Genomic DNA, 56,706 nt, shown 5'->3' with positions numbered 1-56,706 from the left:
GGTGCGGCTGACCTTCCTGGATCACGACTCGCCGCGCCTCGTCGATGTGCTCGCCACCCTGGACCGCCCGGCCGTCGTCACGCCGCTACTGCTGGCCAACACCTACCACGCCCGCGTCGACATCCCGGCACAGATAGCCAGTTGCGTTGTGGGGCAACAGGTCTGGCAAGCACCGGTGCTCGGCGAGGACGACCGGCTGGTGTCGGTGCTGCGCGAGCGAGTGACGCAGCTGGGGGTCTCGCGGCTTGACGACGGTCTCGGGGTGCTCGTCGTGGCGATCGGCACGTCCGACCTGGCGGTGAACGCGCGCACGGGACGGGTCGCGCCGAAACTGTTGGTCGGCACCTCCTGGGCGGGGGCGACCACCGCGTTCGCCAGTCAACAGGAGCGCTCGCTAGCCGAAGGACTGGGCAGGCTGCGCTGGCAGGGCGCCCGGCGGGTGGTCATCGCGCCGTGGTTCCTCGCGCCCGGACGGCTGCCCGATCAGGTGCGGCGCTTCGCCGACAGGACCGGGATCGACATGGCGGCCCCGCTCGGCGCCCACAGTTTGGTGGCCGAGACAGTGCTGGACCGCTTTGCTGCGGCGATCGCCGAGCGAATCGCCGCCTAACGGGACGCGGGTCACCTCGCGCACTAGCATGGCGCAATGGGCGATCACGGCCCGCACGGGCTTGCCGAGCATCTCGCCGGCCTGCCGCTATTTCCACGTCGTCGCCCAGAGCCGGAACAACGAGGTCATCTACAGCGACGGCCTCACCTGGCCCGGCGCAGAGGGTTTCGCCGCAGACCTAATCTCACCGGCGCCCAGCGCCCCGGTGCCCGAGGTGGAACTCGAAGCGGTATGGATCGTCAAAGCCGTCCGTGCTGGTGCCCGCTGGCGCACGGCGACGACAGCGCGGCACCGGACAACGAGGTCGCCGCCGACTACCTAGAGCGCCTCACCCAGCAGGCGCCGCACTGGTCGGCGTTGCCATGACCGGTTAGGCCGAGGTCAGCGTGGTCTGATCGTGGTCGGCGGGGGTGCCGGGAACCGCCTCCGCGACGATGGGCGGCACGCGGGTGGCCCGCACATAGACGGTGTCCCCCTCCTTGAGGGCCAACGCCTCAGCGTCGCCCCGGGTGATCTGTGCGGTGAAGGCCCCGCCAGTGGCGGCGCTGGTCAATTCGACGCGCACCTCAAAGCCCAACGCCACCACCCGCTCGACGGTCGCCCGTACCACCCCGATGGCATCGGCGGTCCCGTCACCGCCGGCGACCGCCATCTCGGGATTGCGGCCGACCCGAATATCGTGCGGGCGAACCAGATTGCCGTTCAGTGTGGAAACCGCACCCAGAAACGACATCACGAACGCGTTCGCGGGAGCGTCGTAGACGTCCGTCGGGGACCCGACCTGCTCGATGCGGCCCTTGTTGAGCACCGCGATCCGGTCGGCCACATCCAGCGCCTCGGCCTGGTCATGGGTGACCAGCACGGTGGTGACGTGAACCTCGTCGTGCAGGCGCCGCAGCCAGGCCCGCAGATCCTCGCGGACCTTGGCGTCCAGTGCGCCGAACGGCTCGTCGAGCAGCAGCACCTGCGGATCGACGGCCAGCGCCCGCGCCAGCGCCATGCGCTGGCGCTGACCGCCGGACAGCTGGTTGGGGTAGCGGCCCTGAAAACCGCTGAGCCCCACGACCTCCAGCAGGTTGTCGACCTTTTCCTTGATCTCGGCCTTCGGACGCTTGCGGATCTTCAAGCCGTACGCCACATTGTCGCGCACCGTCATGTGTTTGAACGCCGCGTAGTGCTGGAACACGAAGCCGATGCCACGCCGCTGCGGCGGCACCCCGGTCACGTCACGGCCGTTGATCGTGATGGTGCCGGTGTAGGGCTGGTCGAGCCCGGCGATGGCGCGCAGCAGGGTCGACTTGCCCGATCCGCTGGGGCCGAGCAGCGCCGTCAACGACCCAGCGGGCACGACGAAATCCACATGGTTCAGTGCGACGAAGTCGCCGTAGCGTTTGTTGGCATCGCGCACAATGATCGCGTCGTCGGTCTTACTGACGGTCATATCCGAGTCTCCTTGTCAAGCAACCTTGTTAGCGCGCGCTCGGCGAATGTCGAGAATCACCTGGACGATCAACACCAGCACGGCCACGCCCATCAGCAGCGTGGACAGGGCGTAGGCGCCATACTCGGCGCCGCGGTTATAGCGGTCGGAGACCAACAAGGTCAGGGTCTGCGATTCACCGGGAAGGTTGGACGACACGATGGTCACCGCACCGAATTCGCCGAGCGTGCGGGCGATGGTCAACACAATCCCGTACGTCAGCCCCCACCGGATGGACGGCAGGGTGATCCGCCAAAACGTCTGCCACCAGCCCGAACCGAGTGTCGCGGCGGCCTGCTCCTGATCGGTTCCCAGCTCGTGCAACACCGGTTCGACCTCGCGGACCACGAAGGGCAGCGTGACGAAGATACTGGCCAGGACTATGCCGGGCAGGCCGAAGATGATTTTCAGCCCGAATTTCTGCTCGACGAAGCCGAACGCGCCCGCCGATCCCCACATCAGAATCAGTGCGACACCCACGATCACCGGCGAAACGGCCAACGGCAGGTCGATGATGGCCTGAAGGATGCCTTTGCCCCGGAATCTGTTGCGGGCCAACACCAATGCCGTGAGGATACCGAACAGAATGTTCAGCGGCACCACGATGGCCACCACCAACAGCGACAGGTCCAGCGCCGATTGCGCCGCCGGCGTACTCACCCAGTCAAAGAACTGGCCGAACCCGGGCTCGAACGTGCGCCACAGGATCAGCGCGACCGGAACGATCAGCAGCACGAAGATGTATACCAGGCCGACGTAGCGGATGACATAACGCGCCCAGGGCGATGACGTCACGAGGCTCTCTCCTCCCGCCGCGCCGCGCGCGCGGCCACGATGCGCAAGATGAACAGGAGGACGAATGAAATCGCCAGCAGCACAATGGAGATTACCGCGGCGCCGGTGCGGTCGTCGTTCTCGATCAAGGTCCGTATCCATTGCGAGGACACTCCGGTCTTGCCGGGGACCGCCCCGCCGATCAGAACCACCGAGCCGAATTCGCCGATCGCACGCGAAAAGGCTAGGCCCGCACCGGACAACAAGGCCGGCAGTAACGACGGCAGGATGACAGAGGTGAAGATCTTCGGGCCACTGGCCCCCAGCGACGCGGCCGCCTCTTCGGTTTCGCGTTCGATTTCCAGTAACACCGGTTGCACCGCGCGCACCACGAACGGCAAGGTCACGAAAGCCAGTGCCACCGCCACACCCCAGGCGGTGTGCTGCAGGTGCAACCCCACCGGGCTGTTGTTGCCGTACAGCACCAGCATCACCAGGCTGGCGACGATAGTGGGCAGCGCGAACGGCAAGTCGATCACCGTGTCGACCAATCGTCGGCCGATGAAGTCGTCACGCACCAATATCCACGCGATCAGCAGCCCGAACACCGTGTTGACCACGGTGACCCCGACGCTGATGGTCAGCGTCACCCGGAACGAATCCACCGCCGCGTGCGAGGTGACCGCGTGCCAAAAGGCGTGCCAGCCGCCGCCCGCGGCTTGCCAGGCGATCGCCGCCACCGGCAGCAGCACGATGACCGACAGCCACACCGTAGCCACGCCGACACGCAGGGACGTGCCGCCGCCGCGCCAAAACGGCCGTAGACCCGACTGACCCGGCTGTCCCCCCGGACCTGGCGAGTCGGGGTCAAGCACGCCGCTGGCGCCCGACGAGCCTACAAAGAAGGACGTCATCCGGTGGCCTTCGTATAGATCTTGGTGATGCTGCCGATGTTCTTGTCGAACAATTGGGGATCCACCGTGGCCCATCCGCCCAGTTCGGCGATGGTCCACAGCTTGGCCGGCACCGGGAACTGAGCCCGGAACTGGGCGGCGATCGCGGGATCGACCGGCCGGTAGCCGGCTTGCGCCCACACCGTCTGCGCCGGCGCGGTGTACTGGAAGTTCTTGAACGCGGTCGCGGCGTCCAGGTGCTGGCTGGTAGTCACCACCGCGACCGGGTTTTCGATCTTGAAGGTTTGCTTCGGGACGACATGTTCGACCGGTTTACCCGCCCGCTCCGCCGCAATGGCCTCGTTCTCGTAGCTGATCAGCACGTCACCGCTGCCCTGGACGAAAACGTCGGTGGCTCCGCGTCCGGATCCGGGCCGCAGTTTGATGTGCTCACGCACCAGCTTGGCAACGAAATCGATGCCGGCTTGGCTGTTGCTACCGCCGTCGCTTTTCACGGCATACGGCGCGAGCAGATTCCACTTGGCCGAACCCGAGCTCAACGGGCTGGGTGTGATGACCTCCACGTCGGGCCGCAACAGGTCGTCCCAGTCCTTGATGTTCTTCGGGTTGCCCTTGCGCACCACCAGCGCCACCACCGACCCGAACGGAATGCCCTTGGTGGCATCGGTATTCCAATCCTTGGAAACCTTGCCCGCCTTGAGTAAGCGCGTGATGTCCGGCTCGACCGAGAAGTTGACCACGTCCGCCGGCTTGCCGTCGGCCACCCCGCGGGACTGGTCGCCGGACGCTCCGTACGAAGTGATCACCTGTATGCCGTTACCCACATCAGAGGCGTTGAACGCGGGAATCACCTTGCTCCACCCAGGTTCTGGGACCGAGTACGCCACCAGGGTGATGGTCGTCCGCGCGTTGGATAGTCCCCCGCCGCCCACCACGTCGCTGGGGCCCGGGCTGCACGCCGCGACGGCGGCGATCGATGCGAGCGCGACCAGTCGCCGCCAGCGCGGTGCGCTGTCGTTGTCGTTAAGCATCAACGGCCTTCCGGTGCGTGCTGGTGGGTATCGGTCCCGTTGCTGCGGAAAGGCGTTGTAAGCGTTAGGGGAATTCGCGAATTCCCTACCAAACCGCGCGCGGGTAGTAGTCAGCGACAACAGTGCACGACGACATCACAGTCCGGGACCGCAGCTGTCGGGTGCATGGCGCGAAGCCTAACAGGAATTCGCTAGCCCGCCAGCTGACCGGCTGCGCGCAGCGCCTCAGTGGGCCACCACCCACGCGACGATCACCAACACGACGAGGGTGACGAGAATCAGCGTCACGTGCGACCGGGGCATGCCGATTACCTGGGCGTCCCGTCGATCCGGCGGCCCCGACGGGTCAGCTCGATGCTCTTGCCGAGCACGGCGTCCAGCAACACCGCCGTGAAGTACGCGACGGCCAGCACGACGGGCATCACCACAATGGCCTGCAGCACGAAGGGCAGCCCGGAAATCCACAGCTCGTTGCCGTCCCACCAGTTGAGGAACCCGTTCATCGAGCCCACCATATTCGCCCCACCACCGGGAACACCAAATGTCAGGATCAGCGGGTGCCCAGTGCCAACGACGACACCACATGCGTCATCGCGGGCGGCGGTCCGGCCGGCATCCGTGCTCGGCCTGCTCCTGGCCCGCGGTGGCGTAAGAGTCACGGTGATGGAAAAGCACGCCGACTTCCTGCGTGATTTCCGGGGCGACACCGTGCACGCCAGCACGCTGCGGTTGCTGGACGAACTGGGTTTGGGACCCCGGTTCGCCGAGATTCCGCATCGCCTCGTCGACTCCCTGGAGCTGGCGATTCGTGGCCAACCGCTGAACCTGGATCTCTCCCACCTGCCCGGCGAGCACCAGCACATCGCCCTGGTGCCGCAGTGGGACTTTCTGGAAATGGTGGCCGCCGCGGCCGAGGCCGAACCCAGTTTCCGGCTGTTGCGCGGCACCGAGGTCACCGGCGTGCTTCGCGAGGGTGACCGGGGTGGTCGGCGTCACCTACCGCGACCCCAGGGGGCGCAACCAGGGAGTTGCGTGCCGCGCTGGCGGTGGCCTGCGACGGTCGCGGCTCGACGGTGCGCGCGGCGATCGAGGCGACGCCGCGCCGGTTCGGCGCCCCGATGGACGTGTGGTGGTTCCGGTTACCGCGGCGATCCGACGACCCGAGGGGACTTGCCGGGACGTTTCAGGCCGGGCATGGGGTCATCCCTGAGCGACCGCGGCGACTACTACCAGATCGCCTACATCATTCCCAAGGGAGCCGACGCCGGGCTGCGAGCCCGGGACATCGGCGCGCTGCACGCGGTGCTGGTGAACATGGTGCCACGGTTGGCCGACCGGATCGGCACGTTGAGTTCGTTCGACGACGTGAAACTCCTTGACGTGCAACTCAACCGGCTACGCCGCTGGTATGCTGACGGGGTGCTGTGCATCGGCGACGCGACCCACGCGATGTCGCCGGTCGGCGGGTCGGCATCAACCTCGCGGTGGCCGACGCGGTGGCCGCGGCGCGCATCCTGGCGGGCCCGCTGCGCGCCGGACGAATGACCACCCGGGAGCTAGCGCGGGTGCAGGCGCGGCGCTGGATGCCGACCGCGATGATCCAGGCCGTGCAACGCACCATCCACGCCCAAGTGGTTGCCGACGTGCTGTCCGGCCGCACCGCCGCGCCGCCCCGCGGTGTGCTGCTGGTCGACGGTCGCCGGCGCTACGCGGGCTGATCGCCTACCTGGTGGCGATCAGCCCGCTTTCGGAGCATGCGCCGACGTTCGCTCGCCGGCCCGGCTGACGGGCCGATCCGCGCCGCGACGTGCGCCGAAAGAATGGACGGCGGGCGGGTCGACAGATGGTGTCGAGATGGTTTTGCACGCCCACCCCGCCGACCAGCCCACCAACGGGGAAACCGAAAAGGCTTTGACCCGGCACAACAGTCGCCGTTGGTGTCGCCGCTCGATTTCAGCGCGCCGGCGCCGTTTGCTTCGAGCGGGGCGTTGCGTAATCCGTTTCCGCCGGTCACCGTCTACGAGTTTCTGTCCGACTGGGAGACGACCTGCCTGATCTCCCCCGCCGGTTCGGTCGAATGGCTGTGCGTACCGCGCCCGCACTCGCCCAGCGTGTTCGGCGCGATCCTGGACCGCAGCGCCGGCCATTTCCGGATCGGCTCGTACGGCGTGTCGGTGCCGTCGGCTCGCCGCTACCTGCCGGGCAGCCTGATCATGGAAACCACCTGGCAGACCCACACCGGGTGGCTGATCGTGCGGGACGCGCTGGTGATGGGCCTGTGGCATGACATCGAGCGGCGTTTGAGAACACACCGCCGCACGCCGATGGACTGGGGCGCCGAGCACATCCTGTTACGCACCGTGCACTGCGTCACCGGGACCGTCGAGCTGATGATGAGCCGCGAACCGGCGTTCGACGATCGCTCGGCCCAGCAAGAACCCCGACGACCACCCCCAACTGCGGCTGACCACTAACCTCAACATCGGGCTGGAGGGCCGCGAGGCGCGGGCCCGCACCCGGATGAAGGAGGGCGACGACGTGTTCGTCGTCCTCAGCTGGACCAACCACCCGCCGCCGCAAACCTATGAAGAGGCCGCCCGCTGCCGTAAACACCGCGCGGCGAACGCAACTGGGACTACCGCTACACCTGGATCCGCGACTCGACGTTCACGTTGTGGGGGCTCTACACGCTGGGCCTGGACCGTGCAGCCGACGACTTTTTCGCGTTCATCGCCGACGTGTCGGGCGCCAACAGCAACGAGCGCCACCCGCTGCAGGTGATGTACGGCGTGGGCGGCGAGCGCAACCTGGTGGAAGAAGAACTCAAGGCTATGACCATGCACGCCCGGTCCGGATCGGCTACGGCGCCTATGACCAGATCCAGCACGACATTTGGGGTTCGATCCTGGATTCCTTCTATCTGCACGCGAAGTCACACGAGCAGGTGCCCCGGAGACATTGTGGCCGGTGCTCAGAAAACAGGTTGAAGAGGCGATCGCGCACTGGCGGGAGCCCGACCGCGGTATCTGGGAGGTGCGCGAGGAACCGCAGCATTTCACCTAGTCGAAGGTGATGTGCTGGGTGACGCTGGACCACGGGTCCAAACTGGCCGAGCGGCAGGGCAAGAAGAGCTATGCCCAGCAATGGCGGGTGATAGCCGAGGAGATCAAGGCCGACATCCTCGAATACGAAGTGGACTCGCGCGGGGTGTTCACCCAGCGGTACGGCAGCAACGCCCTAAACGCGTCGCTGTTGCTGGTGGTGCTGACCCGATTCCTGCCGCCCGACGACCCGCGCGTGCGCAACACGGTGCTGACGATCGCCAACGAACTCACCGAGGAGGGCTTGGTGCTGCGCTACCGAGTCGAGCAGACCGACTACGGATTGTCCGGCAAGGAGGGCACTTTCACCATCTATTCGTTCTGGCTGGTGTCGGCGCTGGTTGAGATCGGTGAGGTGGCGTGGGCCAAGCGGCTGTGTGAGCGGCTGCTGTCCTACGCCAGCCCGTTGCATCTCTACGACGAGGAGATCGAGCCGCGCACACGGCCGGCGTCTGGGCAACTTCCCCCAGGCGTTCACTCATCTGGCGTTGATCAACGTGGTGTTCCACGTGATACGCGCCGAGGAGGAATCCGACGGGTCCGGGATGTTCCAACCCGCCAACGCGCCCATGTGAGCGAGTGGCACCGCAAGGCGTTCTCCGGCAACGGTATTCATGCGACACGGAAGCGGGGCGATGAGATCAGCGGGCCGGTGGCACAGACTTCCGGGACGGCATGCAGGATCGGCGGGTCGGTTGTCGCGAAATGCGTGCCACGACAACGGAATCGTTGACACGGACGTCGGTGATGGCGTTCCGGGCGAAACTACTGGCCGGCACGCTCAGCGTTTTCCCGTCGCACCGCTTCCATTGCTAGGAAAACCTGGCAAACAAGGCGTCGGCGTCGCCCGCCGAGGGTACGGCGATGACCTCTTCGGCGATGTCGATCGCCGTCGGTGCGTAGCCGTCCTCCTGCCACAACGCCGTCGCGACGTTTTTGACCGGCGCGGACTGATAGACGCTTTTCTGCGTCATGTAGACCACACCCGTGCACTCGGCGGGCGACGTTGACAGATAGGCGTCGTCGAGGATCTTGTTGCCGCCGGACACCGGAGGGAACTCCGTGAGCGGCACAAACCGTCGGTCGAGCAGCTTTCACAAGGCAACGCCATCCAGCAGCACCTGTTTGATCTGTTGGTCGATCACCGGGTGTGGCTTGAGATTTGGGGCCGCAACCGCGTGGCCGCCGACGGTAAAGGTGCACCCGGCGACCAGCACGGCGGCGAGCAGCGACGCCGTGCTGGTCCACCGGATCCTCATTTCTTGGCTTTGTCCCCCGCGGCATCGGCGGACAGTGCCGCGACAAACGCCTCCTGCGGAACATTCACGCGTCCAATGGTTTTCATCCGCTTCTTGCCTTCCTTCTGCTTTTCCAGAAGTTTGCGTTTACGGGTGATGTCACCGCCGTAGCATTTCGAGAGCACATCCTTGCGGATAGCCCGAATATTTTCTCGAGCAATGATTTTCGAGCCGATAGCAGCCTGCACCGGCACCTCGAACTGCTGGCGCGGAATCAGCTCCTTGAGCTTGGTGGTCATCTTGTTTCCGTAGGAGAACGCCGAATCCTTGTGCACGATGGCGCTGAACGCGTCGACGGCCTCGCCCTGCAACAAGATGTCGACCTTGACCAGACCGGCATCCTGCTCGCCGGCCTCCTCGTATTCCAGGCTGGCGTAGCCGTGGGTACGCGACTTCAGCGAATCGAAGAAGTCGAAGATGATCTCGCCCAGCGGCATGGTGTAGCGCAGCTCCACCCGTTCGGGCGACAGGTAGTCCATGCCGCCCAGCTCGCCGCGCCGCGACTGGCACAGCTCCATGATGGTGCCGATGAATTCGCTGGGCGCGATGATGGTGGTCTTGACGATCGGCTCGTAGACCTGCCGGACCTTGCCCTCCGGCCAGTCCGACGGGTTGGTCACCACGATCTCGTTGTTGTCCTCTTTCATTACCCGGTACACGACGTTGGGCGAAGTCGAGATCAGGTCCAGATCGAATTCGCGTTCCAGGCGCTCGCGGGTGATCTCCATGTGCAGCAGGCCCAAGAAGCCGCAGCGGAACCCGAGGCCCAGCGCCACCGACGTTTCCGGCTCGTAGGTCAGCGCCGCGTCGTTGAGTTGCAGCTTCTCCAGGGCGTCGCGCAGGTCCGGGTAATCCGAGCCATCCAACGGATACAGCCCGGAGTACACCATCGGCTTGGGTTCGCGGTAACCGGTCAGCGGTTCGGTGGCGCCGTTGCGTGCGGTGGTCACGGTGTCGCCGACCTTGGACTGGCGGACGTCCTTGACCCCGGTGATGAGGTAGCCGACCTCCCCCACCCCCAGGCCCGCGCTGGCCTTCGGCTCGGGCGAGACGATGCCGACCTCGAGCAGTTCGTGGGTGGCGCCGGTGGACATCATCAGGATGCGTTCGCGTGGAACGATCTTGCCGTCCATCACCCGCACGTAGGTCACCACGCCGCGGTAGACGTCGTAGACCGAGTCGAAGATCATCGCCCGGGTGGGCGCGTCGGCGTCGCCCCGCGGCTGCGGCACCTGACGGACCACCTCGTCTAGCAGCGCGGCCACGCCCTCCCCGGTCTTGCCCGACACCCGCAGCACGTCGTCGGATTCGCAGCCAATGATGTGCGCAATCTCGCCGGCGTAGCGGTCCGGATCCGCGGCCGGCAGGTCGATCTTGTTTAGCACCGGGATGATGGTCAGATCGCGGTCCAGGGCGAGGTAGAGATTCGCCAGCGTCTGGGCCTCGATGCCCTGTGCCGCGTCGACCAGCAGCACGGCACCCTCGCAGGCCTCCAGCGCGCGGGACACCTCGTAGGTGAAGTCGACGTGGCCGGGGGTGTCGATCAGATGCAGGACGTAGTCGACCCCGTCCACCGTCCACGGCAGCCGGACGTTCTGGGCTTTGATGGTGATGCCGCGCTCCCGCTCGATGTCCATCCGGTCCAGGTACTGGGCGCGCATGGACCGCTCGTCGACGACACCGGTGAGCTGAAGCATCCGGTCGGCCAGCGTCGACTTGCCGTGATCGATATGGGCGATGATGCAGAAGTTCCTGATCTGCGCCGGCGCGGTGAAGGTCTTGTCGGCGAAACTGCTTATGGGGATCTCCTGGCGGTGCTGTTGATGCTGCGTGACCGGCGGGTTCGCGGGTACGTCCAGCGTATCCATGCGGGCTGGTCGGGACCTACTCGGACACAGTCGTGCCACCACCCCGCCGTCTATGCTGCGACTATGGCGTCTCGCCGCAAATCTCAGTGGAGGACGTTCTAGAGATTTGCCCAAAACGGGGTCGTTTACGGTGTTCCGCGGTTGATCCAGCACGTGCAGACCGCCCACGCCGTGATGCGCGAAATCCGCGAAATCGAGGAAGTCGTCAAGATCACCGCCAGCGCGATGGGGTCGGGCTCCGAGTCGGCGCGGGCGATCACGGCGGGTCGTCCAGTGACGAGCACCAGCTTCCCGGCCCGTACAGCGCGCCCGCAAGGTGGTCTACGCGCCCGATCTGGACGGGCCGGGCCGACCCCCGGCGAGATCGTCTGGACCTGGGCGGCCTACGAGGACGATCCCACCCGCGACAAGGACCACCCCGGTCCTGGTCGTGGGGCGCGACCGCAGCATCTTGTTCGGGCTGATGTTGTCCAGCCAGGAGCGGCGCACCGCCGACGCGGATTGGGTTCAGAATCGGTGCCGGCGCCTGGGATTACGAGGGCCGGGACAGCTGGGTGCGGCTGGACCGGGTACTCGACGTGCCGAGGAGGGTATTCGCCGAGAGGGCGCCGTCCTGGACCGCGAGGTCTTTGACTTCTTGGCCACCCGGCTCCCGCCGACTATGCCTGGAGCTGATCAGCCCTGCGCGATGTAGGACTGCAGCTGTTACTGTTCGGCCTCGAGTTCTTCCATCCGCGTCTTCACCACGTCGCCGATGCTGACGATCCCGACCAGCTTCTTGCCGTCGAGCACCGGCACGTGCCGCACCTGGTTCTTGGTCATCAGCATGCTGATGGCGTCGACGGTGTCCGACTTCGTGCAAGTGGCGACGGTCGCGGTCATGACCGTGGAGATCGGGCGGAACAGCGCGCTGGCGCCGTGCGTGTGCAGTTCGCGCACCACGTCGCGCTCGGACACGATGCCGACCACTCCCTCGTCGCCGACGACGACCATGGCGCCGATGTTTTGCTCGTCGAGGCCGGCGAGCAGTTCCCGGACCGTCGCCTCGGGATAGATCGTCACCACCGCTGCGCCCTTGTTTCGCAAAACGTCCGCGATCCGCATCGAGCCTCCCGCTGCTTGTGACCTGCTTCACACCAGGCTACGGCCAACTCGGGCGGCGGCAAAACCAACACGGAAAGCGGCAGCCGATCAGCACCCGCTACCCGCGCCGTCTCCGGACGCTGGCGGCGTCGCGCTTCGACGGCCGGATCGAGCTCGGCGACAACCTGCACCGGGTCGAGGTCGGGCCGCGACCCTAGCTAGACCAACCGGGTGACCTCGACGACCACGTCGAGATCGGTGGCGCCCCGCCCGGAATAGATGCCCCTCAGCGGGGACACGTCGGTGTAGTCACGCTCGACGCCCACACTGACGTACTGCTGGTGACCTCAGTGTCGTTGGTGGGGTCGTAGTTCCACCAACCTCCGGTCCAGGCCTGAATCCAGCGTGGCTTTGTCCGTCCACCGTTCACCGACCACGGCATCCCGGCTCGGATGCAGATAACCCGACACGTACCGAGACTGAATACCCATGTCGCGCAACAACATCAACGTCAGGTGCACGAAGTTCTGACACACCCCTTTGCGCGCCTTCAGGGCGTCGAGTCCCGACGACTGCGCGCCCGTGGTTCCCGGCAGGTAGTCCAGCTCGCCGTGCCCCACTTGGCCGCGGCGATCACGGCTTCCTGCGACTCCTCGCTCTTGATGATCTTCTTGCCGATGGAACGCAACCGTTTGGCCGTCGGGGTGTACTTGGTGGGCTGCAGCAATTCGTCGAAGCGATCGACCACCGCCGCGGATTGCAGGTCGCCCCACGTGACGTCCTTGGCGGTCGGCTCCGGCTACTCGGTCTCGACCACCGACGAGGACGTGACGGTCAGGTCGGTGTGCGGTGCGTGCAGGTCGAACGCCGCCACCGCGGTGCCCCAGTAATCGATGTAACGGTAGGTCCGGGTCGCCGGGATGGTTTCCACCCGGTCGAGGATGACGTTCTGCCGCGTGTCGGAACTCGGGTCAGCCGCGCCTCATTGTACGAAGCCGTCACCGGCGCCTCGTAGGCGAATCCGGTCGTGTGCACACGCGCAGCCGACGACGCATCTCCGACATCTCTGCCGTCGTCACAGGTCGACGTAGCGCGGCGCCAGGGTGTTGCCGATCTGCGTCGGCACGGTCGACAGTTCCATCATCGGCTGGGGCAATCCAGCTGCGCGGATCTTCGCGAATCTTCTTGCTGACGCCCGCGAGTTCTTTCTCGGAGGCTTCTGGGTCGAACACAATGCCGTAGCCGCCCGACCCTTCAACCGGTTCGATGACCAGTTCGCGGAGCCGGTCGAGCACCTCCTCGCGTTCGTACATCGAGCCAGCAGCGGTACGTGTCCACGTTGGCCAGCAGCGGCTTCTCGCCCAGGTAGTACTCAAATCATGGTCGGGACGTAGGTGTATGACGAGCTTGCCGTCACCGACCCCGTTGCCGATCGCGCTGGAGATCACGACGTTGCCGGCGCGGGCGGCGCTCACCAACCCGGCCACCCCCAGTACCGAGTCGGCGCGGAACTGCAGCGGGTCCAGTGAAGACGTCGTCGATGCGCCGATAGATGACGTCGACCTGACGATCCCCCTTCGGGGGTGCCCATGTACACTTGGTTGTCGCGGCAGAACAGGTCGCGGCCCTCGACCAGTTCGACGCCCATCTGCCGCGAGCAGCGAATACTCGAAGTACGCCGAGTTGTAGACGCCCGGGGTGTCAGCACCACCACGGTCGGGTCGGCCTCGTTGGTGGCCGCGGAGTTGCGCAGCGCCCGCAGCAGATGCGAGGAGTAGTCGTCGACTGCGCGCACCCGGTGGGTGGCGAACAGGTTCGGAAAACCCGAGCCATGGTGCGTCGGTTCTTCATGACGTAGGACACACCCGAGGGTGAGCGCAGGTTGTCCTCGAGAACCCGCCACGTGCCTGCAGGTCCGCTCCATCGGACGGCGCGAGCTCGGCATAGCTGCCCTTGTAGGGCCCCGGACGTTGCCCTGACCGTCGAACATCTCATCGAATGCCAGCGCATAGACGTCGGGAGGGTACACCCGCCGAAGATGCGCTCGGACCGCGCCAACTTGCGGGCAGCGCCACACGTCCCGCGGCCGGCTTACTCAACCTGGTATCGGAAACTCACTTTTAGGATGCTGTCCTAATTGACGTTTTGGCAGGGCCGGAGTTCCCGTTTTGGGAGAAAACGCAACCGACTGCTAGCCTGAGCAGTCGCAATCGGGTGTGGGGCGCCCCCAGAAACGAACACCGCAAATACCGAACCGACGAAGGAAATTTCCGCGTGGCCAACATCAAGTCGCAGCAAAAGCGCATCAAGACCAACGAGCGCGCCCGGCTGCGCAACAAGTCGGTGAAGTCGTCGCTGCGCACGGCCGTGCGCGCGTTCCGCGAGGCTGCCGCCGCCGGCAACAAGGAAAAGGCTTCCGAGCTGCTGTTGGCGACCAGCCGCAAGCTGGACAAGGCGGCCAGCAAAGGTGTCATCCACAAAAACCAGGCGGCCAACAAGAAGTCGGCGCTGGCCCGCTCGCTCAACAAGATCTGAGCCCGGTCTCTGCTCGGCGCTATCGGCCACGGTCGGCCGCTAGTTCGGCCACCTTCCGCACCGCGGATTCCAGCGCGTAGTCGGCGTCGGCCGCGGCACCTTTCACGTTGGCGTTGAGTTCCGCCACCACTTTCATCGCGGTCGCCACGCTGTCGCGCGACCAGCGCCGAGCCTGCTTCTGGGCTTTCTGCACCCGCCACGGCGGCATCCCCAGCTGCCCGGCCAGGCGATAGGGGTCGCCCGACATGGACCCGACCCGCCCAAGCGTGTGAATGGCCTCGGCCAGCGCGTCGGCCAGCACCACCAGCGGCTCGCCGCGCATCATCGCCCGCCGCAACGCCTCCGCCGCGCCGGCGACATCCCCGGCCACCGCCTTGTCCGCGATGTCGAAGCCCTTCACCTCGGCTTTCCCGCTGTGGTAGCGGCGCACCGCGGCCTCGTCGACCACCCCGCCAGTGTCGGCGACCAGCTGTGAGCAGGCCGCCGCGAGTTCACGCACGTCGGAGCCGACGGCGTCCAGCAGCGCGGTCACAGTGTCCTCGTCCACCTTGACCCGCAGCGTGCGGAACTCCTTGCGGACGAAGTCGACGCGCTCGCTCGCCTTGGTGAACCGCGCGCACGTATGCACCTCGGCGCCCAGCGACTTCAACTGGTCGGCCAGCGCCTTGGCGCGCCCGCCGCCCGAGTGCACCACCACGAGCACCGTGGCCGGTGGCAGATCGGCGGCAGCGGCCGCGATCGTGGCGACCGCGTCCTTGCCGGCCTCGGCGGCGGCCTCCAGCACAACGATGCGTTCGTCGGCGAACAGCGACGGGCTGAGCAGTTCGGCGAGCTCGTAAGTGCCGACGTCGCCGGCCCGGACCCGGTTCACCGGAATGCCGGGGTTCTCGGAGGTGCCGGCGCGGGCGCGCGCGGCGCGGAGCACCGCTGCCACCGCCCGTTCGACCAGCAGATCCTCGTCTCCCAAGATCAGATGCAGCGACGAATCCCGGCTCACCCCACAATGGTGTCACGAAGGGCCGACCAATCCCCCCGCGGATCCAGCAGCGCCGACTGCGACCAGGCCAGCGTGCACACCGCCACCGTCACACCGGCCGCGCGGGCCGCCGCGCGGAACCAGGCCCGCGACCACAGCCCGATGCCGAGCAGCAGCAGCGCGGTGCCGCCGCCGACCAACAGCACGCCGGCCGCCTCGTCGGGCACGGGTACGGTCGCCGCGGGCACCCCGGCCGTGGCGTGCGCCACTTTGGCCACCCACCACAGCTCCAGGCTGGTGAACCGGATTAGCAGTTGCGCGCCGGGCGGCCAGAACATGCACAGCGCGGCGGCGGCAATACCCAGCATGGTGACCAGCACGATTACCGGCACCGCGGCCCAGAATGGCCGCCACGGACACCAGGCGAACATCCGTCCGACCGGCCATACGATGCCCGGCGGCGGTGACGATCCAACCCGTCAGCGCGGCGGGCACCAGGCGCACATCAAGGGGCCCGGGCGGGCTGGGGGGGTCAGACGCGTACCAGGGCACGCAACTTGTCCAGCCGCACGGAGCCCGAGACCGGCGCCGGGGCTGCCCGAGGGTGCGGGGCCGGCCGTGGCCGCCTTCTGCACCGGGGGAGCTTGGCCGACATCACCGGACCGGGCTGGTCGCGGATCAGCGTGAAGATCATGATCAACACGGCTAGCGCGGCCACCACCGCTAACGCGATCGCGCCGGCCCGGATCGGCGCGCAGTCAAGCCACCCACCCCTGGTCCCGCACGGCATTGGGCAACCAGCGTGGCAGCAACGAGTTCTGATCCTCGTCCGCACCCGAGTCCGGGTCCTGGGCGGGGGAATCGGTATACGGGTCGGCGCCGAGGCGGCGCTGGCGCCGCTCGGCGGGCAGTACTGTGCGCATGAGCCGACGGTAAGTGCGCCGACCGCCAGCACCGCCCCGTCGAGCAGTCCCGCAACGGGCGGCTGTGGACTAATCGGAGGCTGTGCACAAGCCCAGCAACGCATGGGTCAAGATGGACCTCGGAGCGTACGCACCGACGGGACCGCAATCATCGTCGACGGTCACCGGCGCTTACCGTCAGGCAGAGGAGGCCGCATGCAACTCGCGCTCACACCGGAGGAAGCCGCGTTCCGCGACGAGCTCCGCACGATCTACACCACCAAGATTCCGCAGGAGATGCGTGATAGGGTGCGTCAGAGCTCGGTCGAGGTAAACCACGACGACATCGTCACCAGCCACAAGATCCTGCATGAGCATGGCCTGGCAGTCCCGAACTGGCCGGTGGAGTGGGGCGGCAAGGATTGGACGCCCACCCCAGCCGACACGTTGGTGGTCAGCGCGGCGTTGCCGGACGAAGGCACCGGGCTGTTCCTGGTCGACGCGAACGGGGGTGGACACGGCATCCCTACCGGACCTTCGACGGGCAACGCGGCGCGCAGATCGATCTGGACGGTGCGGCCGCCGAACCGTTGGGCCAGGCCGCCAGCGCCTCCGATGTTTCCGACGCTTCGCAGGCCATCGGCGATGCGATCATCCGCATCCAGTCGGCGAAATCCGTTGTGCACAAGTCGTAGAAGTACTTCACGCCCAGCTTACGCAGCGTCGCGCGTTTGAACGTGCTGGCCGTGGCATAAACCGTGGCAGTGCACTGCTGCGCCATCTGGATCGCCGCCAGTCCCACCCCACCGCTGGCGGCATGGATCAGCACCCGCTCGCCCGGCTTGAGCTGCGCCCAGTCGAACGCGAGCCGCACCGTCAGGGCGGCCCGGCCGGGATGGTCGCCGCCTGCACCGCGCTGATCCCGTCGGGGATCGGGGCGAGCAATTGGGGGGCACGTTGAACCGGCTGGAGAACGCGCCCTGCATGAAGCCGTAGACGCGCTGGTCCACCTCGAGTCCGTTGACACCGCTTACCAATTGGGTGACGGTGCCGGCGAAGTCGCCGCCGATCGGCCGAGGTCACCCGAGTACAGGCCCAGGATGTTGAGCACATCCCGGAAATTCAGGCCGGCCGCCTCCACCCGGACCTGCACGTAGCCCTCGTCCGGTGCCGGCACGTCGGTCTCGGTGAGCCGCAGGTTGTCAATCTCCCCACGCTCAGTGGGTGCCAGCACGTAGTCCGCGAAACGCGGCACCCGCAGATGACCGCTGCGCGCCCACGGCAGCAGTCGGGAAGCCAGCAGCTTCCCTTGCCGCACAGCAAGTTCGGGTTCGTCGAGCGGGGTGGTCAGCAGGGTGGCCAGCACGCGCACGGCCTCCGGCGATCCGCCCAGGCCACGCAACAGGGTCTCGCGGGGTGCGCGCTTGATCGTGGACTCGCGGATACCGCTTAGGTGGCGGCCGTCGCGATCGACGAAATCGAGGTCGAAGACCTGGGTTTCGCTATTCAGCTCACTACTGTGCCACCGGCCTCGGCAGTAGAACCGCCAGGGCATCTTCTCGCGCAGCGTCACCTGCCCGTACCGCAGCGGCAGGAACAGGTCGTTGACGCCCTGCTCGGCGGCGAGCAGCGCCGAGAAGGCGACCCCGGTTCACAGGTCCATCAGGACCGGGTGCATCGGCTCGGTGCCCAGTTGCTCGGCGAGCTCCGCGCCGACCATAATGTTGCCGATCGCCTCGCCCTCCCCCATCCACGGCAACCTCAGGGAACCGGACCTCGTTGGCCTCCAAGACAGTTCGAGGTCAGCGAAGATTTCGAACAGCTCCTGCGGACGCATACGCTCCAGCCGCTCGATCGCCTCATCGACCGGATCGCCATCGGAAGCGGGCTCGCCGCGCCCGTCTGCACGGTGCCCTCGGCGTTCAACGACCATTCGCCACCGCGTTCACCATACGGGCGACTGTGCACCTGGAACTTCGACTCGCCGTCATTAGGCAGCGGATGCAAAGTCAGCTGCACCTCACGAGAACTTTTCTCGGCCAAAAGATCGGCCCGTAGAAGAACACGTCTTTGACCCGCGCCGTTGCGCCAACGGCCGCCAGCGCCATCGCCGCGTACGTCGCACCTGGCACCACGACCGTGCCGTAGATGACATGGTCGGACAGCCACGGCTGCGACTTGACCGACAATCGGCTGGTGTAGACCGAGTTGCCGGACGCGAGGTCCTTGGCGCTGCCCAGGATTCCGGAGGCCGCGGGGCCGACCCCGTCTTCCATGGCGATCCCCGTCGTCTTGGGCCAGAACCGACGGCGCTAGAACGGGTAGGTGGGCAGTTCGACCTTGCCACGCGAATCACGATGCAGCGCAGCGAAATCGGGACAAAGACCGCCGACGTACGCGGCGGCCAGTGCGTCGGCGATCTGGCACCAGTCGGACACACCCCTCCGTGCTGTCCCACAGCACCGGATAACACGGCACTCATGTCTCAGTCATCGATTCTGTCCATGCTGCACGGGCGCGCCAGCCTGCGGCCGCACGACGTTGCCTACACGTTCACCAGTTACGAAGACGACTGGGCAGGGGCGCGAGAAAGCCTCACCTGGTCGCAAGTCGCCCCGCTGAACACTCAACGTGGCACGCGATCTCGATCCGCACGGGTCAGTCGGCGACCGCGCGGGCAGGGTCTCGACTACATCGCGGCGTTCCTGGGATCCATGCAGGCCGGGCTGAGAGCCGTGCCGCTGCCGCATCGCGACTCGAGCGACGAGCGGATGGAGGCGGTCCTGGCCGAGACACGTCACCGTCAGTCATTCTCACGACGTCGGCGGTCGCCGAATACGTCGGCCGCGCGCACCTGGAGGATGTGTCCAAGATCGTCGAGATCGATTCGATGAATCTCGACGCCGACGGTGACACCACCATGCTGACCGACGACCTGCCCAGCCTGGCGTATCTGCAATACAGCTCGGGTTCGACCCGAACGCCGGCCGGCGTGATGGTCTTGCACCGAAACCTCGAGACGAATTTCCAGCAGCTGATGCGCAGTTTCTTCGCGGACTCCCGGACCACCCTCCCGTCGGAAGCAGCGATCGTGTCGTGGCTGCCCTTCTACCACGACATGGGATTGGTGCTGGGCATCATTAGCGGCGCCGAACGGGTCAAGCCGGCCACCCTGCACCGCTTCGTCGACCGGTTCGCGCACTTCAATTTCCGGGACCACATGATGCTCCCGTCCTACGGTTTGGCGGAGGCGACCGTTTTCGTGGCCACCGGAACGTGGAGCGAAACCACGCCGGCGGCATGCTTCGATGCCGCGGCGCTCGCGACGGACCGCGTCCAGCCGTGCCCGTCCGGGAAGGGCACGGCGCTTGGTCGTCAGCGTCGGATTCAACTTGACCATGGGCAACCACGTGGTGCCGCCTAAGCCCCTCGAGCACGGCCACGTGATCCAGGTGTTCGGGATGCCCAACATGCGGACCTTCCTGCACTGCCTGCCGCCCAAGGATTGGACCGAGCCCAGGTTCATTGGTTTGGGATGATTTACACCGCCATGCCGGTTACCAATGCCGTCCCGGCGGTGGTCGCCGCCGACCCGGGCATCGTGAAGCTGGCTGATTTGCCGCCCGTCACTGGGCGGCTGGCCCGTTAGCGGAATGGGCCTGACCACTTCCGAAGCACCCGGAGGAACGGTTCCGTGCTCTAAGGTTTACAGTACTTAGCCGAGCAAAGGTTCCGTCGACAACTAAAGTTGTCGGCGGTGGTGGCGGGCTTTCCTGGCAGGATGAGGCCCCGGCAGCGGTCATCGGAAGGCGGTCAAGGTGCGGGCTTCCACTAACACGGATGCCATAACCCGGGCGCTCAGGCGGGCATGGATTCCCATCCTGATGATCGGGGTCCTGGCCATCTCGACACTGGTCGTGTCGCGGCTGCACAAGATCTTCGGGTCGCAGGACCTCAACGCGAATGCCGGCAAGGGCATCGAGATCGTGCAGTTCAATCCGAAGGTCGTGGTCTACGAGATCTCCGGCCCGCCGGGCGCCGTCGCGAACATCAACTACTGGGACGAGAACGCCAACACCCACCAGATCGCCAATGCGGCGCTGCCCTGGTCGGCCACCATCTCGACCACGCTGCCCTCGGTGAGTGCCAATATCATCGCGCAATGTGACAGCGATCAAATCAGCTGCAAGATCACCGTGGACGGCGTCGTCCGCGAACAGCACACGTCCGATGGCCACAACGCCCAGACCTTCTGCTTGGTGAAGTCCGCATGAGCGATGTCAACAGCAAGAGCCGACTCGGTGTCGACGACGCCGCCGACACCGGGCCGATCCAGACCCGGAGCGCGGGAAAGCCGGAGCGAGGTCACCGGCCGTACTTTTCCCACGCTATTCGCATCTTCGCGGTGCCGATCATCCTGGTGTGGGTCTTCGTCACGATCGTGGTCAACGTTATCGTCCCCACCCTGGAGGTCGTCGGTGAGGCGCACTCCGCCCCGATAACTCCGCTGGACGCGCCGTCGATGCAGGCGATGATGCGGATGGGCCACAACTTTCACGAGTTCGATTCCAACAGCACCGTGATGATCGTGCTGGAAGGTCAGCAGCCGCTCGGCGCCGACGCGCACCAGTACTACGACAAGCTCATGCGTCAACTGCGTCAGGACCCCGCGCACATCCAGCACATCCAGGACTTCTGGGGCGACCGGCTGACGGCGGCGGGTGCCCAAAGTGCCGACGCCAAGGGCGCTTACGTGCAGATAAACCTGGCCGGTAACCAGGGCACCACGCTGGCCAATGAATCCGTGGACGCCGTTCGCAAGGTGATCGACGAGAACAACGCGCCGCCGGGGGTCAAGGCCTACGTCACCGGTCCCGCGGCGCTCTTCGATGACATGCACCTGATCGGCAATACCAGCCTGGCCAAGATCACGCTGTTCACACTGGGCGCCATCGCGATCATGCTGCTGCTGGTGTACCGGTCCGTCGTCACCACACTGGTGCAGCTGTTCATGACGTTTGTGGCGTTGGCCTGCGCCCGCGGCGTCGTCGCGGTTCTGGCGTATCACAACGCATTCGGGCTCACCACCTTCGCCGCCAACATCCTCACCATGTTGGCGATCGCGGCCGGAACGGATTACGGGATCTTCCTCGTCGGGCGCTATCAGGAAGCGCTACGGGCCGGTGAAGACCGAGAATCCGCGTACTACACCACCTTCAAGAGTGTGGCTCCAGTGGTGCTGGGCTCGGGTCTGACGATCGCCGGCGCCACCTACTGCCTGAGTTTTACCCGGCTGCCCTGGTTCAACACCATGGGTGCACCGGTCGCGATCGGCATGCTGGTGGTCGTGCTGGCCGGGCTCACCCTGGGCCCGGCGGTGGTGTTCGTCGGCAGTCGCTTCCACCTGTTCGAGACCAAGCGGGTGGCCAAACGCGGGCGGTTGTGGCGCCGGGTGGGCACCGCGGTAGTGCGTTGGCCCGCACCGGTTCTGGCGGTCAGCGGCGCCGTGGTGTTGGTCGGCATGGTAACCCTGCCGAGCTATACGACCACCTACAACGACCGCTTCTACCTACCGCTGTCGGCACCGTCCAACCAGGGGCAGGAGGCCGCCAACCGGCACTTCTCCGAAGCGCGGATGAACCCCGATCTGCTGATGGTCGAATCCGACCACGACATGCGCAACACAGCTGACATGTTGGTGCTGGACCGGGTGGCCAAAAACGAGATGCGAACGCTCGGCATCGCCATGGTCCAGGACATCACCCGGCCGCTGGGCATCCCGATCCAGCACAGCTCGATCCCGTTCCAGAACAGCGTCCAAAGCCAGACCACCATGCAGAACGTGGGCTTCCTCAAGGAGCGGATGAACGACATCCTCAGGATGGCCGACGACCTGCAGACCCAGATCGAGATCACGGAACGCCAATACCAAGTTTCGCTTGATCTTTCGCGGGCCGCCGACGACAGTGCACGGACCACGGCGGTCACCTCGGAGATCACCGACGGCCTGCGCAATCACATCGCCGATTTCGACGACACGTTCCGGCCGGTACGCACCTACTTCTACTGGGAGAAGCACTGCTTCGACATCCCTCTGTGCTTCGGGCTGCGGTCGTTGTTCGATTCGCTGGATGGTTTCGACCAACTCGCCGAACAGTTCCACTACCTGACGGCCGACATTCAGCACACCGCCAATGCCACACACGATCTGACGGCGCTGTTTCCAACGCTGATCACCACGTTGAAGACCACCCGGGGCATCACGCTGACGCTGTACCAGACATTCCGGGCAATGATCAACCAGATGGAGGCGATGAGCAATACCGCGATCGTGATGGGGCAGAGCTTCGATCAGTCCAAGAACGACGACTTCTTCTATCTGCCGCCCGAGGCGTTCGACAACCCCGACTTCGAGACCGGTCTGCGCATGTTCCTGTCACCCGACGGGAAGTCGGCACGGTTCTTCATCACCCACCAGGGCGATCCGATGACGCCGGAAGGTATTTCACGGGTCGACGCCGAACGCACGGCCGCGCAGGAGGCGTTGAAGCAGTCCTCGCTGTCCGACGCCAGGGTGTACCTCGGCGGCACAGCCGCGACCTTCCGAGACATGGCCGATGGCGAGAAGTACGACCTGATGATCGCGGTCGTGTCCGCGCTGACGCTGATCTTCATGATCATGCTGCTACTCACCCGCAGCGTGGTGGCCGCGCTGGTCATCGTCGGCACCGCAGCCAGTTCGATCGCCGCGTCGTTCGGGCTGGCCGTGCTCATCTGGCAGGATCTATTTGGCATCAAGATCCACTGGATCGTCGTCGCGCTCTCGGTGATCATCCTGCTGGCCGTCGGTTCTGACTACAACCTGCTGTTGGTCTCCCGGTTCCGGGAGGAGATCCATCACGGACTCAAGACCGGTATCATCCGTTCGATGGCGGGCACCGGTGGGGTGGTGACGGCCGCGGGTCTGGTGTTCGCGTTCACGATGGCGGCGATGCTGGGCAGCGACCTGCGGGTGCTGGGCCAGTTCGGATCCACCGTCTGCATCGGTCTGCTACTGGACACGCTGATCGTGCGCACGCTGCTGATGCCGTCGATCGCCACGCTGCTCGGGCGTTGGTTCTGGTGGCCGCAGGTGGTGCATCCGCGCGGCGACCACGCCCGAAAGCCAATGCCGGCCTAGCCTTCTGGCGGTTTCCAGGCAGACCGCAGCGGCCCCGGGTCCGACGTGCACGCCAAGCACCGGCCCCAACGAGGTGATGATCGGCGGCTCGCACGCGGGTAGCCGTTGGGCCAGCGCGGCGGCGACCTCGTCGGCCCCGTACCGGGTTGGTGACATGGTTAACCTCCAGCGCCACCGAACCGTCGCCGACAATCTCGCACACCTCGTTTAGCAGCGCCGCCTTGCTTATGGTTCGTAACCGTTGGGCCAGAACAAGTTTGCAGGCCAACGTTTGCTTCGCGTACCGAAGTTCCCCTGGTGGCTCGCGTCGCGGCTGCAGTTAGATAACGACATGACCACGATTGAGATTGACACCCCGAACGGACCGATCGATGCGTTGCTGAACATCCCGCCCCGGGCAGGGTCCCTGGCCGGGGGTGGTGGTGGCCCACGACGCGTTCGGCTACGGGCGGGACAAGCAGTCGACCAACGACCGCATCACCCAGGCCGGCTACGTCGCGATCACGCCGAACATGTACACCCGCGGCGGCCGGATCCGATGCATCAACCGGGTGATGTGCGAGCTGATTACGTAGCGCGGGCGCGCCCTCAAAGACATCCTTTCCGCCCGCGATCATCTGCAGTCGTTGCCGGACTGCAGGTCACAGGTCGGGATAGCTGTTTTCTGCATGGGCAGACAGTTCGCACTGTTGTTGTTGCCCAATAGTTTTGGCGATTCTTCCCACTTCTACGGGACGTCGTTGCCGCGCCACCTCAACGATGTGTTGGAGGGTGCGTGCCCGATCGTGGCGAGCTTCGGCTAGCAGTGACTCGCTGGGCAAGGGTGCGCCCGATAAGTTGCGGTAAGTCGTTGCGGCCAAAGGGATCACCAACGACATCAAGGCCTACCCGGGTGTCGGGCACAGCTTCGCGAACACCCTGCCCCCCAGCCGCTGCTTCGGGTGACGGGGTTCGGACACGACCACGCCGCGACCGAGGACGCGTGGATCCGGGTGTTCGCGTTTTTGGCGAGCACCTGAAGTGAGCGCTCAGGTTGCGAGCTTGAAGCAGAGGGCACCGGCAAAGGTGTGCGTATCGCCGGGCCAGCGCGCCGAGAGGTAATTGCCGTCATCGACAACGAATGCCAGCCGTGAATCGGTCGCGGTGTCGCGCGCGAGCCCAGAGGACTTGAGTCGGACATGGCCGTCGGGCTGGCCGGGCTCTTCGGTGTAGGTGCGGTAGTAGTCGGTATCCCAGAATTGGGTGATGCGGGTGAGCCGCCAGGCCAGCCGCTCCATGGCCCAGGTCAGCGGTAGTCTTGCGCCCGTACAGGACCGAGCGACCCGTCTGGGGATCGATGCTGCGGGCGGTCAGCAGGACGCCGTGACAGATCGCGGCGACGGTCATGCCGCGGGCGAACGCCTCCACGACCAGCGTTGCAGTATGTCGATGTAGCTGCGCATGCCGCAGGCACGATGGCCGCCGGGCAGTAGCAGTGCATCGGTGTCGTCCAGGGTGGCCTCACGCAGCTGATCGGGTAACGGAACTGGTCGGAACGCACCAACGCAGCATAGGCGTCGCGAGCAGTCCTGTTGGCGCGTAACGCAAGCACGACCAGCTGGAAAAGGTCAGCACCGGCAACGCGGACCACACATCCAGCCCACGGCCGGTCACCATGATGTCGTCGGCGCCGCCCGCGGTTCCACTCTCGGTCGCGAAGATCACGTCGTGGCCGCCGTTGGTCAAGACCCGCCAACTGACCGCTACCTCGGTGGGGTCGAAGTCGCGATCCGGGAGCGGGACCATTACGCTCGCCATGAGCGACCCTAGCCGCCGGCCAGTCTGAGTTCGAGACCGACGTTGTTCTCCATGCCACCACGCCGCTTGCTGAAGAAGTTAAAAATCGCGCCGATGATGCCGTAGCGCTTGCCGATCGCGTCGTACACCCTGCCCGTTTCCGACTTGTCCAGCACGGCCGCGACGCCTTCGACGGCGTCACTGGTCGGGCGGCCGCGCATCGTGCAGGTCGCCATAGTCACTCGCGGTGTGTGGCGAATCCGCTTGACCTTCCACGAGTTTGCCCCCGTGATGACCAGGAGCCGGTCTCCCCCGTTTGCGTCCGGCGCGGTCCAGATCGGGGTTGGCTTGGGCCGCCCGTCCTTGGTGAAGGTGGTCAGCAGGATGTACTGCGACTTGGCAAGGTCGGTAAAGGTCGGCGTCACGGTGTCAACATACTCGGAAACGTTGACTTTCTCACCAGTGCGCTGCGTAAGTCGGCCCTTACGCGAAAACACTATTTTCAGAGGGTGAACGGCCGGGAGAGGTGGTGCGTAAATAATCAGACCATGTCCATGACCGGCATCCGCAGAACGCGACGGCGCAACAGGCTGGGCCCCGACCCGGTGGTGTGCCGCGCAATTTTGGCCGCGACGTCAACGACGTTGCGCGAGAGCGGTGTCGCGGCTTGAGCATCGCCACGGTGCTGGACCGCACCAAGGTGAGCACCCGCGCTTTCTACCGCCATTTCAACTCCAAGGAAGAACTGGTTGACGCGGCGTTCCTGGCGAGCGCCTGCGCGGAGAGACGACGGCTGCAGCGCCGAATGTCGCTGTCGAACACAGAGGTCGAAGCAGTCGCGGCATGGATCGATGGATGACTCGAGCTGGCATTCGATGACACCGTCAAATCCGACTTGCGACGGTTGTCGGTGGAAGCTCAGTCGCAGGTGTTCGGCTCGCCCGCTCTGGTTCAGCCCGCGTATGCCGAAATGCTCGAGCCGTTGCGCCGAGCGCTGCAGCAGGGGCTACAGCGCGGGGCGTTCCACCACATCGATCCTGCGACCCAACCCACGCCGATTTCATCCAGGGTGTGGTGTGGGCGAGCACCAACAGGCAGTGGCGGGATGGCGATTACGCCCAAACACGCGGCGATACGGTCGGATTCTGCCTGCGCGTATTGGGCGTGTCGCCCGAGACAATCGCTGAGATCTGTTCGAACGATTCTCCGAGGGAGTGAGCATGGACCTGGGGTTCACCGGCTCGACCGCCATGGTCGCCGTGGTCAAACCCTTGCGGCCGAAGGGGCCAGCGTGGCGGTGATGGCTCGCGGGTGTCCAGTCCGACCGCGTTGCCGATGCGGGCATGTTTGGTTGGGTAGGCCGAAAACACCAGCGCCACACGCTTGTCCGCGGGCTCGACCCGCCGCAGGCGCGTATGGCGCACCACCAGGCCGGGCCACCCGGGCGCAGCGTTCCGGGTCGGCGACGTAAGCGATCAAGCCGTCGTCGTCGATCTCCTTGAACGAGAACGGAACGGTGATGATGCGGCTGTCGAACTCGGGCACCGCCACCTGGCTGGCCACGTCCAGTGGGGACAGACCGTTGTCGCTGTCACGCCAGTGGCTGCGGGGGCTGGTCAAGCACAGACCTTACAAAATCGGAATATCAAGGGCCGTAAGGTGTTCAACGTTCCAGCTATCGTCGTCGCAGCCGGCGGAGGCGATCGCGGGTTTGCGTCCCCCGGCAGCCAGCACCGTGACCACCATCGCGTCGGTATCGCCGAGTCGTTGCAGCAGTTCGGGTTCGGCGGTGCGCAGCGACGCGCAGTAGACGGGCAGCGCGTTTCCGCCGGCATCCTCGATCGCCGCACACAGCGCTTCGATGTAGGCGGTGTTGACGGCCAGATGCTGCGCCCGGTAATACAACACCGCGATGGTCGGGCCGTCGTTGCGCGACGGCGCCCGCTCCAGGTCGGGGTCGGGACCGGTTCGGTGAAGCCGGCACCGGTCATCAGCACGGTGTCGGACAGGAACGCGTGCAGCTGACGCAGGTTCTGCCGAACGAAACCAACCGCCACCGTTCTAGACGCTGCCTTACCGTGGACGGGTGGCCAGAACCCGCGATACCGACGCCTACCCGGGTGCACTTCAGGTGCATCAGGCCGCCGACGGCGCGCAGGTCCGGGTGCGGCTGCCGGGTGGAATGATCACCGCGGCGCAGTTGGCGGAGCTGGCCGGCATGTCCACCGCGTTCGGCTCGGGCATGTTGGAGCTGACCGTGCGCGGCAACTTGCAACTGCGGGCTGTCACCGACGTGCCTGCTGTGGCCGAGGCCATCGCCGGCGCCGGCCTGCTGCCCTGCCCGAAACACGAGCGCGTCCGCAATATCGTCGCCTCGCCGCTGACCGGCCGCACCGGCGGACGCACCGATGTGCGGCCCTGGGTGAGCGCCCTGGACGCCGCGATGTTACACCGCGAGGGTGGAACTGGGGGCCGGTTCTGGTTCAGCATCGACGATGGCCGCGGTGACTTATCCGGATTAGGCGCCAACGTCGGGGTGCAGGACGGCGAAGACGGCTGTGCGGTACTGCCGGCGGCGCGCGACACCGGCTTGCGGGTGACGGTCGACGATGTCGTCCCGACGCTGCTCGACTTCGCCCGCCGGTTTCACGAGATCCGCGGAAAAGTTTGGCGCATCAACGAATTGGATGCCATCGACGGTCTGCTGCCCGGCGCCGATGTCAGCGCCTACCCGGCAGTTCCCCGGACCCAGCCGCCGGTGGGCTGGATCGAGCCGGACCGCCCCGGCCAGGAAGATCGGGTCGCGCTGGGCGCGGCGGTGTCGCTGGGTGTGCTGTCGGCGCGGGTCGCGGAGCGATCGGCAATGCACCCACTGCCCTGTTCCGGCTGCTCGAACTCATCGACGAGGGTGCGCCGGCGCCGGTGGCGGTGCTGGGCGGCCCGGTGGGCTTCGTCGGCTCGGCGCAGTCCAAACAGGAACTCATCGACTGACCACGCGGCATGTCGTATCTGGTGGTGCGGGGCCGCCGCGGCGGCAGCGCGATGGCGGCCGCCGCCGTCAATGCGATCGCGAGCGACACCGAATAGCGAGCCGGGGCACACTGTGGGGAGTAAGCCTCGGGCCCGGTGACCCGGAGCTGGTGACCGTCAAGGCCGCCCGGGTAATCGGCGAGGCGGACGTGGTCGCCTATCACAGCGCCCGGCACGGCCGCAGCATCGCGCGCGGCATCGCCGAACCGTATCTGCGGCCCGGCCAGATCGAGGAACACCTGGTCTACCCGGTCACCACCGAAGTGACCGATCATCCCGGCGGCTACGCCGGTGCGATCGAAACTTCATATATCGAAGCCAGCGCACGCATCGCCGCGCACCTCGACGCTGGGGGCAACGTGGCGCTGCTGGCAGAAGGCGATCCGCTGTTCTACAGCTCCTACATGCATTTGCACACCCGGCTGACGGAGCGGTTCCGACGCTGTGATCGCCCCGGGCGTAACGTCGGTGAGCGTCGCCTCCGCGGCCGTCGTAATACCGTTAGTGGCCGGCGACGAAGTGCTGTCGATACTGCCGGGAACGCTGCCGGTGGCCGAGCTGACCCGTCGACTCGCCGACGCACGCGGGGTCTTTGCGCGCGGCGCAAGCATGCGCAACGATGCAGGGATGCGGTGTGACGTTGCGCGTGAGGCACTTTCCGCCCGGTTGGACGGCGAGCGCCCTCAGGTGCTAGCCCAGCAGGTCGATGCCCACCTGGAGTCGTGCCGGGGCTGCCGCACCTGGCTGATCGGCGCCGCCGCGCAGACCCGCCGGTTCGCGTCGATGACGCCCAGCGACGGACCAGATCTGGTGGGCCGCATCATGGCCAGCATCGACGACGCTTCCACCCGGTCGCAGCGCTGGATGCGTGCAGTACGGTCGCGGTACCGCCGATGGGGACTGATCGCGGTGGGCGCGTTTCAGGTCGCGATCGCGACCGCTCAAATCGGTGGCATGAACTTCGGCATGGTCTCGCACCACGTGCACGGTGCGATGTCCGGCGAGCACCTGCTGCACGAGTCCACCGCGTGGTTGTTGGCGCTCGGGGTCGCGATGGTGGCCGCCGGCATCTGGCCGGTGACCGCTATCGGCGTCGCGGCGATCACCGGGGCGTATTCGGTGGCGCTGATGAGCTACGTCGCCGCGGACGCCCTCGACGGGCAGGTCACCGCGACGCGCGTGGCCAGCCACGTGCCGGTGCTGCTGGGCCTGGTCTTCGTTGTGTTGGTGGTTCGGGAACGGACCGGCGGAAGTCGGCCCCGCCATTCCGACTTCGACGCCTTCGACGCGGAGCTGCCCAACCGGCAGTTCACCGCGCGGCGACGCGGCCACCTGAGGCCGATCAACCGGTCGCACCCCGGCGCGAAATCTACGACGACCGGTCGTAGACTGACCGCGTCCGCGCAAGTAAGGTGGTTGGTCATGACCGCGTCCAGCGATGACGAGGCCGTAACCGAATTGGCCTTGGCCGCCGCCCGCGGCAATCAACGCGCACTCGAGGCCTTCATCAAAGCCACTCAGCAAGACGTGTGGCGGTTCGTCACTTACCTGGCCGACGCGGGTAGCGCCGATGACCTGACGCAGGAGACCTACCTGCGGGCAATCGGTGCGATCAAACGGTTCGCGGGGCGGTCGACGGCCCGCACGTGGCTGTTGGCCATTGCCCGGCGCGTGGTCGCCGACCATATTCGCCACATCCAGTCGCGGCCGCGCCCCGCCGCCGGCGCCGATCCCGATCGGGTGCGCAACCCTGACCACCACTCACGCGGGTTCGAAGATCTGGTCGAGGTGACGGCGATGATCGCCAACCTCACCCCTGAACAGCGTGAAGCGTTGCTGCTGACCCAGCTGCTGGGGTTGCCCTATGCCGACGCCGCCGCCGTGTGCGGCTGCCCCGTCGGAACGATTCGATCCCGCGTCGCCCGGGCACGCGACGCGCTGCTCGCCGACGCCGAACGCGACGACCTGACCGGCTGACTCAACGCAAATTAGCCAGCCGCGCAACCCAATCCGCAGCTTCCGCGACGGTGCCGACCGTTGACACACCGTCCGGCAGCGGCGGCCTGGCCACCATCACCACCGGGATGCCCAACGTGGCGGCGGCTTCCAGTTTGCCCCGGGTTATGTCCCCGCCGCTGTTCTTGGTAACCAGCGCGTCGACGCGGTGGTCACGCATCAGGGCGAGTTCATCATCGTAGTCATACGGCCCGCGCGACAACAGCACCTGATGATGCCGCGGCAAGGAAGCGGGATCGGTGACGGCGCGGATCAGGAACCACGCGTCGCTGGCGGCTAAGGCCTTGACGCCCGAGCGGCCGGTGGTCAGGAAAACCCGTCGGTACTTCTGCGTGGCAACCGCTTGTGCCGCTTCGACATCCGAGCGCACGACTTCGGCCGCGCCCGGGTCCCAGGCAGGTCGGACCAGCACCAGGTGCGATAACCGGAGCTGGCGGCACGCCTCGGCGACGTGGGCGGTCATGGTGGCCGCGAACGGGTGCGTCGCGTCGACGACCGCATCGATGTGTTCGGCGTGCAACCAGCCGCGCAGGCCGGGTACGCTGCCAAAGCCGCCGACGCGAACCGCGCCGACCGGCAGGGCGGTATCGCGTACCCGGCCTGCGAGCGCGCTGATCACCTCGACGTTGGGGTGCAACGCTTTCGCGAGCGCCCGGCCCTCGGCGGTACCGCCGAGCAGCAGGACGCGCATCAGTGTTGACCCCTGGCGCGGCGGGCGGTCGAATAGAGGTAGCTGTCGGTGAATCCGCCGGCGGCCAGCACATCGCCGACGATGACGACGGCGGTCTTGGTGATTCCCGCTTCGCGCATCTGGTGGGCGATGTCGACCAGCGTGCCACGCAGCACCTGTTCCTGCGGCCAGGTAGCGAAAGCTACTGTAGCGACCGGGGTTTCGGGTCGATAGCCGTTGTCGAGCAGCTGCGGGACTATGGCGTCGATCTGGGCGGACGCCAGGTGCCGCACCAGGGTGCCGCCGGAACGGGCGAGCGTAGGGAGATCTTCGCCGGGCGGCATGGCCGTCGACAACGTCGACACCCTGGTTAGCGTCACCGTCTGCGCGACTCCCGGCCACGGTGAGCTCACGGTTCAGCGCGGCGGCAGCGGCGGCGAAAGCCAGTACACCGGGCAGGATTTCGTAGCCGATGCCCAGCGCATCGATCCGGTGGCACTGCTCGGCCACCGCACTGTACAGCGATGGATCTCCGGAGTGCAGCCGCGCCACGTCGTGACCCCTGGCGTGCGCGTCGACAAGTTCGACGATGATCTGGTCGAGCGTCAACGGGCCGGTGTCAACAATTTTCGCGTCGGGAGGGCAGAAGTCCAACAGATCCTTGGGCATGATGGAGCCGGCGTACAGACAGGTTTCGCATCGTTGCAGTAGTCGTTGGCCGCGGACGGTGATCAGGTCGGCCGCACCGGGGCCTGCGCCGATGAAATACACCGTCATTTCGTCACCGCCCATTGGGTGACCGGATGCTGCGGACGCCAGCCGGTGAAGGCGCCCAACGGCTCGCCGTGAAAGTGCTGGAACCGTCGCAGCTCTCCCCCGAGCCGTGCATACGCTTGCAGCACACGCGATTCGGATTCGGTGGTGACGGTGTTGGCGACGAGTCGCCCACCCTTGGGCAGCTGATCGAGGCAGGCGTCGAGGAGGTTCGGGTGGGTCAGGCCGCCGCCGATGAAGATGGCGTCGGGCGTCGAGGCACCGTCGAACTGGTCGGGCCCCTGCCCGCGGATTTCGACGGTGACGCCGAAGGCAGTGGCGTTAAATTCGAGGTTGCGGCGGCGCTTTTCGTCCTGTTCGAAGGCGACGGCGGCGCAGCCGGGTCCGCTGCGACACCATTCCACCAGCGATGCTGCCCGAGCCCGCGCCGACGTCCCACAACCGTTCGCCGGGGCGCGGTTGCAGGGTGGCGAGTGTGACCGCCCGAATGCCGAGTTTGGTGATCTGCCCGTCATGGGTTAACACGTCGTCAGGCAACGGTGCGACGCGTTCGTCGGGGAGGTAGCGGACGGCGATCACGTTAAGATCGTCAACGTCATCGAATGGTTGGTGGGCCCACTCGTAGGCGGTGCCGTCGCGGCGGCGTTCGGCCGGGCCGCCGCAGCGCACCGCGGTGTGGGTGGGCGCGGTGACGAGGCTGATCAACTCGATCTCGTGGACCGGCCACCCCATCCGGGCGCAGGTCAGCTGACGGCCGAGACATGCGGTATGACGCGAACGTTTTCGGCGCCGTGCAGGCGGATCAGGGTGCCGCCGATGCCGTGCATGAGCGGGTCGCCGCTGGCGACTACGTGGATTCGGTCCTCGACGAGCAGCGTCTGCAGGGCTGGGAGCATCGGCGACGGCCACTTCCTGCGTTGCGCGGTCACAGTGTCGTCGAGCAGATCGAGTTGCCGATCGACACCGTAAATTATTGTTGCGATGCGTAATTCGGCGTAGGCTTGCTCTGGAAAGTCCGGCCATGCCGTCGGCGCCGATGCCGACGACGGTGATCATCGCGGCATCCTGCGCGAGATGGGCTGCGGCAGCATTCGCATCACAACCGACGCCGGTCCAAGCGCCCAGGGGATCCAGACGGTGCGCCGGCCTCGGGCCAATGCGCGGGCGGTCGCGGCGGCTACCTGCTCGGGTGTGCTGGACAGGGGCGCCGGGGTCATGCCTTCCGTCATACGCCCGATGACGAAGCCGGGGCGCACGATGAGCAGGTGTACTTCGATGCCGTGCAGCGCGTACGCCAGGCCGTTGGCGAAACCGACGAAACCGCCCTTCGCCGAACCGTAGACGTAGTTGGCGCAGCGCACGCGCGCCGGCGATCGACGAGAACACTCCAGGGCCCCTTGTGCCGGCGCTCCGCATGGCGGCGGCCAGGTGGGTGAGCATGCTGACCTGAGCGACGTAGTCGGTGTGTACGATGGCGACCGCGTGGGCCGCGTCGGTTTCGGCGCGGGCTTGGTCACCAAGGATGCCAAACGCCAGCACCGCGGTGGCGATCGGACCGTGTTCGGCGATGACCTCTGCCACCTACCTACCGTGCGAGGCCAGGTCGTCGGCGTCGAATTCGCGGGTGTGCACGGTCTTCGCGCCGGCCGCCGTGAGTTCGGCGACCTGCTCGTCGAGGTGATCGGCCCGACGCGCGGCGAGCACCGCCGTGGCGCCGTCGGCCAGCCACCGGGCGAGCTCGATGCCGATCTGGCTGCGACCTCCCAGAATAAGAACTGGACCTGCGCCCGTGTCGTCCACGGCTGCGATTATTACCTACGCTAACGTGGGCAGTGATGGCGAATACCACTACGCGGCTCACCAATGACGCTTTGGCGTTTCTGTCGGAACGGCATTTGGCGATGCTGACCACGCTGCGGGCGGATAACTCGCCGCACGTGGTGGCCGTCGGGTTCACCTTTGATCCCGTGACCCATATCGCGCGTGTGATCACCAGCGGCGGCACGCAGAAGGCCGTCAATGCCGATCGTGGTGGCGTCGCGGTGCTCAGTCAGGTCGACGGGGCGCGGTGGATTTCGCTCGAGGGGCGGGCCAAGGTCAACAACGATGCCGATGCCGTGCGCGATGCTGAGCTGCGGTATGCGCAGCGCTACCGCCCCGCGCGGCCGAATCCCCGGCGCGTGGTCATCGAGGTTCAGATCGAGCGCGTGCTCGGGTCGTCGGATCTGCTCGACCGCGGCGGCGAGTAGGTCACGCGTCGCTCCAAACCGTAAAGAACGGCTTGCCGTACGCGGCCAAATACGACGCTTTGATCTCATCAACCGATGCATCCAGGTAGTGGGATAACTCCACCAAATCTTCAACTCCCGCAATAGCGACGACTCTGCCGGCGTGATCGATCAACGTGTGCCGTTTGCGTCCGAAGATCGTCTGCTCACCGATGCGTGTATCCCGGCCGCAATTCGTCGCGTCCGTGCTACCAAGTCGTGCAGCCGCCGAGTTTTGGTGCAATGCTGCCGGCGAATCGGGCACACGCGACCTAGAGGGTCCAGGTTCGACGGCCCACGGTCCCGCGATGGGCTTACCCTCCGGCGGTGCTCCCGTTGGCCGCCTGCTTGGCACCGGATCACCTTTTAGGCACTTCCAATTTGAGGCCGTCAAAGTCTGGTCAGGCCACTACTCGCCTTGCCGATATCGCGCAGAGCACCACTCGCGCGCAATATCTCCAAGCCTGCCTGCACGTACCATCACGCCGGCAGCGTCACCGACATCAGCAGCCCGCGCAACTGCACACGCACCGCGCGCCGTCGCGGTTCCCAACCTCCGGATAACATCACGCTTTCGAAGAGCAAGCACCCAAATCCGAGGCCCGGTCGATCTCTTCGCCAATCTTCCAGATGGACAAATGATTTAACTTAATTCAGATTGGCGTCGCCAGCTTCCCGTGGGTTGACGAGGCTGTTAAGCACAGCGGTCTTGGACATGTTTTTCCAAGTGGCCGCCGCGCCTTCGGGATCGATGAGGAACACCCTCGGAACGAGTCCACTGTACTTTGCAGCCCCCCAAAGCGGCCTTAGCAACTCCCTCGTTGACGTTGATCAAGTGTCACACTCGGTCGCGATCGGGTTTCCGACCTGCTAACCCAGAAAATGGGTGATCGCGCGACGCGTATGTTTTTCCATCTCGACGATCCAGCCGTCAGCACGCTCCATCAGCAGATGCGCGCCCTGCTCGAGAGCGCGGGCTTCGCACCCCAGGTTGTGCAGGACCGCGTTGATGGCGTTAGCAATGGCTTTGATTTCGTCGAGTGCATCGCGTCGAAGATTAAGACCACGTCATCCCACAGGTCCGTTAGCGACTCCAGGCGGCGCAACAGATCCCGAATGGTGTTCTGCCCGTTCGACACCTTGTTTGGCGAAATCGTCAACGACAGTGGCTAGGTTTGTGCACCCATTAGCCAAACTTTACCTATCTAAGACAAGACCTGACGTACTTGCGTCGTCAAAGCGAGCTCTGCACGAGACGAGGGCAGCGACCCTACAGCTCAACTCGCATTTGCTCTGAACGGACGACAGGCATTGTTGGCTGGAAGTGAGTATCTTCGGACAGTACTCTCTTCAGAGCCAGCAACACCAAGCGGCCTGGCTAGCAAAATACGAACACTTTTCTGATTCGTTTCAGGAACTGGTAGTCGATTATCTCAATAGCTTGAATGAAACTCAGATGCAAGCACCACTACAGGCCGGGAATGAGGCGGCGTTGGCAATTGAAGCTCTTTGCAAATAATGCTTCCACCCGGAGTATGGTCTGTTTACATCGTTGGGGAGCAGTGGATCGACGACGAAGATTTGGCTGTACTGTCCCACGGCAACACTAATCGAAGTAACATCGACGTTCACAACGTTCGGGGACATACTCCGCAGCGCTCAAACCGTTCCACTCGCAAAGCAACACGGCTTTACCGTCGTCAATCTTCGTGATACCTTCCGCCACGGTGAAGAACAAGCCCGCCAGGTCGCCAAGAAGAACGGTATCAAAGCAAGCCCTTATGACAGTATGGTGAGCCTCCGCCACGATCTGACGGCTCTAGCCGAGGAGGCAACCAGCGGATCAGGGCAATCCAAGATTCGAAACAACCCGCAGGCGGAAAGTTCGAAAAATTGTCGCTGCCATACACCAAACCCACCTATAGGTAACCCTAAGTTTCAATTCTACGCCGGCAACGCATCCGGAAGTCGGTGACAGCACGGACACGCGGTTGCAAACATGCCGATCGGTGTTAAGCTGACTTTCGCAAACTCGGTTCCCGCGACGACCTCACCCCCTCCACCCCCGGTGACCGCCGGGCCTCCCCGAGCTGCAACGGCAATGCCGGCGCCATCCGCACCCATCCGCGGCGGCGGCTCTAGCCGCCAACTATCACCTCGCCTGGTTCCAGGCCTGCAGCGCAACGACTCACAAGATGAATTGACCGGCACAACGGCGGCAGTACCCAGCTCGGAGAGGGTGGCGGTGTCGTCGACACTGAATTACTGCACTCGGGGAAACAAATCTCACCGTGCGGGCAGGCACGCCCACGACACGGCCGATCAGTTCTCACGGGGACCGCTGATGTCAGTAATGTTCGGCGGTTTCGCCGCCGCGGAAGCGTTTCACTACGCGCTCAGCGTGGCTCACCGCAAACACGTGAACGGCCTGCAATCCCACGGGGAAGCACTGGCCTCGATCGGCGGCAGGGCCCACGGGCCGCCACCGGGTTCACCGACATGGAGGAGCACAACACCGCGGAACTGTGGGCCGTGCGATGCAACTCCGCCACATAGGCATTCCCCAACTGATCGCCGAAGCCGGCGGTGATCTGTGGTCGATCAACAGTATACTCCAAAGTTGCTGTACCGCATACATTTCCGACCTGGCGCAGGAGTTCTACACTACCTGCGCGTGTACCACCGAGTCCAGCAAGGCATTCGACGAAGCACGCCGGCGCTTCGAGGCGTCCTGGAACCGCAACAACGGCGGCAATCCGATCAACGACTCCGCCGAGATCCAGCGCACTGCGCAATCACTCGGAGCACATTCCCTGCAACTGGCCAAGATTGGCGTCGACCGGGGGAACATCGCGACTGCACTGGCCGCAGCCCAGCGTACCGGCGCAACGCACGTTGGTTGGTCACTCCTACGGATCCACCACCGTTTCGGACGCGGCAGCCGGCTACGGGATGCAGACCAACAATGTCGTGCTGCTCGGTTCACCGGGCACCGATCTGTCGCATTCCGCGGCCGATTTCCGCCTGCCAAGGTGACGCGCTGGAACGCGACGGCATGACCGCACGACATCGCTGCGAATACGGAATGAGTGACTGGTTTGATCCCGAAGCCGAGCACGGCGACTACCGGGCACACGCACAGCGTGCCGACGGGTTGACCACAGAAAGACCACTGAAAGGAAGTGGCGAGTGTGGACCAGAGTAGCCAACGCCGCCATCGCAATGACAGTCGGCGGCTCGCTCGCTGGATACGTTGGCGCCGTGCATAATCCGATGCCACCGCAACAGGCCAGGGCCCAAGCCGTCGACGCCGACCGCGGCATCGTGAGCACGCTGCACGCCCAGGTGACCGAGGCGACATTCAGCTACGAATCGTGCAACGACCCGGGGACGCCGCCGTTTCGGGGTGTCGCGAAGGTGGCATTCTGGCTGCCCGGCGTGCCGCACAACCAGCTCGCCGACCCGCAGGCGGTGATCAAGACGCTCGTTGCCGGCGGCTGGAGCGCCGACTCCGACTTCAAGTCCCACGTGCCGACCCTGCGCAAGGTCAACGTCAACGTCATCCTGACCGTGGCGCCGACCCCGCGCGCCGGCGTCGAACTCAACAGTCACGCGTGCGTGGACGTCAACGGGGAATGCCGCGACACCAGCGATCACCGCACCGACGGCTCCGTCGTCCCGGTGAACATCAGCACGGAAATCCAGCAGCCCTAACGCGCCTCAGTCCACCGTAACCACGACCAGCTCGTGCGGCCGATTGTTGACAGCCAGCGCCCCGTCCTCAGTCACGACGACGATGTCTTCGATGCGGGCACCCCAGCTGCCCGGGAAATAGATGCCCGGCTCGATCGAGAAGGACATCCCCGCGGTCAACGGCAGATCGTTGCCGCTAACGATGTAGGGCTCCTCATGCACGGACAGGCCGATACCGTGCCCGGTGCGATGCACGAAGAACTCCGCGAGTCCGGTCTCGGCCAGCACCTCACGGGCGGTGGCGTCGACCTGCTCGGCCGTCACACCCGGACGCACCACATCGCATGCCGCCCGCTGCGCCCGCTGCAGCAGCGAATACTGGTGTGCCACATCGGGACTCGGTTCCCCGATGCTATAGGTGCGGGTGCAGTCGGAATGGTATCCGGGCTCGTAGGCTCCTCCGATGTCGACGACGACGATGTCGCCGGCTTGCAACTCCCGGCTGGAATAGCTGTGGTGCGGGTCGGCTCCGTGCGGCCCGGATCCGACGATGATGAAAGACGCATCCGAATGCCCTTCGTCGACAATGGCTTCGGCGATGTCGGCGGCGACTTCGGCCTCGGTGCGTCCGGGCACCAGAAACTCCGGCACCCGGGCGTGAACCCGGTCGATGGCCGAACCGGCCTTGCGCAGCGCGTCGATCTCGCACTCCTCCTTGACCATCCGCAGTTCGCGCAAGATGCCGGTGACCAGCACCGGCGACACGCCCAGCACCCCGGCCAACGGCACCAGATGCAGCGCCGACATGGAATCGGTGACGGCCGTCGCCGCGCGGCCACCGCCGAGCGCCGCACTCACCAGTAGGTAGGGATCTTCGCCGTCGACCCAAGCACGCACGCCCAGGCCCAGTTCCGCGATCGCCGATCCCTTGAGCGAGGCGAGCTCGAGTCGCGGTACCACAATGGTTGGGTCACCGGAGGCCGGAACCACCAGCGCGGTCAGACGCTCCAGGGTCTGGGCTCGCGAGCCGATGAGGTAGCGCAGGTCGTAGCCCGGCGTGATCACCAGGCCGTCGAGTCCCGCCGCCGCGGTCGCCCGGGCCGCCGCCGCCAGCCGGCGAGCATAAACCGCAACATCGAATCGGTGAGAATCCATGGCAGCCAGGCTAACCGCACCGGGCATGAAAGGATGCCCGCATGCCCGCACCTTTGCTGTTGCTCGACGGCGCCAGCATGTGGTTTCGCTCGTATTTCGGGGTGCCGTCGTCGATCACCGCGCCGGACGGCCAGCTCGTCAACGCCGTCCGCGGCTTCATCGACTCGATGGCCGTGGTCATCGGCCAACAACGGCCGAGACGGCTGGCCGTCTGCCTCGACCTGGACTGGCGGCCACAGTTCCGGGTCGACCTGATCCCCTCGTACAAGGCGCATCGGGTGGCCGAACCGGAACCGGAGGGCGTCCCCGACATCGAAGAGGTGCCCGATGACCTCACCCCGCAGGTCGACATGATCATGCAACTGCTGGACGCCTTCGGCATCCCGACGGCGGGAGCCAAGGGCTTCGAGGCCGACGACGTGCTGGGCACGCTGGCGGCGCGGGAACGCCACGACCCGGTCGTCGTGGTTAGCGGCGACCGCGACCTGCTGCAGGTGGTGACCGACGACCCTGTCCCGGTCCGGGTGCTCTATCTGTGCCGCGGGCTGGCGAAAGCCACGCTGTACGGGCCGGCCGAGGTCGCGGAGAACTACGCGGTGCCCGCGGATCGGGCCGGCCCTGCCTACGCCGAGCTCGCGCTGCTGCGCGGCGACCCGTCCGACGGTCTGCCGGGCGTGCCGGGCGTCGGCGAGAAGACGGCGGCGACGCTGCTGGCTCAGCACGGCTCGCTGGAACAGATCCTGGCCGCCGCGCGAGACCCGAAATCCACGATGGCCAAGGGATTGCGCGCGAAACTGCTCGGAGCCACCGACTACATCGAGGCGGCCGACCGGGTCGTGCGCGTCACAACCGACGCACCCATCACTTTCTCAACGGAATCGGACCAGCTGCCGCTGAGCGCCGCCGACCCGCGGCGCACCACCACCCTGGCAACGGAATTCGGCGTCGGCTCGTCGATCGCCCGCCTACAGAAAGCGCTCGACTCGTTACCGTACCACTGAGCCACTACTGCGGACGGCCGACCTCGTAGGTGCCCTTGTCGTCCTGGAAAGTCACCGTCACCCGCTTCTGGGTTCCGTCGATACTGACGCTGCAATCGAACGTCGCACCCTTTTGCACCGTGGGGTCGGCGCCGTTGTTGCACTTGACGTCCTTAACATTCTTGGCGCCGTAGCCGTTGGTCTCGTCGCTGAGCACCTGCTGTACGCCGCTTTGCGCCTTGTTGATGTCCAGCTTGGTGGTGACGAAAAAGCCCGGTTCCCAGAAACCAAGCACCAGCACCACCGCGATCAGCAGAAAGGCGACGGCCCCGGCGATGCCACCGATCAGCGCGACGGAACGCTTCTTCTTCGGCTCATAGCCCGGATACTGCTGCGGGTACTGCCCTGCCTGACCGTATTGACCGGGCTGGGCGTACTGGCCCGGCTGCGCGCCGTACTGCCCGGGCTGGGCGTACTGGCCCGGCTGCGCGCCGTACTGCCCGGGCTGGGCGTACTGGCCCGGCTGCGCGCCGTACTGCCCGGGCTGGGCGTACTGGCCCGGCTGCGGATACCCCGGCTGCTGTGGGTAGGGCTGCTGGTATTGCGGGTATTCGGCGGGCGGAGTGTAGGCGGGGGCCTGCCAGGTGCCGTCCTGGGTGGGAGGTTGCTGTTGCCAGGGTGAGCGCACCTGAGGCGGTTCCTGGGAGCGATCGGCACCCTCGCCGGGCGGTTGCCACTGCTGGCCCGGATCCGATCCGTGCGGTCCGCTCATCGTTTCTCCTCAATCTCCTTGTGTGCTGGCCCTGTTACGGTAGCTCCCGCCCAGCCTACCGGGCGTCAACTGCGACGACGCCGCGCCGAACATCGTTGATGGCCCGCTTTGCCGTCGCCCGCAGCTCGGCTTCGGGTGCGGCATTGCGGACCTGATCCAATAGATCGAGCACCTGTCGGCACCACCGTACGAAATCGCCCGCCAGCAACGGCGAACCGCTCCCCGTCACGTCGGCCGCGGCCAGCGAGCCGGCCAGGTCGCCGGTCCGGGCCCACTGGTAGATGGCGGTCACGAAGCCGTCGTCGGGCTCGCGGCTCGGGGCGATGCGGTGGGTCTGCTCGTCGGCGCGCAGCGCGTAGGACAACTTCGCTGTCTGCAGCAGCGCCTGCCGCAACCGGGGTGTGGGTGCCTCCGCCGCGAAGGGCCCGCTGGGGCCGTCGCCGCCGCGGGTCTCGTAGAGCACCGCCGAAACCACCGCGGCCAGCTCGGCCGGTTTCAGGTCCGCCCACGCACCGCTGCGCAGGCATTCGGCGACCAGCAGGTCGCTCTCGCTGTAGATCCTGGCCAGCAGCCGACCGTCGTCGGTGATCCGCGGATCAGTCGCGGGCCCCTGAATGAACTCCCGCTCGGTCAGCAGTCCGACGATCCGGTCGAAGGTATGGGCCAGCGAATTGGTGGCCGCCGCTACCTTGCTCTCCAGCTGCGCGTTGTCGCGTTCGATGCGCAGATAACGCTCGGCCTCACGGACCTGAGCCTCCACACCGGGGCTGTTGTGTGCAGGGTGACGGCGCAGTTCGTCACGCAACGACGCCAGCTCCGGATCGTGAAAACCACCACCGTCGGCATCGGCGCCGCGCCGCCGGGACGGCACTTCTAGCCCGGCGATGGCCGATCGCAGCGCCGAGGCCAGGTCGCGCCGGACCTTCGGCTGGCGGTGCTCGACCCGTTTCGGCAATGACATCGAGGCGACCGGCGCGGCGGCACCCGAATAGTCGGCCGAGGAAATGCGGCCCGCCCAACGGTGCTCGGTGAGCACCAGCGGCCTAGGGTCGTCGCCGTTGCGGGCCGATTCTAGCACGACCGCCAGCCCGCTGTGCCGGCCATGGGTGATCGTGATGATGTCGCCGCGACGCAGGCCGGCCAGCGCCGCGTTGGCGGCCTGCCGCCGGTGCAGCCGCGACGCCCGGGACTGGGCGCGTTCCATCTCCGTGATCCGGGCGCGCATTTGGGCGTATTCCAGGATAGGCGCGCCGTCTCCACCCAGCGCGGCGGCGATCTCGGCCTGCAACTGTTTGCCCCGGTCGATGCCCTTGACCAGCCCGACGACCGAGCGGTCGGCCTGGTACTGGGCGAATGATTGCTCGAGCAACTGGTGCGCCTGCTCGGGTCCCATGTGTTGGACCAGGTTGATGGTCATGTTGTACGACGGCGCAAACGAGCTGCGCAGCGGGAAGGTGCGGGTGGACGCCAGCCCGGTCACTGCCGACGGTTCGGAGGTCTCCTCGGCCGGATGCCAGAGCACCACCGCGTGCCCCTCGAGGTCGATGCCACGGCGCCCGGCCCGCCCGGTGAGCTGCGTGTACTCCCCCGGCGTCAGCGGCACGTGCGCCTCGCCGTTGTACTTCACCAGCCGCTCGAGCACCACCGTGCGCGCGGGCATGTTGATGCCCAGCGCTAGCGTCTCGGTGGCGAACACCGCCTTGACCAGGCCGGCAGTGAACAGCTCCTCGACCGTGTGCCGAAAGGCCGGCAACATCCCGGCGTGGTGGGCCGCCAACCCGCGCAGCAGCCCCTCCCGCCATTCGTAGTAGCCGAGCACCGCGAGGTCGGCCTCGGCCAGATCCCCACAGCGATGCTCGATCACCTCGGCGATCTGCGCGCGCTCCTCCTCGGAGGTGAGCCGCAACGGTGAACGCAGACACTGCTGTACCGCGGCGTCGCAGCCGGCCCGCGAGAACACGAACGTGATCGCGGGCAGCAACCCCTCGGAGTCCAGCGTCGCGATCACATCCGGCCGCGCGGGCGGCCGGTAGAACCGGGGCCGCGACGGGGGTCCGGTGGCGCGGTGGCGAGGCTGCCAGTCGCCCATCCGGTCGGCCTCGCGGCGATGCGCGATGTGGCGCAGCAGTTCGGGGTTGACGCGCGGCGCGCGCTCCGCGGCCGGTTTCTGATTTTCGTAGTCGAACAGGTCCAGCAGCCGGCGGCCGACCAGCACGTGCTGCCACAGTGGCACCGGGCGATGCTCGTCGACCACGACCGTGGTGTCGCCGCGCACGGTCTGAAGCCAGCCGCCGAACTCCTCGGCGTTGCTCACCGTGGCCGACAGGCTGACCAGCCGCACCTCGTCGGGCAGATGCAGGATCACCTCTTCCCACACTGGTCCCCGCATCCGGTCGGCGAGAAAGTGTACCTCGTCCATCACGACATGGGAAAGTCCTTGCAGCGCAGCCGAATCGGCGTAGAGCATGTTGCGCAGCACTTCGGTGGTCATCACCACCACGGGCGCGTCAGCGTTGTCCGACATGTCGCCGGTCAGCAGGCCAATGCGGTCCCGGCCGTAGCGGGCGGTCAGGTCTGTGTGTTTCTGATTGCTCAGCGCCTTCAGCGGCGTGGTGTAGAAGCACTTGCCCCCACCGGCGAGCGCCAGATGCACGGCGAATTCGCCGACCACCGTTTTCCCGGCCCCGGTCGGCGCACACACCAGCACGCCGTGGCCTCGCTCCAGCGCCGCGCACGCCCGGCGCTGGAAGTCGTCGAGCGCGAACGGCAGCTCCCCGGTGAACCGGGGCAACTCGGTCACGCCGTCGCCAGCTGCCGCCGCCATCTACGTGACGTCGTCATACTGCCCGGCCGCGAACGACGGCTCCGGCGCGGGCTCAGACACGGGTCCCGAAACCGGCCCAGGTATCGGTTCGGCCGGCTCGATGACCGAGGCCTGGTAGTCGGGAATCGCGGTTTGGGCCTCGCGCTTGGCTTTTCGCTTGTCGTGAACGCGGGCAATCTGGATGGCCAGCTCCTGCAGCACCGACAACGCGATCCCCAGCGCCGTCATCGAGAACGGGTCCGAGCCGGGGGTGAACACCGCGGCGAACGCGAATATGGCGAAGATCAGGCCGCGCCGCCACGACTTGAGCTTTTCGTAGGTCAGCACGCCGGCCATGTTGAGCATGACGATCAGCAGCGGGAACTCGAAGCTGACCCCGAACACCACCAGCAGGTTGATCAGAAAGCCGAAGTAGCGGTCGCCGGACAGCGCGGTCACCTGCACGTCGCTGCCGACCGTCAGCAGGAAGTTCAGCGCCTTGGACAACACGAAGTAGGCCAGCACCGCGCCGCCGATGAACAGCACCGCGGCGGGGATGACGAACCCGATCGCGAAGCGCCGTTCCCGTTGATACAGCCCGGGGGTGATGAACGCCCACAGCTCGTAGAACCACACCGGGCAGGCCAGCACGATGCCGGCCGTCATGCCCACCTTGAGCCGCAGCATGAACTGGTCAAACGGCGCGGTGGCCAGCAACCGGCACTGCCCGTCGGCGCTGATGTCCGCGCGCGCCGACTGCGGCAGCGAGCAGTACGGATGGCGCAGCCATTCGCCCAGGCTCTCCAGCCCGAACAGCGGATGCCCATACCAGATGAAGCCCAGGATCGTCGTGAGCAGGATCGCTCCCAACGAGATCAGCAGCCGGGTGCGCAGCTCGGTGAGGTGGTCGACCAGCGACATCGTCGCGTCGGGGTTGGTCCGACTGCGTCGGTTCCGCGGGTTCAGACGCTTCAGCACGGCACCGGTACGCGCTGAAGTCTTGAATGCTTTCAACAACGTTTGGTCAGTGGCGCTCGGGCACCGGCTCAGTCAACGAGGTCAACGAGGCCGAAACCCAGCTAAGTAGGTCGCGCTTCGGTGTGCCCCTGCTCGGTCGGCGCCGCCGGGTCGACCCGCTGCGACTGCACGGGCTGAGGGGCCGACGCGGGGGTTTGAATCGAAGGCGCTTCCGACTTGCTTTCCGTCTGCATTTCCCGCATCTCGGACTTGAAGATCCGCATCGACTTGCCCAACGAGCGGGCTGCATCCGGGAGTTTCTTGGCACCGAACAGCAAGATGACGACGACCGCTAGGATCGCCCAGTGCCACGGACTAAGACTGCCCACTTTGATTACCTCCAGACGTCCACCCGATGCTACCGCAGCGCGGGCAACTGCCGGTGTGCGCGCGCCGACGAAGGCTCGGACGTCGTCAGGACTTCACTGCCTGATACGACTCCAGCGCCGCGGTCGCCGCGTCCCGGACCCGCCGCGCCAGCGACGCCGGTTCGAGCACCCGCACGTCGGATCCGAACCCGAGCACCAGGCGCGTCATCCACGCCTCGGAGGCATAGGTCATGACCGCTTCGCAGGACCCGTCGGGCAACTCGTGCACGTCGCGCATCGGATAGTACTCGAACACCCACGACGCCCTTGGCGCCACGCGCAACTTGGCTGCCGGCAGCGCCGGGTCGCCGTCGAACAGCGACGTATCCGGCGGGGCGTGGCGGGCCGGTTCGGGCGGGACGGCCGATTCACCCAGTTCGGTAGCCTCGACGATGCGGTCAAAACGGAACAGCCGAACGCCTTCGGCCTCGCGCGACCAGGCCTCCAGGTAGCTGTGGCCGCCGATCAGCACCACCCGGATAGGATCGACGATCCGGCTGGTCAGCGTGTCGTGCGAGGCGGAGTAGTAGTCGATGGCCAGCGCGTGCCGGTATTGGACCGCGGTGCGTACCGTGGCCGCCGCCCGGTTCTCCATGGGTTCCGGCTCGTCGATCGCGGTCGCCAAGCCCGTCGAGTCGTGTTCGGCGGCGCCGGCCGCGGTGGTGATCTTGGCGATGGCGCTGCGCGCCGCCGCCGGGTCGACCACGCCGGGAATGTCGGCCAGCGCCCGCAGCGCGACCAGCAGCCCGGTCGCCTCCGGCGAGGTCAGCTTCAACGGGCGGTCGATGCCGGCCGAAAAGGTCACCTCGATCGTGTCGCCGGAGAACTCAAAGTCGATCAGGTCGCCCGGGTAATAGCCGGGCAGCCCGCACATCCACAGCTGGTTGAGATCTTCTTCGAGCTGCTTGGTGGTCACGCCCAGTTCGGTGGCGGCCTCGGCGCGGGTGATCCGGGGATTGGCCTGGAAATACGGCACCATGTTGAGCAGCCGGACCAGGCGGGTCGACACGGGAGTCACGGCTGCCACTCCTTGTGCGCACGCAGCCGGGCCACCACATCGTCGCGCAGCGCCTGCGGCTCGAGGACGACCGCGTCGGCGCCGTACCCGGCGACCTCACGCGCCAGGCCGTCGAGCGAGCCGGTCTCGATCTCGATCACCTCGCCGTCGCGCCCGCCCAGCTGCCGGGCGCCGGTGGATCGTCCGGCGCGGCGCAACGCGGTGGCCCGCCCGTCGGCGACCCACACCAGCGCCTGAGCCCCGGTGGACGTCCCGGAGGCTTCGCTGACCGTCTGGGCGACGATCTTGCGCAGGTCGACGCCGTCGGGCACGGTGACGGCGCCGGGCGGGCCGATCGGCTGCGCGTCGGCGCCGATGCGCGACAGCCGGAAGGTGCGGGTCGCGTCGCGGTCACGGTCGTGGCCGACCAGATACCAGCGCCCCTTCTCGGTCACCACGCCCCACGGTTCGACGGTGCGCAGGGTGTACGGCTCGGTGCGCGACGGCCGGTGCGGGAATTGCACCGCTTGTCGGGAATCGATGGCGGACAACAGGATTCCGAGCACCTCCTCCGAGCCGCGCAGACCCGGGAGCCCCTCCGGCGAGGCGATCGCCACCTGTGCGCCGGTGTCCAACGGGTCGACGTCGACCCCGGCGGCCCGCAGCTTGAGCAACGCGCCCTGGGTCGCGGTGATCATTTCCGTTGATTCCCACAGCTGGGTGGCGACGGCCACAGCGGCGGCCTCGTCGGCAGTCAGCTCGACCGGCGGCAACGAGTAGGCGTCCCGGTTGATCCGGTAGCCCTCGGTGGGGTCCATCGCCGATACCCGGCCCACCTCGAGCGGGATGCCGAGGTCGCGCAGTTCGTTCTTGTCCCGCTCGAACATTCGGAAAAAGGCTTCGAGGCTAGGGCTTTCCGAGTAGCCGGCCACGCTGGACCGGATCTTCTCCGCGGTGATGTAGCCGCGAGTGGACAGCAAGGCGATGACGAGATTGACCAGCCGTTCGACTTTCGAGGTCGCCATTTGCTCCAGATTAGATGGCGATGACGCGTGGCGTGCGCCGACGGGCCGTGCGACACATGAGCCACTCACGTCACACGTGTCCCGTGTGGCAACCACGGCGGTACGCGTGCGGCAAGCACCCGCGGTTTACATGCTGGTGATGAGCCGCTTCACCCGCTCGTCGACGGCCCGGAACGGGTCCTTGCACAGCACGGTCCGCTGCGCCTGGTCGTTGAGCTTGAGGTGCACCCAGTCCACGGTGAAGTCGCGCCCGGCCGCCTGGGCGGCGCTGATGAACTCGCCGCGCAGCCGCGCGCGGGTGGTTTGCGGCGGATTGTCGACGGCCTCGGCGATGTCCTCGTCCGTGGTGACGCGCGCCGCCAGGACCTTGCGCTGCAACAGGTCGAAGACGCCGCGGCCGCGTTTGATGTCGTGGTACGCGAGGTCCAGCTGAGCGATCTTGGGGTCGGACAGCTCCATGTTGTAGCGGTCCTGGTAGCGCTGGAACAGCCTGCGCTTGATCACCCAGTCGATCTCGGTGTCGACCTTGGCGAAGTCCTGGCTCTCGACGGCGTCGAGCTGACGGCCCCACAGGTCGACAACCTGTTCGATCTGCGCGTTGGGTTCGCGGGTCTGCAGGTGCTCGACGGCGCGGCTGTAGTACTCGCGCTGGATGTCCAACGCGCTGGCCTGCCGCCCACCCGCCAACCGGACCGGCCGCCGACCCGTGACGTCGTGGCTGACCTCCCGGATGGCGCGGATCGGGTTGTCCAGCGAGAAGTCGCGAAACGGCACCCCGGCCTCGATCATCTCGAGCACCAGCGCCGCGGTCCCCACCTTGAGCATCGTGGTGGTCTCGCACATGTTAGAATCGCCGACGATGACGTGCAGCCGCCGGTACTTCTCGGCGTCCGCGTGCGGCTCGTCGCGGGTGTTGATGATCGGACGGCTCCGCGTGGTCGCCGAAGAGACGCCTTCCCAGATGTGCTCGGCGCGTTGGGAGAGGCAGAACGTCGCCGCCTTGGGGGTCTGCAGCACCTTGCCGGCCCCGCAGATCAACTGACGGGTGACCAGAAACGGCAGCAGCACGTCGGAGATACGGGAGAACTCGCCGGCACGCACGATCAGGTAGTTCTCGTGGCAGCCGTAGGAGTTGCCCGCCGAGTCCGTGTTGTTCTTGAACAGATAGATGTCGCCGCCGATGCCTTCGTCGGCAAGCCGCTGTTCGGCGTCGACCAGTAGGTCCTCCAGCACCCATTCCCCGGCCCGGTCATGCGTGACCAGCTGCACCAGACTGTCGCACTCGGCGGTGGCATACTCGGGGTGACTGCCGACGTCGAGGTAAAGGCGGGCGCCGTTACGCAAAAAGACGTTGGAGCTGCGACCCCAGGACACCACCCGGCGAAAAAGGTAGCGGGCTACCTCGTCCGGGCTCAGCCTTCGATGGCCGTGGAATGTGCAGGTGACACCGAACTCGGTCTCGATGCCCATGATTCGTCGCTGCACACAATTGAGCGTACTTGCTGTCCCCGCAGGAAAATGAGCAAGCCGCGCCCACGGGACAAAACGGACCGCAAATCAGGCCGCAACCGACCTAGGAATCGTCGCCGGATTTCTTCGGCTTCGGGCGTTTGGAATCCGTCTCCTGGAGGAGGTTTTCCAGGGCGGACCGTCCGATCCGCTGAAACGCGCGCCGCGGCCGGTTGGCGTCCAGGATCGCGACTTCCAGGCTGCCGACGTCCAGGGCCGGCTGGTCACCGTTGGAGGATTCCGCGGCGCCCGCCCGCAGCGCGTTGACCGCAACACCCAGGGCGTCGTGCAGGTCGGCGTTTTCGGCGTACGAGTCCTTGAGCGCGGCCGTGATCGGCTCGGTGGTGCCGCCCATCACCACGAAGTGCGGCTCGTCGGCGATCGACCCGTCGTAGGTGATCCGATACATCTCAGGCGCTTTCGTCTCGCCGTAGTGAGCCACCTCGGCGACGCACAGCTCGACTTCGTACGGCTTGGCCTGCTCGGTGAAAATGGTACCGAGTGTCTGCGCGTACACGTTGGCAAGCTGCCGGCCGGTGACGTCGCGGCGATCGTAAGCGTAGCCGCGGGTGTCGGCGAGCTGGATGCCGCCGCGCCGCAGATTGTCGAATTCATTGAACCTGCCGACCGCGGCGAAACCCACCCGGTCGTAGAGTTCGCTGATCTTCTGCAGCGACCGCGACGGGTTCTCTGCAACGAACAGCACCCCATCCGAGTAGGCCAGCACCACCACGCTGCGGCCCCGAGCGATGCCCTTACGCGCCAGTTCGCTGCGCTCACGCATCGCCTGTTCGGGCGAGATAAAATACGGGAAACTCACTTCTCACCGCCATCCGGGCCGAAAGTGTCGGCGCGCGAGCGGCTTTCGATGACCTGGCGAGCCAATTCGGCGATCCGCCCCCCGGTCACCTCGACCGCGCCTTCGGCGCTGATGGTGACCGCCGTCGGAAAGATGCCACGCACCAAATCCGGTCCGCCCGTGGCGGAATCGTCGTCGGCGGCGTCGTAGAGCGCCTCCACGGCAACCCGCAGCGCGGAATCGAAGTCGGTGACTTGGGCGTACAACTTCTTCATCGAGGACTTGGCGAAGAACGATCCCGACCCCACCGACTGGTAGCCCTCTTCCTCGATGCTCCAGCCGCCCGCCGCGTCGAACGACACGATGCGCCCGGCGGTTTCCGCGTCGGCAGCATGGATGTCGTAGCCCACCAATAGCGGCAGCGCGACCAGTCCCTGCATGGCGGCGGGCAGGTTGCCGCGCACCATGATCGCCAGCCTGTTCACCTTGCCGGCGAACGTCAGTGGCACGCCTTCCAGCTTCTCGTAGTGCTCGAGCTCGACGGCGTAGAGGCGGGCGAATTCGACCGCGATCGCGGCCGTGCCCGCGATGCCTGTCGCGGTGTAGTCGTCGGTGATGTACACCTTCTTGACGTCCCGGCCGGCGATCATGCTGCCCTGGGTCGAGCGCCGGTCACCGGCGATCAGGACACCGCCCGGGTATTTCAGCGCGACGATCGTGGTGCCGTGCGGCAAGTGCGCGGCGTCCCCACCGGGCTGCCCCCCGGATTTGCCGCCGCCGAGAACCGCGGGTAGCAATTCCGGTGCCTCGCGACGCAACAAGTCGGCGAACGACGAGGTATTGACAGCAGAAAATCCGGGAAGGGCCGTGTTGGTGGTTAAAAGATCAGGGAACGACCAGGTCACTGTCCGCCCTTTTGGACGTACGCACGGACGAAGTCCTCCGCGTTTTCCTCCAGGACGTCGTCAATCTCGTCGAGCAGATCGTCGGTTTCCTCGGTCAGTTTCTCGCGACGCTCCTGGCCGGCAGCCGTCGTGCCGACGACATCATCGTCGTCGTCGCCACCACCGCCACGCTTGGTCTGCTCCTGCGCCATCGCCTCCTCCTGCTTCGTGTGGGCCCTGTTTACGGCCGGTAAACACGCCCGCTGGTATCTCTACAGTACCGGGTCGCACCCGCCGGTCTTTGCTTAACAAGCCTCAGCTAGTCAGTTGTTCCACGAGTTGAACTGCGCTGTCCACCGAGTCCAGTAGCGCTCCGACGTGGGCCTTGCTGCCCCGCAGCGGCTCCAGCGTCGGGATGCGCACCAGTGAATCGCCACCGAGATCGAAAATCACCGAGTCCCAACTGGCCGCGGCGATGTCGGCCCCGAACCGGCGCAGGCATTCGCCACGGAAGTACGCGCGGGTGTCGGTCGGCGGATTATCGACCGCGTCGAGCACCTGCTGCTCGGTGACGAGCCGCTTCATCGAGCCGCGCGCGACCAGCCGGTTGTACAGACCCTTGTCCAGCCGGACATCGGAATACTGCAGGTCCACCAGGTGCAATCGCGATGCCGACCAGCTCAGATGCTCCCGCTGCCGGAAGCCCTCCAACAGCCGCAGCTTGGCCGGCCAGTCCAGCAGCTCGGCACATTCCATCGGATCGCACTCCAGCAGGTCGAGCACGTTCGCCCACGTCTCGACGATGTCTGAGGCACGCGGATCGGGGTCGCGGCCGTCGACCAGCTTCGCCACCCGGTCAAGGTAAATCCGTTGCAGCGCAAGGCCGGTCAGTTCCCTACCGTCGGCCAGCGCCACCGCCACCCGCAGCGACGGGTCGCGGCTGATGGCATGGACCGCGTGCACCGGACGGGCCAGCGCGAGATCGCTGAGGTCGATGCCGTGCTGCGGGCCCTCTTCGATCAGATCCAGGACCAGGGCCGTGGTGCCCAGCTTGAGGTAGGTCGACGTCTCGGCGAGGTTGGCGTCACCGATGATGACGTGCAACCGGCGGTACCGGTCGGCGTCCGCGTGCGGTTCGTCGCGGGTGTTGATGATGCCGCGCTTGAGCGTGGTCTCCAGCCCGACCTCGACCTCGATGTAGTCGGAGCGCTGGGACAGCTGAAAACCGGGCTCGTCGCCGGAGGACCCGATGCCGACCCGGCCGGAGCCGGTGACCACCTGGCGGGACACGAAAAACGGGGTGAGCCCGGCGATGATCGCCGAGAACGGCGTCTGCCGCGACATCAGATAGTTCTCGTGCGCTCCGTACGACGCGCCTTTGCCGTCGACGTTGTTCTTGTACAGCTGCAGCTTGGCGGCGCCCGGCACGCTGGCGACGTGCCTGGCGGCGGCCTCCATCACCCGCTCGCCGGCCTTGTCCCAGATCACCGCGTCCAGCGGGTCGGTGCACTCGGGCGCGGAGTATTCGGGGTGGGCGTGATCGACGTAGAGCCGCGCCCCGTTGGTCAGGATCATGTTGGCCGCGCCGACCTCGTCCGCATCGACCACCGGCGGCGGCCCGGCCGAGCGGCTCAGGTCGAAACCGCGGGCATCGCGCAGCGGCGATTCCACCTCGTAGTCCCAGCGGGTGCGCTTGGCGCGCTGAATGCCGGCGGCGGCCGCGTAGGCCAGCACCGCTTGGGTCGATGTCAGGATCGGGTTGGCGGTCGGGTCAGACGGCGACGAAATGCCGTACTCGACCTCCGTCCCGATAATCCGTTGCATGCCACCAGCCTAGGCAAGCGGCGCGGAGTCCCCGCGCTGGGGGACCGCCTTGACGTGCCGCGAAATCTGCCAGCACGTTGCCGACGCGCCCTTTAGGGTCCCCCGGTGTAGATGTAATTCGGCTAATTCGGCGCGCCGCCCGCGCCCGCCGGAAGGCGGCGGAACAGTGGTTTCTGGACCGCGGTCTGCCGTCGGTGCTGACGCCGCGGGGCCGATGGCGGCGGCCTGGGCCGCGGTGCAAGGCTGCCTGCTGGGTGTGTATTTCGTCAGCGACAGCAACGACGTCTTCATCCGGAACACGCCGACCAGCTCGCAGTGGGTGATCCTGGCCCTACTCGCGGCGGCGATCCCGCTGGCCGCCCTGCTCGGCTGGCTGGTGTCCCGGGTTTCCGGCGGGCGCACCCGCGCCGCCGTCTCGACCGCGTCGGTGGCCTTCGCCGTCACGTGCGGCGTCATCGAATCCGGTCCGATTCAGCTGATCCGAGACGCCGTCATACTGGTGCTGACCGGCTGCGGTGTCGGCTACGGTGATCACGTGGTCGGTGCGATGACCCTGTAGCATCTGTCCACGGTCGGCGCGCTGGCGGTGCGGGCCCTGCCCATCGTCCTGCTGACCGCGTTGGTGTTCTTCAACACCTATGTCTGGCTGATGGCTGCGCACATCAGCAGGCAGCGGCTGACATTGGCGATTGTCTTCCTGCTCACCATCGCGGGGACCTTCGTCGTGTCCAAGACCGTGGTACGTGTTCGGCCGCTGCTGAAGTCGGCGACCGCGCCGCCGGAGAGCGGCGAAAGCCTAACCGGCACACCGTTTGCGGCGATGCCCGATCCGTCGCAGCGCCTGCCGCTCACCCGGATCGAAAGCCTCAACGTGGTTGTTCCTGCCGGCCGTGTCGCAACTGATCGAGATCCTGGTGGTGGCCGCCGTCGGGGCCACCATAGTATCTGATCCTGGTCCTGATCTCCTGACGCCGCCGCTGATCAGTGGAGTGGACGCACACCGACATCATGACCTCGACGGTGTTCGGCTTAACGTTCCGGGTACCCGATTCGCTGATCCACACCTGCACTGTTCATCGGCGCGCTGACGTTCATGTACATCAGCACCCGTGCGGTCGACGACGAATGCCGGGCATGTTCCTCGACCCGCTGATCGACGACCTGCACACCACGCTGACCGCACGCAACCGCTACCACGGCAGCCTCGCCCACGAGCACGCCACGACAGAAAGCGTCCGAGCACATGCCCGACTTGTCCGGAAAGCGTTATGGCGAAGTACTACTCGTCGAGGTCAGCGAATCCGTTCCGCAGGCAACGGTCTACAACAGCTTCCCGCTCAACGACTGTCCGGCCGAGCTGTGGTCGAAGCTCGACCCGCAGGACATCGCCGTCGAACACGGTGTGGCCACCGCCCCCGCTCAACGGTCCGAGCTACTGGCCGATGAACGCGATCGAGAAGCAGACCGACGGCTTGCAGGAACGAATGACGTTCGGCGGCATCGAGATGGTCAAGCAGGCCACTGTGGCGCTGTCGTCGATGAACCCCGCGCCGTACACCGTCAACGAAGTCACCCGCAACACCGTCTTCGTCTTCAACGCCGGCGAAGAGATCTACGAGCTGATCGATCCTGACGGCGGGCGCTGGGTGATGCAGACCTGGAGCCAAGTCGCCGACCCCGACCTGTCGAGCGCCGACTTGGCCGGCCGCTCACCCTGCCGCCGGGATGGGGCTACCAGCCGCGCGTGCTCACCGAGACGCTGCGGGTCGACACCACGACGCGACCCGCACGCGTCACGCAGGTCTGACCAACAGCTACTCGTTCGAATTCGACTGAGCCAGACCACGACCGGGTGTGGCCCGCCCCTACAAGTACTGGCCCAGGTTTGATTCGGTGTCGATGGCGCGCGACGCGCTCGACGACTTGCCGGTGACCAAGGTGCGGATGTAGACGATCCGCTCGCCCTTCTTGCCCGAGATCCGCGCCCAGTCATCGGGGTTGGTGGTGTTGGGCAGGTCCTCGTTCTCGGCGAACTCGTCGACGATCGAGTCGAGCAGGTGCTGGATACGCAGACCGGGCTGACCGATCTCCAGCACCGACTTGATCGCGTTCTTCTTCGCCCGGTCGACGACGTTCTGGATCATGGCCCCGGAGTTGAAGTCCTTGAAGTACATGACTTCCTTGTCACCGTTGGCGTAGGTGACCTCCAGGAATCGGTTGTCGTCGATCTCGGCGTACATCCGCTCGACGACCTTCTCGATCATCGCTCGGATGCAGGCGCCGCGGTCGCCGTCGAACTCGGCGAGGTCGTCGGCGTGCACCGGCAGCGACTCGACCAGGTACTTGGAGAAGATGTCCTGTGCCGCTTCGGCATCCGGGCGCTCGATCTTGATCTTTACGTCCAGCCGTCCCGGCCGCAGGATCGCGGGGTCGATCATGTCCTCACGGTTGGAGGCGCCGATCACGATGACGTTCTCGAGTCCCTCGACACCGTCAATCTCGCTCAGCAGCTGCGGCACCACCGTGGTCTCGACGTCGGAGGAGACGCCGGTGCCGCGGGTCCGGAAGATCGAGTCCATCTCGTCGAAGAACACGATCACCGGGGTGCCCCCGGACGCCTTTTCCCGCGCCCGCTGGAAGATCAGCCGGATGTGACGTTCGGTCTCGCCAACGAACTTGTTCAGCAGCTCGGGGCCCTTGATGTTGAGGAAGTAGCTCTTGGCCTCGCGGACGTCGTCGCCGCGCACCTCCGCCATCTTCTTGGCCAACGAGTTGGCGACGGCCTTGGCGATCAGCGTCTTACCGCAGCCGGGCGGGCCGTAGAGCAACACGCCCTTGGGCGGCCGCAGCGCGTACTCGCGGTACAGCTCCTTGTGCAGGAACGGCAACTCGACGGCGTCGCGGATCTGCTCGATCTGCCGGGTCAGGCCACCGATGTCCTCGTAGCTGACGTCGGGCACCTCTTCCAGCACCAGGTCCTCGACCTCGGCCTTGGGGATGCGCTCGAAGGCGTAGCCGGCCTTGGTGTCGACCAGCAGAGAATCGCCAGGCCGCAACCTGCGCGGCCTGGTGTCGTCGTTGAGTGCGTCGGTAACTCCGTCCGGCAGGTCCTCGGCCACCAGTGGTTCGGCGAGCCAGACGATCCTCTCCTCGTCGGAGTGCCCGACCACTAGCGCGCGGTGCCCGTCGTTGAGGACCTCCCGCAACGTCGAGATCTCGCCCACCGACTCGAACTTCCCGGCTTCGACGACGGTCAGGGCCTCGTTGAGGCGGACCGTCTGGCCCTTCCGCAGAGATGACACATCGATGTTCGGCGAGCACGTCAGGCGCATCTTGCGGCCCGAGGTGAACACGTCGACCGTCTCGTCTTCGTGCGCGGAGAGCAGCACGCCGTAGCCGCTCGGCGGCTGACCGAGACGATCGACTTCCTCCCGCAGAGCCAGCAGCTGCTGGCGGGCCTCTTTGAGAGTTTCCATTAATTTCGAATTGCGGGCGGCAAGCGAGTCGATGCGCGCTTCGAGTTGATGCACATCGCGCGCGGACCGGGTGCCGCCGTGCGATTCGGTGGCCTGTTCGAGTTGTTCACGCAGTGCCGCCGCTTCGCGACGCAGCTGTTCCAACTCGGCCGCATCCTCGCTGGACATGCCGGTTTCACGATTGATACCGAATGCTTCAGAACGCTCTGAGTCACCCATCTTGCGCTCCTTTCCCGCCCCGATATTGATGCGGTGGATACTCCAACGCTACCGGCCATTGGCCGTTCTTGCGTGTAGTCAAATGCCGTGAAAAGTTGCGTCGTTGCTCCCGCTGGTACCCTCGACGTCGATTTGGCACCACCGAGAGAACACCCCGTGACCCCAAAAGGCCTCGCCACAGGCATCGCCAGGCTGCTGTCATCACCAACATGTTTCCGACTGTGACTTCCATTGCACCAGTAGGCACGACCGGAACCTCGGCCGCACTCCCGGCATCAGGCCTGGCCGAATAGCCCGGGCGACCCGAGTGGATGCGTCGACATCTATCGTTAACCTTAAGCACCGCCGCCGCGGCGGCCATCGAGCTCGCGGCCTGTTCGCACAGCGAGCCAAAGGTGCTGCCGTCGAGTAGCACCGCGATGCCGTTGCCCACGTCCACTCCGTTGATCGTCACCGCTCCTCCGACTGCTCCCCTGCCCGTTCCCGAGGCATTGGTAGAGGTGTTGAACCGCCTCGTCGACCCCAGTATTCCCACCGTCAACAAGGTGAACCTTATCGAGGGCGCGACCCCGGAGATCCGGACCACGCTGGACAAATTCATTAACGCGCTGCGGGACAACGGGTATCTGCCAATGTCGTTCGTGGCGAACAACATTGCATGGTCGGACAAGAATCCGTCCAACGTCGTCGCCACCGTCACCGTGGACACCGCGCAGGGAAACAACAGCGCGTTCACCTTCCCGATGGAGTTCGCGCCGTTCCAGGGCGGCTGGCAGCTGTCCCGGCACACCGCGGAAATGCTGCTGGCGCTAGGCAACTCGCAGGCGGGCCCGAGTCCCAGCACGAGCCCTGGCCCGACCCCGCCGCCGGAGCCCGTCCAACCGCCGTCCTCCGCACCCC

43 protein-coding genes and 25 pseudogenes (1 of these 68 only partly in view) are annotated in these 56,706 nt (G+C 66.1%); 29 read left to right on the top strand and 39 right to left on the bottom strand.

Features of this window, described 5'->3' with window-relative positions:
* Window positions 1-610: the 3' portion of a sirohydrochlorin chelatase gene (locus FQ389_RS03445; protein WP_144206064.1), read on the top strand. 131 nt of this gene lie to the left of the window's left edge; 610 of the gene's 741 nt are visible here — the last part of the coding sequence; its start codon lies off the left edge, out of view; its stop codon occupies window positions 608-610.
* A 28-nt stretch (window positions 611-638) separates the two neighbouring features.
* On the top strand, window positions 639-932 hold the full coding sequence (locus tag FQ389_RS03440) for a hypothetical protein (protein WP_144206063.1): 294 nt from the start codon (window positions 639-641) through the stop codon (window positions 930-932).
* A 48-nt stretch (window positions 933-980) separates the two neighbouring features.
* Here FQ389_RS03440 and FQ389_RS03435 read toward each other — a convergent pair whose 3' ends face one another.
* The 5 genes from FQ389_RS03435 to FQ389_RS03415 form a co-directional block, all read right to left on the bottom strand.
* Window positions 981-2,051: a sulfate/molybdate ABC transporter ATP-binding protein gene (locus FQ389_RS03435; RefSeq protein WP_144206062.1), complete on the bottom strand. Its 1,071-nt coding sequence runs from the start codon at window positions 2,049-2,051 to the stop codon at window positions 981-983.
* A 15-nt stretch (window positions 2,052-2,066) separates the two neighbouring features.
* Complete coding sequence (cysW, locus tag FQ389_RS03430; RefSeq protein WP_144206061.1) at window positions 2,067-2,885, bottom strand: sulfate ABC transporter permease subunit CysW; 819 nt, start codon at window positions 2,883-2,885, stop codon at window positions 2,067-2,069.
* Window positions 2,882-3,778, bottom strand: a complete 897-nt coding sequence (gene cysT / locus FQ389_RS03425) for a sulfate ABC transporter permease subunit CysT (RefSeq protein WP_144206060.1) — start codon at window positions 3,776-3,778, stop codon at window positions 2,882-2,884. The genes cysW and cysT overlap by 4 nt, the downstream gene beginning before the upstream one ends.
* Window positions 3,775-4,809 (bottom strand): sulfate ABC transporter substrate-binding protein, encoded by a 1,035-nt coding sequence (locus FQ389_RS03420; protein ID WP_144206059.1) that lies wholly within the window; start codon window positions 4,807-4,809, stop codon window positions 3,775-3,777. Before FQ389_RS03420 ends, cysT begins: the two co-directional genes overlap by 4 nt.
* Before the next feature lie 308 nt (window positions 4,810-5,117).
* Window positions 5,118-5,312, bottom strand: a complete 195-nt coding sequence (locus tag FQ389_RS03415; protein WP_144206058.1) for a hypothetical protein — start codon at window positions 5,310-5,312, stop codon at window positions 5,118-5,120.
* A 54-nt stretch (window positions 5,313-5,366) separates the two neighbouring features.
* Between FQ389_RS03415 and FQ389_RS03410 the strand changes: the two are divergent.
* Both FQ389_RS03410 and FQ389_RS03405 read left to right on the top strand, forming a co-directional pair.
* Window positions 5,367-6,595: pseudogene (locus tag FQ389_RS03410) on the top strand (FAD-dependent oxidoreductase).
* A 148-nt stretch (window positions 6,596-6,743) separates the two neighbouring features.
* A pseudogene (locus FQ389_RS03405) lies at window positions 6,744-8,485 on the top strand (glycoside hydrolase family 15 protein).
* Between the two features lie 237 nt (window positions 8,486-8,722).
* On the opposite strand, the gene FQ389_RS03400 reads toward FQ389_RS03405, so the two are convergent.
* The 3 genes from FQ389_RS03400 to lepA are packed head-to-tail and all read right to left on the bottom strand — an operon-like array spanning window position 8,723 to window position 11,076.
* Window positions 8,723-8,983, bottom strand: a complete 261-nt coding sequence (locus FQ389_RS03400; RefSeq protein WP_144206057.1) for a sensor domain-containing protein — start codon at window positions 8,981-8,983, stop codon at window positions 8,723-8,725.
* A 21-nt stretch (window positions 8,984-9,004) separates the two neighbouring features.
* Window positions 9,005-9,169, bottom strand: a complete 165-nt coding sequence (locus FQ389_RS18900) for a hypothetical protein (protein WP_260860448.1) — start codon at window positions 9,167-9,169, stop codon at window positions 9,005-9,007.
* Window positions 9,166-11,076 (bottom strand): translation elongation factor 4, encoded by a 1,911-nt coding sequence (lepA, locus tag FQ389_RS03395; protein ID WP_144206056.1) that lies wholly within the window; start codon window positions 11,074-11,076, stop codon window positions 9,166-9,168. Before lepA ends, FQ389_RS18900 begins: the two co-directional genes overlap by 4 nt.
* A 141-nt stretch (window positions 11,077-11,217) precedes the next feature.
* On the opposite strand from lepA, the pseudogene FQ389_RS03390 reads away from it, so the two are divergent.
* A pseudogene (locus tag FQ389_RS03390) lies at window positions 11,218-11,751 on the top strand (type II toxin-antitoxin system PemK/MazF family toxin).
* A gap of 30 nt (window positions 11,752-11,781) precedes the next feature.
* Here FQ389_RS03390 and FQ389_RS03385 read toward each other — a convergent pair.
* From FQ389_RS03385 to FQ389_RS18890, 4 genes and pseudogenes are all read right to left on the bottom strand, one after another.
* Entirely contained in the window at window positions 11,782-12,180 is a 399-nt protein-coding gene (locus FQ389_RS03385) for a CBS domain-containing protein (RefSeq protein WP_144206055.1), read from the bottom strand.
* Between the two features lie 197 nt (window positions 12,181-12,377).
* Window positions 12,378-13,194 (bottom strand): annotated as a pseudogene (locus FQ389_RS03380) (transglutaminase family protein).
* Window positions 13,158-13,820, bottom strand: coding sequence for a circularly permuted type 2 ATP-grasp protein (locus tag FQ389_RS18895; protein ID WP_260860470.1), 663 nt, complete (start codon window positions 13,818-13,820; stop codon window positions 13,158-13,160). The pseudogene FQ389_RS03380 and the gene FQ389_RS18895 overlap by 37 nt, the downstream one beginning before the upstream one ends.
* A 101-nt stretch (window positions 13,821-13,921) precedes the next feature.
* Window positions 13,922-14,154 (bottom strand): annotated as a pseudogene (locus tag FQ389_RS18890) (circularly permuted type 2 ATP-grasp protein); the annotation flags it as partial.
* 279 nt (window positions 14,155-14,433) lie between these two features.
* Between FQ389_RS18890 and rpsT the strand changes: the two are divergent.
* A complete protein-coding gene (rpsT, locus tag FQ389_RS03370; protein ID WP_144206054.1) occupies window positions 14,434-14,694 on the top strand; it encodes a 30S ribosomal protein S20 in 261 nt (86 codons plus the stop codon).
* 19 nt (window positions 14,695-14,713) lie between these two features.
* On the opposite strand, the gene holA is transcribed toward rpsT, so the two are convergent.
* From holA to FQ389_RS21975, 3 genes are all read right to left on the bottom strand, one after another.
* Window positions 14,714-15,673: a DNA polymerase III subunit delta gene (gene holA / locus FQ389_RS03365; RefSeq protein WP_144206091.1), complete on the bottom strand. Its 960-nt coding sequence runs from the start codon at window positions 15,671-15,673 to the stop codon at window positions 14,714-14,716.
* A 14-nt stretch (window positions 15,674-15,687) separates the two neighbouring features.
* Window positions 15,688-16,101: a ComEC/Rec2 family competence protein gene (locus FQ389_RS03360; RefSeq protein ID WP_144206053.1), complete on the bottom strand. Its 414-nt coding sequence runs from the start codon at window positions 16,099-16,101 to the stop codon at window positions 15,688-15,690.
* 327 nt (window positions 16,102-16,428) lie between these two features.
* Window positions 16,429-16,593: a hypothetical protein gene (locus tag FQ389_RS21975; RefSeq protein ID WP_260860476.1), complete on the bottom strand. Its 165-nt coding sequence runs from the start codon at window positions 16,591-16,593 to the stop codon at window positions 16,429-16,431.
* A gap of 195 nt (window positions 16,594-16,788) precedes the next feature.
* Here FQ389_RS21975 and FQ389_RS03350 point away from each other — a divergent pair.
* Window positions 16,789-17,007, top strand: a pseudogene (locus FQ389_RS03350) (acyl-CoA dehydrogenase family protein); the annotation flags it as partial.
* A 3-nt stretch (window positions 17,008-17,010) separates the two neighbouring features.
* Window positions 17,011-17,243: pseudogene (locus FQ389_RS21970) on the top strand (acyl-CoA dehydrogenase family protein); the annotation flags it as partial.
* Window positions 17,244-17,460: 217 nt separating this feature from the next.
* Here the strand turns inward: FQ389_RS21970 and FQ389_RS03340 are convergent.
* Window positions 17,461-19,037 (bottom strand): annotated as a pseudogene (locus tag FQ389_RS03340) (polyketide synthase dehydratase domain-containing protein); the annotation flags it as partial.
* A 15-nt stretch (window positions 19,038-19,052) separates the two neighbouring features.
* On the opposite strand from FQ389_RS03340, the pseudogene FQ389_RS03335 reads away from it, so the two are divergent.
* The 4 genes and pseudogenes from FQ389_RS03335 to FQ389_RS03320 all read left to right on the top strand — a co-directional run.
* Window positions 19,053-19,948: pseudogene (locus FQ389_RS03335) on the top strand (AMP-binding protein); the annotation flags it as partial.
* Window positions 19,938-20,221, top strand: a pseudogene (locus FQ389_RS03330) (dihydrodipicolinate reductase); the annotation flags it as partial. The pseudogenes FQ389_RS03335 and FQ389_RS03330, both read left to right, overlap by 11 nt.
* Before the next feature lie 235 nt (window positions 20,222-20,456).
* Window positions 20,457-20,846, top strand: a complete 390-nt coding sequence (locus tag FQ389_RS03325; RefSeq protein WP_260860468.1) for an MmpS family protein — start codon at window positions 20,457-20,459, stop codon at window positions 20,844-20,846.
* Window positions 20,843-23,752 carry an MMPL/RND family transporter gene (locus FQ389_RS03320; RefSeq protein ID WP_144206052.1) on the top strand — a complete coding sequence of 970 codons (2,910 nt, stop codon included), beginning with the start codon at window positions 20,843-20,845 and terminating at the stop codon, window positions 23,750-23,752. Before FQ389_RS03325 ends, FQ389_RS03320 begins: the two co-directional genes overlap by 4 nt.
* A 6-nt stretch (window positions 23,753-23,758) precedes the next feature.
* On the opposite strand, the pseudogene FQ389_RS03315 reads toward FQ389_RS03320, so the two are convergent.
* A pseudogene (locus FQ389_RS03315) lies at window positions 23,759-24,011 on the bottom strand (DegV family protein); the annotation flags it as partial.
* Between the two features lie 72 nt (window positions 24,012-24,083).
* On the opposite strand from FQ389_RS03315, the pseudogene FQ389_RS03310 reads away from it, so the two are divergent.
* A pseudogene (locus FQ389_RS03310) lies at window positions 24,084-24,771 on the top strand (dienelactone hydrolase family protein).
* Window positions 24,772-24,780: 9 nt separating this feature from the next.
* On the opposite strand, the gene FQ389_RS18880 reads toward FQ389_RS03310, so the two are convergent.
* The 3 genes from FQ389_RS18880 to FQ389_RS03300 all read right to left on the bottom strand — a co-directional run bounded on the left by FQ389_RS18880 (window position 24,781) and on the right by FQ389_RS03300 (window position 25,953).
* Entirely contained in the window at window positions 24,781-25,029 is a 249-nt protein-coding gene (locus tag FQ389_RS18880) for a hypothetical protein (protein ID WP_260860447.1), read from the bottom strand.
* Between the two features lie 223 nt (window positions 25,030-25,252).
* Entirely contained in the window at window positions 25,253-25,537 is a 285-nt protein-coding gene (locus FQ389_RS18875) for a type 1 glutamine amidotransferase domain-containing protein (protein WP_260860445.1), read from the bottom strand.
* A gap of 20 nt (window positions 25,538-25,557) precedes the next feature.
* Window positions 25,558-25,953 carry a PPOX class F420-dependent oxidoreductase gene (locus FQ389_RS03300; RefSeq protein WP_144206051.1) on the bottom strand — a complete coding sequence of 132 codons (396 nt, stop codon included), beginning with the start codon at window positions 25,951-25,953 and terminating at the stop codon, window positions 25,558-25,560.
* Window positions 25,954-26,210: 257 nt separating this feature from the next.
* Here FQ389_RS03300 and FQ389_RS18870 point away from each other — a divergent pair, with 257 nt between their 5' ends.
* A complete protein-coding gene (locus tag FQ389_RS18870; protein ID WP_260860443.1) occupies window positions 26,211-26,387 on the top strand; it encodes a TetR/AcrR family transcriptional regulator in 177 nt (58 codons plus the stop codon).
* A 447-nt stretch (window positions 26,388-26,834) separates the two neighbouring features.
* Here the strand turns inward: FQ389_RS18870 and FQ389_RS03290 are convergent.
* Window positions 26,835-27,561, bottom strand: a pseudogene (locus FQ389_RS03290) (cobaltochelatase subunit CobN); the annotation flags it as partial.
* Window positions 27,562-27,614: 53 nt separating this feature from the next.
* On the opposite strand from FQ389_RS03290, the pseudogene FQ389_RS21075 reads away from it, so the two are divergent.
* The 5 genes and pseudogenes from FQ389_RS21075 to sigC all read left to right on the top strand — a co-directional run.
* A pseudogene (locus FQ389_RS21075) lies at window positions 27,615-28,382 on the top strand (precorrin-3B synthase); the annotation flags it as partial.
* Window positions 28,382-28,615 (top strand): annotated as a pseudogene (locus FQ389_RS03280) (precorrin-8X methylmutase); the annotation flags it as partial. The pseudogenes FQ389_RS21075 and FQ389_RS03280, both read left to right, overlap by 1 nt.
* A pseudogene (locus FQ389_RS03275) lies at window positions 28,612-29,263 on the top strand (SAM-dependent methyltransferase); the annotation flags it as partial. The pseudogenes FQ389_RS03280 and FQ389_RS03275, both read left to right, overlap by 4 nt.
* A gap of 78 nt (window positions 29,264-29,341) precedes the next feature.
* Window positions 29,342-29,803 (top strand): annotated as a pseudogene (locus FQ389_RS18860) (DUF2275 domain-containing protein); the annotation flags it as partial.
* 177 nt (window positions 29,804-29,980) lie between these two features.
* Window positions 29,981-30,535 carry an RNA polymerase sigma factor SigC gene (gene sigC, locus FQ389_RS18855; protein ID WP_260860466.1) on the top strand — a complete coding sequence of 185 codons (555 nt, stop codon included), beginning with the start codon at window positions 29,981-29,983 and terminating at the stop codon, window positions 30,533-30,535.
* A gap of 1 nt (window position 30,536) precedes the next feature.
* Here the strand turns inward: sigC and FQ389_RS03265 are convergent, their stop codons facing one another.
* The 4 genes and pseudogenes from FQ389_RS03265 to FQ389_RS03250 form a co-directional block, all read right to left on the bottom strand.
* Window positions 30,537-31,265, bottom strand: coding sequence for a cobalt-precorrin-6A reductase (locus FQ389_RS03265; protein ID WP_144206050.1), 729 nt, complete (start codon window positions 31,263-31,265; stop codon window positions 30,537-30,539).
* Window positions 31,265-32,021 (bottom strand): annotated as a pseudogene (gene cobM, locus FQ389_RS03260) (precorrin-4 C(11)-methyltransferase). Before cobM ends, FQ389_RS03265 begins: the two are co-directional and overlap by 1 nt.
* Window positions 32,018-33,074: pseudogene (gene cbiT / locus FQ389_RS03255) on the bottom strand (precorrin-6Y C5,15-methyltransferase (decarboxylating) subunit CbiT). Before cbiT ends, cobM begins: the two co-directional pseudogenes overlap by 4 nt.
* A pseudogene (locus FQ389_RS03250) lies at window positions 33,071-33,818 on the bottom strand (SDR family NAD(P)-dependent oxidoreductase). Before FQ389_RS03250 ends, cbiT begins: the two co-directional pseudogenes overlap by 4 nt.
* Window positions 33,819-33,853: 35 nt before the next feature.
* On the opposite strand from FQ389_RS03250, the gene FQ389_RS03245 reads away from it, so the two are divergent.
* Window positions 33,854-34,267 carry a F420-dependent biliverdin reductase gene (locus tag FQ389_RS03245; RefSeq protein ID WP_144206049.1) on the top strand — a complete coding sequence of 138 codons (414 nt, stop codon included), beginning with the start codon at window positions 33,854-33,856 and terminating at the stop codon, window positions 34,265-34,267.
* Between the two features lies 1 nt (window position 34,268).
* On the opposite strand, the gene FQ389_RS18850 is transcribed toward FQ389_RS03245, so the two are convergent.
* The gene (locus tag FQ389_RS18850; RefSeq protein WP_313901944.1) at window positions 34,269-34,550 is read right to left on the bottom strand and encodes an Imm61 family immunity protein; all 282 of its coding nucleotides are present in this window, start codon (window positions 34,548-34,550) and stop codon (window positions 34,269-34,271) included.
* Window positions 34,551-35,188: 638 nt separating this feature from the next.
* On the opposite strand from FQ389_RS18850, the gene FQ389_RS03235 reads away from it, so the two are divergent.
* From FQ389_RS03235 to FQ389_RS03220, 5 genes and pseudogenes are all read left to right on the top strand, one after another.
* On the top strand, window positions 35,189-35,458 hold the full coding sequence (locus FQ389_RS03235; RefSeq protein WP_144206047.1) for a hypothetical protein: 270 nt from the start codon (window positions 35,189-35,191) through the stop codon (window positions 35,456-35,458).
* Window positions 35,459-36,284: 826 nt separating this feature from the next.
* Window positions 36,285-36,841, top strand: a pseudogene (locus FQ389_RS21965) (DUF2563 family protein).
* Window positions 36,823-37,122 (top strand): annotated as a pseudogene (locus tag FQ389_RS21960) (putative alpha/beta hydrolase); the annotation flags it as partial. The pseudogenes FQ389_RS21965 and FQ389_RS21960, both read left to right, overlap by 19 nt.
* A 55-nt stretch (window positions 37,123-37,177) precedes the next feature.
* Window positions 37,178-37,312 (top strand): annotated as a pseudogene (locus FQ389_RS18840) (alpha/beta hydrolase); the annotation flags it as partial.
* A gap of 234 nt (window positions 37,313-37,546) precedes the next feature.
* Complete coding sequence (locus FQ389_RS03220) at window positions 37,547-37,999, top strand: hypothetical protein (RefSeq protein ID WP_144206045.1); 453 nt, start codon at window positions 37,547-37,549, stop codon at window positions 37,997-37,999.
* Window positions 38,000-38,005: 6 nt separating this feature from the next.
* On the opposite strand, the gene FQ389_RS03215 is transcribed toward FQ389_RS03220, so the two are convergent.
* Window positions 38,006-39,133 (bottom strand): M24 family metallopeptidase, encoded by a 1,128-nt coding sequence (locus FQ389_RS03215; protein WP_144206044.1) that lies wholly within the window; start codon window positions 39,131-39,133, stop codon window positions 38,006-38,008.
* Between the two features lie 41 nt (window positions 39,134-39,174).
* Between FQ389_RS03215 and FQ389_RS03210 the strand changes: the two genes are divergently transcribed.
* Complete coding sequence (locus FQ389_RS03210; protein WP_144206043.1) at window positions 39,175-40,134, top strand: 5'-3' exonuclease; 960 nt, start codon at window positions 39,175-39,177, stop codon at window positions 40,132-40,134.
* A gap of 4 nt (window positions 40,135-40,138) precedes the next feature.
* Here FQ389_RS03210 and FQ389_RS03205 read toward each other — a convergent pair whose 3' ends face one another.
* The 11 genes from FQ389_RS03205 to dop form a co-directional block, all read right to left on the bottom strand.
* A complete protein-coding gene (locus FQ389_RS03205; protein ID WP_144206042.1) occupies window positions 40,139-40,885 on the bottom strand; it encodes a DUF4333 domain-containing protein in 747 nt (248 codons plus the stop codon).
* 55 nt (window positions 40,886-40,940) lie between these two features.
* Entirely contained in the window at window positions 40,941-43,709 is a 2,769-nt protein-coding gene (locus FQ389_RS03200; protein WP_144206041.1) for a DEAD/DEAH box helicase, read from the bottom strand.
* Entirely contained in the window at window positions 43,710-44,702 is a 993-nt protein-coding gene (tatC, locus tag FQ389_RS03195; RefSeq protein WP_407662736.1) for a twin-arginine translocase subunit TatC, read from the bottom strand.
* Window positions 44,703-44,767: 65 nt separating this feature from the next.
* The gene (gene tatA / locus FQ389_RS03190) at window positions 44,768-45,034 is read right to left on the bottom strand and encodes a Sec-independent protein translocase subunit TatA (RefSeq protein WP_144206040.1); all 267 of its coding nucleotides are present in this window, start codon (window positions 45,032-45,034) and stop codon (window positions 44,768-44,770) included.
* Window positions 45,035-45,119: 85 nt separating this feature from the next.
* Window positions 45,120-46,091 carry a helix-turn-helix transcriptional regulator gene (locus FQ389_RS03185; protein WP_144206039.1) on the bottom strand — a complete coding sequence of 324 codons (972 nt, stop codon included), beginning with the start codon at window positions 46,089-46,091 and terminating at the stop codon, window positions 45,120-45,122.
* Window positions 46,088-47,095, bottom strand: coding sequence for a helix-turn-helix transcriptional regulator (locus FQ389_RS03180; protein ID WP_144206038.1), 1,008 nt, complete (start codon window positions 47,093-47,095; stop codon window positions 46,088-46,090). The genes FQ389_RS03185 and FQ389_RS03180 overlap by 4 nt, the downstream gene beginning before the upstream one ends.
* Before the next feature lie 126 nt (window positions 47,096-47,221).
* Window positions 47,222-48,580: a Pup--protein ligase gene (pafA, locus tag FQ389_RS03175; protein ID WP_144206037.1), complete on the bottom strand. Its 1,359-nt coding sequence runs from the start codon at window positions 48,578-48,580 to the stop codon at window positions 47,222-47,224.
* 88 nt (window positions 48,581-48,668) lie between these two features.
* Complete coding sequence (gene prcA / locus FQ389_RS03170; RefSeq protein ID WP_144206036.1) at window positions 48,669-49,424, bottom strand: proteasome subunit alpha; 756 nt, start codon at window positions 49,422-49,424, stop codon at window positions 48,669-48,671.
* Window positions 49,421-50,308 carry a proteasome subunit beta gene (gene prcB, locus FQ389_RS03165; protein WP_144206035.1) on the bottom strand — a complete coding sequence of 296 codons (888 nt, stop codon included), beginning with the start codon at window positions 50,306-50,308 and terminating at the stop codon, window positions 49,421-49,423. Before prcB ends, prcA begins: the two co-directional genes overlap by 4 nt.
* The gene (locus FQ389_RS03160; protein WP_144206034.1) at window positions 50,305-50,499 is read right to left on the bottom strand and encodes a ubiquitin-like protein Pup; all 195 of its coding nucleotides are present in this window, start codon (window positions 50,497-50,499) and stop codon (window positions 50,305-50,307) included. Before FQ389_RS03160 ends, prcB begins: the two co-directional genes overlap by 4 nt.
* 103 nt (window positions 50,500-50,602) lie before the next feature.
* Window positions 50,603-52,111, bottom strand: a complete 1,509-nt coding sequence (gene dop / locus FQ389_RS03155; protein WP_186296248.1) for a pup deamidase/depupylase — start codon at window positions 52,109-52,111, stop codon at window positions 50,603-50,605.
* Window positions 52,112-52,227: 116 nt separating this feature from the next.
* Here dop and FQ389_RS03150 point away from each other — a divergent pair.
* Window positions 52,228-53,317 (top strand): annotated as a pseudogene (locus tag FQ389_RS03150) (hypothetical protein); the annotation flags it as partial.
* Between the two features lie 37 nt (window positions 53,318-53,354).
* A pseudogene (locus tag FQ389_RS03145) lies at window positions 53,355-53,947 on the top strand (hypothetical protein).
* Window positions 53,948-53,976: 29 nt separating this feature from the next.
* On the opposite strand, the gene arc reads toward FQ389_RS03145, so the two are convergent.
* Window positions 53,977-55,806, bottom strand: coding sequence for a proteasome ATPase (gene arc, locus FQ389_RS03140; protein WP_144206033.1), 1,830 nt, complete (start codon window positions 55,804-55,806; stop codon window positions 53,977-53,979).
* Between the two features lie 311 nt (window positions 55,807-56,117).
* Between arc and FQ389_RS03135 the strand changes: the two genes are divergently transcribed.
* A partial coding sequence (locus FQ389_RS03135; protein WP_144206032.1) for a hypothetical protein occupies window positions 56,118-56,706 on the top strand: 589 nt, incomplete at its 3' end.

The organism is Mycobacterium tilburgii (genome assembly GCF_902168065.1).
Classification (GTDB): domain Bacteria; phylum Actinomycetota; class Actinomycetes; order Mycobacteriales; family Mycobacteriaceae; genus Mycobacterium; species Mycobacterium tilburgii.
This window is presented reverse-complemented; position numbering and strand designations above follow the sequence as displayed.

What these genes read in the sequence shown, in the direction of transcription:
- FQ389_RS21975 (WP_260860476.1), bottom strand. Translation starts at nt 16,593, where the DNA reads ATGCGCACAGTACTGCCCGCCGAGCGGCGCCAGCGCCGCCTCGGCGCC.
- FQ389_RS03415 (WP_144206058.1), bottom strand. Translation starts at nt 5,312, where the DNA reads ATGAACGGGTTCCTCAACTGGTGGGACGGCAACGAGCTGTGGATTTCC.
- FQ389_RS03180 (WP_144206038.1), bottom strand. Translation starts at nt 47,095, where the DNA reads ATGGCGACCTCGAAAGTCGAACGGCTGGTCAATCTCGTCATCGCCTTG.
- FQ389_RS03215 (WP_144206044.1), bottom strand. Translation starts at nt 39,133, where the DNA reads ATGGATTCTCACCGATTCGATGTTGCGGTTTATGCTCGCCGGCTGGCG.
- sigC (WP_260860466.1), top strand. Translation starts at nt 29,981, where the DNA reads ATGACCGCGTCCAGCGATGACGAGGCCGTAACCGAATTGGCCTTGGCC.
- FQ389_RS03205 (WP_144206042.1), bottom strand. Translation starts at nt 40,885, where the DNA reads ATGAGCGGACCGCACGGATCGGATCCGGGCCAGCAGTGGCAACCGCCC.
- dop (WP_186296248.1), bottom strand. Translation starts at nt 52,111, where the DNA reads ATGCAACGGATTATCGGGACGGAGGTCGAGTACGGCATTTCGTCGCCG.
- FQ389_RS03420 (WP_144206059.1), bottom strand. Translation starts at nt 4,809, where the DNA reads ATGCTTAACGACAACGACAGCGCACCGCGCTGGCGGCGACTGGTCGCG.
- FQ389_RS03440 (WP_144206063.1), top strand. Translation starts at nt 639, where the DNA reads ATGGCGCAATGGGCGATCACGGCCCGCACGGGCTTGCCGAGCATCTCG.
- arc (WP_144206033.1), bottom strand. Translation starts at nt 55,806, where the DNA reads ATGGGTGACTCAGAGCGTTCTGAAGCATTCGGTATCAATCGTGAAACC.
- FQ389_RS18900 (WP_260860448.1), bottom strand. Translation starts at nt 9,169, where the DNA reads ATGAGGATCCGGTGGACCAGCACGGCGTCGCTGCTCGCCGCCGTGCTG.
- FQ389_RS18880 (WP_260860447.1), bottom strand. Translation starts at nt 25,029, where the DNA reads ATGGAGCGGCTGGCCTGGCGGCTCACCCGCATCACCCAATTCTGGGAT.
- FQ389_RS03235 (WP_144206047.1), top strand. Translation starts at nt 35,189, where the DNA reads ATGTTTTTCCATCTCGACGATCCAGCCGTCAGCACGCTCCATCAGCAG.
- FQ389_RS03245 (WP_144206049.1), top strand. Translation starts at nt 33,854, where the DNA reads ATGGCGAATACCACTACGCGGCTCACCAATGACGCTTTGGCGTTTCTG.
- FQ389_RS03320 (WP_144206052.1), top strand. Translation starts at nt 20,843, where the DNA reads ATGAGCGATGTCAACAGCAAGAGCCGACTCGGTGTCGACGACGCCGCC.
- FQ389_RS03265 (WP_144206050.1), bottom strand. Translation starts at nt 31,265, where the DNA reads ATGCGCGTCCTGCTGCTCGGCGGTACCGCCGAGGGCCGGGCGCTCGCG.
- FQ389_RS03435 (WP_144206062.1), bottom strand. Translation starts at nt 2,051, where the DNA reads ATGACCGTCAGTAAGACCGACGACGCGATCATTGTGCGCGATGCCAAC.
- FQ389_RS18875 (WP_260860445.1), bottom strand. Translation starts at nt 25,537, where the DNA reads ATGGTCCCGCTCCCGGATCGCGACTTCGACCCCACCGAGGTAGCGGTC.
- FQ389_RS03385 (WP_144206055.1), bottom strand. Translation starts at nt 12,180, where the DNA reads ATGCGGATCGCGGACGTTTTGCGAAACAAGGGCGCAGCGGTGGTGACG.
- lepA (WP_144206056.1), bottom strand. Translation starts at nt 11,076, where the DNA reads ATGGATACGCTGGACGTACCCGCGAACCCGCCGGTCACGCAGCATCAA.
- FQ389_RS03160 (WP_144206034.1), bottom strand. Translation starts at nt 50,499, where the DNA reads ATGGCGCAGGAGCAGACCAAGCGTGGCGGTGGTGGCGACGACGACGAT.
- FQ389_RS03325 (WP_260860468.1), top strand. Translation starts at nt 20,457, where the DNA reads ATGATCGGGGTCCTGGCCATCTCGACACTGGTCGTGTCGCGGCTGCAC.
- FQ389_RS03200 (WP_144206041.1), bottom strand. Translation starts at nt 43,709, where the DNA reads ATGGCGGCGGCAGCTGGCGACGGCGTGACCGAGTTGCCCCGGTTCACC.
- FQ389_RS03210 (WP_144206043.1), top strand. Translation starts at nt 39,175, where the DNA reads ATGCCCGCACCTTTGCTGTTGCTCGACGGCGCCAGCATGTGGTTTCGC.
- FQ389_RS03360 (WP_144206053.1), bottom strand. Translation starts at nt 16,101, where the DNA reads ATGTTCGCCTGGTGTCCGTGGCGGCCATTCTGGGCCGCGGTGCCGGTA.
- cysT (WP_144206060.1), bottom strand. Translation starts at nt 3,778, where the DNA reads ATGACGTCCTTCTTTGTAGGCTCGTCGGGCGCCAGCGGCGTGCTTGAC.